This window comes from Dactylosporangium sp. NPDC005555 (genome assembly GCF_040605635.1).
Lineage (GTDB): Bacteria > Actinomycetota > Actinomycetes > Mycobacteriales > Micromonosporaceae > Dactylosporangium.
In genome coordinates this window covers 109100-158699 of the sequence record NZ_JBEXDG010000021.1, presented here as the reverse complement: position 1 = coordinate 158699, position 49600 = coordinate 109100, and the positions used below count along the sequence as shown (strand labels likewise).

The 49600-nt window shown below is 71.3% G+C and carries 48 protein-coding genes (1 of these 48 only partly in view); 34 read left to right on the top strand and 14 right to left on the bottom strand.

The genetic code is table 11. From position 1 onward, the window contains the following. On the top strand, positions 1 to 945 hold a 945-nt coding region (locus tag ABZS58_RS24575; RefSeq protein WP_354785149.1), incomplete at its 5' end, for a X2-like carbohydrate binding domain-containing protein. 196 nt (positions 946 to 1141) lie between these two features. Beyond that, the gene (locus tag ABZS58_RS24570) at positions 1142 to 1669 is read left to right on the top strand and encodes a hypothetical protein (protein WP_354785147.1); all 528 of its coding nucleotides are present in this window, start codon (positions 1142 to 1144) and stop codon (positions 1667 to 1669) included. 82 nt (positions 1670 to 1751) lie between these two features. Here ABZS58_RS24570 and ABZS58_RS24565 read toward each other — a convergent pair whose 3' ends face one another. Further along, the gene (locus tag ABZS58_RS24565) at positions 1752 to 3689 is read right to left on the bottom strand and encodes an ABC transporter ATP-binding protein (RefSeq protein ID WP_354785165.1); all 1938 of its coding nucleotides are present in this window, start codon (positions 3687 to 3689) and stop codon (positions 1752 to 1754) included. A 233-nt stretch (positions 3690 to 3922) separates the two neighbouring features. Between ABZS58_RS24565 and ABZS58_RS24560 the strand changes: the two genes are divergently transcribed. After that, positions 3923 to 4135, top strand: a complete 213-nt coding sequence (locus tag ABZS58_RS24560) for a hypothetical protein (RefSeq protein WP_354785145.1) — start codon at positions 3923 to 3925, stop codon at positions 4133 to 4135. 94 nt (positions 4136 to 4229) lie between these two features. Here ABZS58_RS24560 and ABZS58_RS24555 read toward each other — a convergent pair whose 3' ends face one another. The 4 genes from ABZS58_RS24555 to ABZS58_RS24540 all read right to left on the bottom strand — a co-directional run bounded on the left by ABZS58_RS24555 (position 4230) and on the right by ABZS58_RS24540 (position 6682). Continuing rightward, on the bottom strand, positions 4230 to 4640 hold the full coding sequence (locus ABZS58_RS24555) for an arsenate reductase ArsC (protein ID WP_354785143.1): 411 nt from the start codon (positions 4638 to 4640) through the stop codon (positions 4230 to 4232). Positions 4641 to 4690: 50 nt separating this feature from the next. After that, the gene (locus tag ABZS58_RS24550; protein ID WP_354785141.1) at positions 4691 to 5458 is read right to left on the bottom strand and encodes an MIP/aquaporin family protein; all 768 of its coding nucleotides are present in this window, start codon (positions 5456 to 5458) and stop codon (positions 4691 to 4693) included. Positions 5459 to 5475: 17 nt separating this feature from the next. Further along, positions 5476 to 6057 carry an arsenate reductase ArsC gene (locus tag ABZS58_RS24545; RefSeq protein ID WP_354785139.1) on the bottom strand — a complete coding sequence of 194 codons (582 nt, stop codon included), beginning with the start codon at positions 6055 to 6057 and terminating at the stop codon, positions 5476 to 5478. A gap of 244 nt (positions 6058 to 6301) precedes the next feature. Then, a complete protein-coding gene (locus ABZS58_RS24540) occupies positions 6302 to 6682 on the bottom strand; it encodes a metalloregulator ArsR/SmtB family transcription factor (protein ID WP_354785137.1) in 381 nt (126 codons plus the stop codon). 90 nt (positions 6683 to 6772) lie between these two features. Between ABZS58_RS24540 and ABZS58_RS24535 the strand changes: the two genes are divergently transcribed. From ABZS58_RS24535 to ABZS58_RS24505, 7 genes are all read left to right on the top strand, one after another. Next, positions 6773 to 6919 carry a hypothetical protein gene (locus ABZS58_RS24535; RefSeq protein ID WP_354785135.1) on the top strand — a complete coding sequence of 49 codons (147 nt, stop codon included), beginning with the start codon at positions 6773 to 6775 and terminating at the stop codon, positions 6917 to 6919. 65 nt (positions 6920 to 6984) lie between these two features. Continuing rightward, the gene (locus ABZS58_RS24530; RefSeq protein WP_354785133.1) at positions 6985 to 7233 is read left to right on the top strand and encodes a hypothetical protein; all 249 of its coding nucleotides are present in this window, start codon (positions 6985 to 6987) and stop codon (positions 7231 to 7233) included. Then, positions 7230 to 8513: a M28 family peptidase gene (locus ABZS58_RS24525; protein WP_354785131.1), complete on the top strand. Its 1284-nt coding sequence runs from the start codon at positions 7230 to 7232 to the stop codon at positions 8511 to 8513. The genes ABZS58_RS24530 and ABZS58_RS24525 overlap by 4 nt, the downstream gene beginning before the upstream one ends. Before the next feature lie 12 nt (positions 8514 to 8525). Then, positions 8526 to 8855 (top strand): metalloregulator ArsR/SmtB family transcription factor, encoded by a 330-nt coding sequence (locus ABZS58_RS24520; RefSeq protein ID WP_354785129.1) that lies wholly within the window; start codon positions 8526 to 8528, stop codon positions 8853 to 8855. After that, complete coding sequence (locus tag ABZS58_RS24515) at positions 8852 to 9358, top strand: N-acetyltransferase family protein (RefSeq protein ID WP_354785127.1); 507 nt, start codon at positions 8852 to 8854, stop codon at positions 9356 to 9358. The genes ABZS58_RS24520 and ABZS58_RS24515 overlap by 4 nt, the downstream gene beginning before the upstream one ends. 72 nt (positions 9359 to 9430) lie before the next feature. Beyond that, positions 9431 to 10843, top strand: coding sequence for an NAD(P)-binding domain-containing protein (locus ABZS58_RS24510; RefSeq protein WP_354785125.1), 1413 nt, complete (start codon positions 9431 to 9433; stop codon positions 10841 to 10843). A gap of 4 nt (positions 10844 to 10847) precedes the next feature. After that, on the top strand, positions 10848 to 12197 hold the full coding sequence (locus ABZS58_RS24505) for an MFS transporter (protein ID WP_354785123.1): 1350 nt from the start codon (positions 10848 to 10850) through the stop codon (positions 12195 to 12197). 38 nt (positions 12198 to 12235) lie between these two features. On the opposite strand, the gene ABZS58_RS24500 is transcribed toward ABZS58_RS24505, so the two are convergent. Then, positions 12236 to 12760, bottom strand: a complete 525-nt coding sequence (locus ABZS58_RS24500) for a DUF3592 domain-containing protein (RefSeq protein ID WP_354785121.1) — start codon at positions 12758 to 12760, stop codon at positions 12236 to 12238. Between the two features lie 177 nt (positions 12761 to 12937). Then, a complete protein-coding gene (locus ABZS58_RS24495; protein WP_354785119.1) occupies positions 12938 to 13981 on the bottom strand; it encodes a LacI family DNA-binding transcriptional regulator in 1044 nt (347 codons plus the stop codon). 174 nt (positions 13982 to 14155) lie between these two features. Here ABZS58_RS24495 and ABZS58_RS24490 point away from each other — a divergent pair, with 174 nt between their 5' ends. The 8 genes from ABZS58_RS24490 to ABZS58_RS24455 are packed head-to-tail and all read left to right on the top strand — an operon-like array spanning position 14156 to position 23398. Next, on the top strand, positions 14156 to 15160 hold the full coding sequence (locus ABZS58_RS24490) for an alcohol dehydrogenase catalytic domain-containing protein (protein WP_354785117.1): 1005 nt from the start codon (positions 14156 to 14158) through the stop codon (positions 15158 to 15160). Continuing rightward, a complete protein-coding gene (locus ABZS58_RS24485; RefSeq protein ID WP_354785115.1) occupies positions 15157 to 16158 on the top strand; it encodes a Gfo/Idh/MocA family oxidoreductase in 1002 nt (333 codons plus the stop codon). Before ABZS58_RS24490 ends, ABZS58_RS24485 begins: the two co-directional genes overlap by 4 nt. Beyond that, complete coding sequence (locus ABZS58_RS24480) at positions 16155 to 18776, top strand: glycoside hydrolase family 2 TIM barrel-domain containing protein (RefSeq protein ID WP_354785113.1); 2622 nt, start codon at positions 16155 to 16157, stop codon at positions 18774 to 18776. The genes ABZS58_RS24485 and ABZS58_RS24480 overlap by 4 nt, the downstream gene beginning before the upstream one ends. Next, the gene (locus ABZS58_RS24475; protein WP_354785111.1) at positions 18773 to 19969 is read left to right on the top strand and encodes a family 1 glycosylhydrolase; all 1197 of its coding nucleotides are present in this window, start codon (positions 18773 to 18775) and stop codon (positions 19967 to 19969) included. Before ABZS58_RS24480 ends, ABZS58_RS24475 begins: the two co-directional genes overlap by 4 nt. A 2-nt stretch (positions 19970 to 19971) precedes the next feature. Next, the gene (locus ABZS58_RS24470) at positions 19972 to 21318 is read left to right on the top strand and encodes an ABC transporter substrate-binding protein (protein ID WP_354785109.1); all 1347 of its coding nucleotides are present in this window, start codon (positions 19972 to 19974) and stop codon (positions 21316 to 21318) included. Between the two features lie 51 nt (positions 21319 to 21369). Then, positions 21370 to 22335, top strand: a complete 966-nt coding sequence (locus ABZS58_RS24465) for a sugar ABC transporter permease (protein WP_354785107.1) — start codon at positions 21370 to 21372, stop codon at positions 22333 to 22335. Continuing rightward, positions 22335 to 23201 (top strand): carbohydrate ABC transporter permease, encoded by an 867-nt coding sequence (locus tag ABZS58_RS24460; RefSeq protein ID WP_354785164.1) that lies wholly within the window; start codon positions 22335 to 22337, stop codon positions 23199 to 23201. Before ABZS58_RS24465 ends, ABZS58_RS24460 begins: the two co-directional genes overlap by 1 nt. Next, positions 23198 to 23398 carry a DeoR family transcriptional regulator gene (locus ABZS58_RS24455; RefSeq protein ID WP_354785105.1) on the top strand — a complete coding sequence of 67 codons (201 nt, stop codon included), beginning with the start codon at positions 23198 to 23200 and terminating at the stop codon, positions 23396 to 23398. The genes ABZS58_RS24460 and ABZS58_RS24455 overlap by 4 nt, the downstream gene beginning before the upstream one ends. A gap of 23 nt (positions 23399 to 23421) precedes the next feature. On the opposite strand, the gene ABZS58_RS24450 is transcribed toward ABZS58_RS24455, so the two are convergent. Then, positions 23422 to 25302, bottom strand: a complete 1881-nt coding sequence (locus ABZS58_RS24450; protein WP_354785103.1) for a DUF4118 domain-containing protein — start codon at positions 25300 to 25302, stop codon at positions 23422 to 23424. Positions 25303 to 25896: 594 nt separating this feature from the next. Here ABZS58_RS24450 and ABZS58_RS24445 point away from each other — a divergent pair. The 6 genes from ABZS58_RS24445 (at position 25897) to ABZS58_RS24420 (ending at position 33133) form a co-directional block, all read left to right on the top strand. Continuing rightward, positions 25897 to 26835, top strand: a complete 939-nt coding sequence (locus ABZS58_RS24445) for a hypothetical protein (RefSeq protein ID WP_354785101.1) — start codon at positions 25897 to 25899, stop codon at positions 26833 to 26835. Between the two features lie 152 nt (positions 26836 to 26987). Further along, a complete protein-coding gene (locus ABZS58_RS24440) occupies positions 26988 to 27866 on the top strand; it encodes an ABC transporter ATP-binding protein (RefSeq protein WP_354785099.1) in 879 nt (292 codons plus the stop codon). A gap of 1 nt (position 27867) precedes the next feature. Further along, on the top strand, positions 27868 to 28728 hold the full coding sequence (locus ABZS58_RS24435; RefSeq protein ID WP_354785097.1) for an ABC transporter permease: 861 nt from the start codon (positions 27868 to 27870) through the stop codon (positions 28726 to 28728). Positions 28729 to 28784: 56 nt separating this feature from the next. Further along, complete coding sequence (locus ABZS58_RS24430; RefSeq protein WP_354785095.1) at positions 28785 to 29789, top strand: ABC transporter substrate-binding protein; 1005 nt, start codon at positions 28785 to 28787, stop codon at positions 29787 to 29789. Positions 29790 to 29889: 100 nt separating this feature from the next. Beyond that, a complete protein-coding gene (locus tag ABZS58_RS24425; protein WP_354785093.1) occupies positions 29890 to 31344 on the top strand; it encodes an aldehyde dehydrogenase family protein in 1455 nt (484 codons plus the stop codon). Positions 31345 to 31363: 19 nt separating this feature from the next. Beyond that, positions 31364 to 33133, top strand: coding sequence for a thiamine pyrophosphate-binding protein (locus ABZS58_RS24420; protein ID WP_354785091.1), 1770 nt, complete (start codon positions 31364 to 31366; stop codon positions 33131 to 33133). 60 nt (positions 33134 to 33193) lie between these two features. Here the strand turns inward: ABZS58_RS24420 and ABZS58_RS24415 are convergent, their stop codons facing one another. Both ABZS58_RS24415 and ABZS58_RS24410 read right to left on the bottom strand, forming a co-directional pair. Continuing rightward, positions 33194 to 34834: an FAD-dependent monooxygenase gene (locus tag ABZS58_RS24415; protein ID WP_354785089.1), complete on the bottom strand. Its 1641-nt coding sequence runs from the start codon at positions 34832 to 34834 to the stop codon at positions 33194 to 33196. After that, complete coding sequence (locus ABZS58_RS24410) at positions 34831 to 35877, bottom strand: PhnD/SsuA/transferrin family substrate-binding protein (protein WP_354785087.1); 1047 nt, start codon at positions 35875 to 35877, stop codon at positions 34831 to 34833. Before ABZS58_RS24410 ends, ABZS58_RS24415 begins: the two co-directional genes overlap by 4 nt. Positions 35878 to 36031: 154 nt before the next feature. On the opposite strand from ABZS58_RS24410, the gene ABZS58_RS24405 reads away from it, so the two are divergent. The 10 genes from ABZS58_RS24405 to ABZS58_RS24360 all read left to right on the top strand — a co-directional run bounded on the left by ABZS58_RS24405 (position 36032) and on the right by ABZS58_RS24360 (position 46691). Beyond that, complete coding sequence (locus ABZS58_RS24405; protein ID WP_354785085.1) at positions 36032 to 37018, top strand: hypothetical protein; 987 nt, start codon at positions 36032 to 36034, stop codon at positions 37016 to 37018. A gap of 38 nt (positions 37019 to 37056) precedes the next feature. Continuing rightward, entirely contained in the window at positions 37057 to 38073 is a 1017-nt protein-coding gene (locus ABZS58_RS24400; protein WP_354785083.1) for a dihydrodipicolinate synthase family protein, read from the top strand. 76 nt (positions 38074 to 38149) lie between these two features. Further along, a complete protein-coding gene (locus ABZS58_RS24395; RefSeq protein ID WP_354785162.1) occupies positions 38150 to 38824 on the top strand; it encodes a GntR family transcriptional regulator in 675 nt (224 codons plus the stop codon). A gap of 128 nt (positions 38825 to 38952) precedes the next feature. Beyond that, positions 38953 to 39753, top strand: a complete 801-nt coding sequence (locus ABZS58_RS24390; protein WP_354785081.1) for a prephenate dehydratase domain-containing protein — start codon at positions 38953 to 38955, stop codon at positions 39751 to 39753. An 11-nt stretch (positions 39754 to 39764) separates the two neighbouring features. Beyond that, positions 39765 to 40727, top strand: coding sequence for a cyclase family protein (locus ABZS58_RS24385; RefSeq protein ID WP_354785079.1), 963 nt, complete (start codon positions 39765 to 39767; stop codon positions 40725 to 40727). Between the two features lie 17 nt (positions 40728 to 40744). Continuing rightward, the gene (locus ABZS58_RS24380) at positions 40745 to 42214 is read left to right on the top strand and encodes an NAD-dependent succinate-semialdehyde dehydrogenase (protein ID WP_354785077.1); all 1470 of its coding nucleotides are present in this window, start codon (positions 40745 to 40747) and stop codon (positions 42212 to 42214) included. Continuing rightward, positions 42211 to 43077, top strand: a complete 867-nt coding sequence (locus ABZS58_RS24375) for a fumarylacetoacetate hydrolase family protein (RefSeq protein ID WP_354785075.1) — start codon at positions 42211 to 42213, stop codon at positions 43075 to 43077. Before ABZS58_RS24380 ends, ABZS58_RS24375 begins: the two co-directional genes overlap by 4 nt. Continuing rightward, on the top strand, positions 43074 to 44252 hold the full coding sequence (locus tag ABZS58_RS24370) for a CoA transferase (RefSeq protein ID WP_354785073.1): 1179 nt from the start codon (positions 43074 to 43076) through the stop codon (positions 44250 to 44252). The genes ABZS58_RS24375 and ABZS58_RS24370 overlap by 4 nt, the downstream gene beginning before the upstream one ends. Then, positions 44249 to 45715, top strand: a complete 1467-nt coding sequence (locus ABZS58_RS24365) for a carboxyl transferase domain-containing protein (RefSeq protein WP_354785071.1) — start codon at positions 44249 to 44251, stop codon at positions 45713 to 45715. Before ABZS58_RS24370 ends, ABZS58_RS24365 begins: the two co-directional genes overlap by 4 nt. Positions 45716 to 45740: 25 nt before the next feature. Continuing rightward, on the top strand, positions 45741 to 46691 hold the full coding sequence (locus tag ABZS58_RS24360; RefSeq protein WP_354785069.1) for a VOC family protein: 951 nt from the start codon (positions 45741 to 45743) through the stop codon (positions 46689 to 46691). Between the two features lie 207 nt (positions 46692 to 46898). Here ABZS58_RS24360 and ABZS58_RS24355 read toward each other — a convergent pair whose 3' ends face one another. The 4 genes from ABZS58_RS24355 to ABZS58_RS24340 form a co-directional block, all read right to left on the bottom strand. Continuing rightward, on the bottom strand, positions 46899 to 47411 hold the full coding sequence (locus ABZS58_RS24355) for a hypothetical protein (protein WP_354785067.1): 513 nt from the start codon (positions 47409 to 47411) through the stop codon (positions 46899 to 46901). Positions 47412 to 47562: 151 nt separating this feature from the next. Beyond that, on the bottom strand, positions 47563 to 48045 hold the full coding sequence (locus ABZS58_RS24350) for a hypothetical protein (RefSeq protein ID WP_354785065.1): 483 nt from the start codon (positions 48043 to 48045) through the stop codon (positions 47563 to 47565). Between the two features lie 86 nt (positions 48046 to 48131). After that, entirely contained in the window at positions 48132 to 49193 is a 1062-nt protein-coding gene (locus tag ABZS58_RS24345; RefSeq protein ID WP_354785063.1) for an ABC transporter permease, read from the bottom strand. After that, a protein-coding gene (locus ABZS58_RS24340; protein WP_354785061.1) for an ATP-binding cassette domain-containing protein crosses the window boundary here: on the bottom strand, positions 49190 to 49600 show its 3' portion. It continues 483 nt past the right edge of the window; 411 of the gene's 894 nt are visible here — the last part of the coding sequence; the start codon falls outside the window, past its right edge; the stop codon is at positions 49190 to 49192. Before ABZS58_RS24340 ends, ABZS58_RS24345 begins: the two co-directional genes overlap by 4 nt.

Below are 49600 nucleotides of genomic sequence, written 5' to 3'. Positions count from 1 at the left end.
TACGGCTACTGGCCGTTCAGCGTCAACGTCGCCGGCGGCACCAGGTTCGACTCGGCCGTCGAGCAGGACCTGGTCGGGCAGTTCGACCGGGTCGCCAACGCGTTCGTCGCGCGCGGCATCCCGGTGATCATCGGCGAGTACGGGCTGCTCGGCTTCGACCGTCACACCGGCACCATCGAGCAGGGCGAGAAGCTCAAGTTCTTCGAGTACCTCGGCCACTACGCCCGCACGAAGAAACTCACGACGATGCTGTGGGACAACGGCCAGCACTTCGGCCGGACCTCGTTCACCTGGAGCGACCCGGAGCTGTCCGACCAGATCAGGTCGAGCTGGACCACCCGCTCCGGCACCGCCTCGGCGGACTTCGTCTACGTGCCGAAGACCGGCTCGATCACGGCACAGAACCTGACGCTCAACCTCAACGGCACCACGTTCCAGAGCCTGCGCCAGGGCAGCACCGATCTGGTCCGGGGCACCGACTACACCGTCTCCGGCAACCAGCTCACCCTGACCGCGGCCACATTGACCAGGCTCGTGGCGTCGCGGTCATACGGCGTCAACGCGACGCTGCAGGCGAGGTTCTCCGCCGGCGTGCCGTGGCGGATCAACATCATCACGTTCGACCCGCCGGTCCTCACGGCGGCGACCGGCACCACGGCGGCATTCTCACTGCCGGCCCAGTTCCGCGGCGACCAACTCGCCACGATGGAGGCGAAGTACGCCGACGGCAGCAACGCCGGACCGCAGAACTGGACCCCGTTCAAGGAGTTCGACGTGACCTTCGCACCGGACCCCACCACGAACACGATCACGCTCCGCCCAGCCTTGTTCGCCGAGGTCAACGACAACGCCCGGGTGACCCTGACGTTCCACTTCTGGAGCGGCACCAGGGTCACGTACTACGTGACGAAGGCCGGCAGCACCGTCACCGGCAGTACCTCCTGACGCTTGCCGGCACGCCGGCCCGCCGTGGAATCCACGACGGGCCGGTTGGCTTCCCGGGGTCGTCGCCCCACGGCGGTGGCAGGTACATCGCCTGCACGGCAACGGATGCACTCGGCGTGGACCCGTCACCGGCACCGTCGACGTAGGTGTGTCTGGTCCTGACGCCGACGGTCAGGGTGAGCGGTATTTTCGGACCGTGACGAAGGACGTGAGGCCCAGGTCGACGGCGATGTCGCTCGACCTGGGCCGGCACCTCGGCCGGCTGTTCCGCCGGCCGTTGGCCCGCTGGCTCGACGAGACTCCCGACTCCATCGACGAGGATCTGCATACCGCGGCGACGACCTGGGAGGACCTGGGGATCGGTCACATTGTGCGGGCGCTCGCCTGGGCGTTGACCACCGGCGTGTGCTTCGTCGCGGGCATCGTCTCGATCACGGTCGAGGAGCTGGTGGCCGGCCACTCGAACCAGCCGTCCGGCGCGATCCAGGTGGCGTTCGGCATCGCGATGCTCACCGGCTTCCTGCACGGCGGGGCAGCCGTCCTCGCCGGTCGGGGTGGCCGGCTCAGCGAGCGCAGCCGTCCGCGCGGCCGGAAGACCCGGCTCACCGGTCCCGGGCCGGAAGGCCCGACCGGGGTGTGGCTGTGGCTGCTGCGCCCCGGCAACCGATACTTCCTGACCGCGGCGGCCTTCTTCGCCGTTGGCGTCGTGAGCCTCAGCACCTGAGTCGTGTGGCCCGCTCGAAAAGCTGTTGCGGGTCGCCGGAGGAGCGACACCGCCGTCGAGAGACTCCCAGGTCCGTTCGGCATCAGGACTCCTCGGCGGTGGCGTGCGTGGGCGGCGTCGTCGCGCGCGGGGACCGGTAGCCGGCGGACTGCAGCGCGAACAGTTCGCCGTACTGGCCGCCGGCCGCGACGAGCTGGTCGTGGGTGCCGGATTCGGCGAGGCGGCCGTGGTCGAGGACGAAGATGCGGTCGGCGTGGCGGACGTTGGCGAGCCGGTGGGTGATCAGGATTGTGGTGGCGACGCCTTGCCGGTCCCGGATCGCCTGGAACAGGGCGTCTTCGGCGCGCGGGTCGAGCGCTGAGGACGGCTCGTCCATGATGAGCAGGTCGGCGGTGCGCAGGAACCCGCGGGCGGCGGTGATGCGCTGCCATTGGCCGCCGGAGAGGTCCTGGCCGTTGGCGAACGTGCGGTCGAGCAGCGTTTCGTACCCGTGCGGCAGCTCGACGATCATGTCGTGGGCGACCGCGCGGGCGGCGGCGGTCTCGATGCGGTGCTGGTCGGGTTCGGCGTCGATGTCGCCGAGGGCGATGTTCGTGGCCGCGGTGAACGGCCACTTGTGGTACTCCTGCGTGACCACGCCGATGTGGGCGTGCAGCTCGTCGGTGTCCCATTCGTGGAATGGGCGGCCGTTCCAGGTGACGGCGCCGGTGTCGGGTTCGCGGAGGGCGGCGATGATCGCGGCGAGGGTGGTCTTGCCGGAGCCGTTCTCGCCGACGAACGCCACCGTCTGCCCCGCGGTGATGGACAGCGTGACGTCGTCGACGGCCGGGCTGTCCCGCTCCGGGTACTTCAGGCTCACCGCCAGGACCTCGAGGGTCTGCAGCGGGCCGGGCGCGGGCCGGCCCGCGGCGTCGGCGGGGAGGTAGTCGGCGGCGCGGGTCATGAACCCGGTGTAGTCGCTGACGTGCTGCCCTTCGGCGTAGATGCGGTCGATCTGGAACGTCACCGTCGTCAACGCCCGCTGCGCCGCCTGGACGGCGAACACACACGTCGCCGCCGCGGCAAGGGGGATCTGCCCGTTGAGCAGCAGCATCCCGAGCAGCGCGTAGACGGCGCCGGTGGCGAGACCGCCGACGACCGAGCCGATGCTGGTCGTGGTGGTGACCTTGCGGGCCAGGTCGAGCTGGATGCGGGTCTCGGCGCCCATCACCCGGTCGTACTGGTCGAGCAGGAACCCCCGCAGCCCGTAGGAGCGCAGCTCCGCGGCGGAGTCCCGGTCGGCCATCAGCTGGTGCAGCAGCCACAACCGGCGTCGCCGTACCGATCCGGCGATGAACGTCCGGTACCGCTCGTGCCCGGCCCGTAGCGACGCCCACGCCTGCGGCAGCGTCGCGACCAGCAGCGCGAGCAACAGCAGCGGGTGGATGACGATGACCGCGACACCGACCGCGAGGAGACCGGCGAGTCCGGCGAGGAAGTTCAACGCGCCTTCGACCAGCCCGATGACCGAGCTGCTGCCCCGTGACGCGCGTTCCATGTCGTCGGCGAACGCGTCGGCGTCGAACGCGTCCAGCCGTACCGCCGTCGTGGTGGCGAACAGCGCCCGCTCGACCTCGCAGTCGACGCGTGGGGTGAGCCCGTTGAGCGCGTACCCGGTGGTGATCCCGAGCCCGGCCCGGATCGCGATCGCCGCGGCCAGCCCGAGCAGCGCGGGCAGCGCCGCCCACACCCGATCCGGGGTCGGACCGGCGGCGAACAGCTCGACCAGGACCCGCTGCGTGGCCAGCAACCCGAACGCCGCCATCACACCGGAGCCGATCGTGGATCCGGCCACGACCAGCGTCCGGGCCCGGTCCGCGCGCCAGCTGATCCGCAACGCCTCCGCGAGGAGCCGCGGCAGTTCGGCGAACACGGCCAGCACGCCGGCCTCGGCTCGTGCCCGGACGCCGGTCTCCCACCACATCGTGCGCAGCTCCGGCAGCGCCGACTCTCCCTCGGCCGGGCCACCCTGGCGCGGCACGCCAGGACGGCGGTCGGTGCCGGACGCCTTGTCAACGCGGGATGTCACCGAGTTGCCCCCTTCATCGTTCGGTCCCGAGAAGTCCGTCGTTGACGGGCCGGCCGCCGACGGCCTGCGGCAGTAGCTGACGGCTGGCGTCGGCTCGCGCGGCGGTCCCTGACGCCGACGTCACTGAAGAGACGGCAGGCAAACACCGGCCGTCACTGGATGAGAGCGTAACTCCACGATTTGCGGTGAAGATCCTCCTGCCCGCGCTCTCCGTCAGCGACACCCTGGTCACGCTGCGGACGTACTCGAACGTCGCCGAGGATCCGCCGAGCGTGGTGGCGGTGTGCGTGTCGGGGCTGATCGCCGTTGCGCGGTGGCCGGGCCGCAGTTGCCGGCCGGCGGGGTCGAACTCGCGGGCGCGGAGTCCGGCGCTGGTGCGGCGTCGCTGTCACCGATGACGAGCAGGCGTATGAACAACCGTCCAGAGTGGTGTGCAGGGTGGGCCGCCGCCGGCCTGACCAACCGGCGGCGGGGCTTGCGGGCCGGTCTCGGTCAGCGGGTCTTGACGGGCAGTTCGGTGAGCAGCTGCTCGACGCGGGCCTTGATGTCGTCGCGGATCGGGCGGACGGCGTCGATGCCCTGCCCGGCGGGGTCGTCGAGTTTCCAGTCGAGGTACCGCTTGCCGGGGAAGACGGGGCAGACGTCGCCGCAGCCCATGGTGATGAGGACGTCGGAGGCTTCGGCGGTCGCGTAGTCCAGCTTCCGTGGGGTGTTGGCGGTGATGTCGATGCCGACCTCGCGCATCGCCTCGACGGCGACGGGGTTGATCTGCGACGCGGGTTCGGAGCCGGCGGAGCGGACCTCGACGGTGTCGCCGGCGAGGTGCCGCAGCCAGCCGGCGGCCATCTGGGAGCGGCCGGCGTTGTGGACGCACACGAACAGGACGCTGGGCTTGTCGGTCATGGTGGTTCGGTTCCTTCGCGCTCGGTCGGGAAGTTTGTACGGCAGGCCGTTCAGGACGAGTGGACGCTGCGCCCGCCTGCGTGGTCGGCGGGGTGGCCGCTCGGATGGGCGACGACGACCTCGTCGACGCTGCGACCGGCGTCCGGGTACAGCGCCAGAAGCAACCCGACTCCGATCAGCAGCCCGACGAGCTGGGCAACGACGAATCCGGGCACCGATGCGGGGGCTATGCCGGCGAACGTGTCGGTGAAGGCCCGGCCAACGGTGACAGCGGGGTTGGCGAAGCTGGTGGAGGATGTGAACCAGTAGGCGCCGCCGATGTAGGCGCCGACCGCGGCGGGCGCCACGCTGGCGCGTCCGGAGCGGGCGAGAGCGAAGATGAGCAGGATCAGCCCGCTCGTGGCGACGACCTCACCGAGCCACAGATGCCCGGCGGTGCGGTCCTTGCCGGAGAAGTCGACGGCGGGCAGGTCGAACATGAGGTTCGCCAGGATCGACCCGCCGATCGCGCCGGTGGTCTGCGCGACGATGTAGCCGCCCAGGTCCGTCGCGGTGAGTCCGGTGCGGGTGTGGCGGCCGAGAAACCAGTCCGCGGCGGACACGACAGGGTTGAAGTGTGCCCCGGACACCGGTCCGAAGGTGAGGATCAGCGCTGCGAGTGCGAACGCGGTCGCGACGGAGTTCTCCAGCAGCTGGAGCCCGACGTCGTTCGGGGAGAGCGTGGTGGCCATGATGCCGGAGCCGACGACGGCGGTGACGAGCAGCGCGGTGCCGACGAATTCGGCGAGGAACCGTCGCCATGGTGCTGGGTGGGTCATCGGGTGCTGCTCCTGCTCTACAGATGAACAATGGACGGCGGTGTCGACCAGCCGGCAGCGGGGACGCCGAGCTGGTCGATGAGGCGGCGGACGCGGCGTTCGATCACGTCGCGGAGCGGGCGGACACCGTCGAGGTCCCACCCCGCCGGGTCGTCGAGGACCCAGTTCTCGCACCGGGTGCCGGGGAAGACGGGGCACGCGTCACCACAGCCCATCGTGACCACGACGTCGGCGGCGCGGACGACCTCGTCGGTCCACGGCTTCGGGTATTCGTCGGTGATGTCGATGCCTCGCTCGGCCATCGCCGCGACCGCGGCCGGGTTGACCTCGGTGCCGGGTTCGGATCCACCGAACCAGGCGACGGCGCGGTCGCCGGTGAGGTGGGTGAAGAATCCGAGCGCGATCTGGGAGCGTCCGGCGTTGTGGGTGCACAGGAACAGCACGACGGGTTTGCCGTCGCGGTGGTGGCCTTCGACACGGGCGAGGGCGTGCAGGCGCTGGCGGGCGAAGCGTTCGGCGAGCAGCGGCAGGAAGTTCGGCACGCTGCTCAACGAAGCGAACTGGTCGTAGCTGGTGTGCAGGAACCGTTCGAAGAACACTCAGCGTTCATTGACTCAATAATGAGTGAGCATTCTCGACTGCGTCAAATGAACAGCAGGTGCCGTCCAGGTCGGGCCGTGGTGGTGAGGCCGGAGCTCACGTTGGTGCCGCATGGGCAGCGCCTGGCCGCGTCGAGGCCGGCGCTCGGCACCCGATGCGTCCCGGCGGCCGGTCATGCGGCGACGCATCGGTGCCAGCGTCACGGATCTCGACCGGCACGGGGTCGGCTGGGGCCGGTTCGTTTCAGCCGGCCGGGTCGGCGGCGTCGACGGTGAGCAGCGCGGCGAGCTGCCGCATGATGCCCGGCCGGGCGCGGTAGTACACCCACGTGCCGCGCCGGTCGGAGTCGACCAGGCCGGCCTCGCGCAGCGTCTTGAGATGGTGCGAGATCGTCGGCCCGGACAGCTCGAACGCGGGGGTGAGGTCGCAGACGCAGATCTCCCCGTCCGGCGCTGAGGCGATCATCGACATGAGCTGCAGCCGGACCGGGTCGCCGAGGGCCTTGAACGCCGGGGCGAGCACGGCGGCGGTCTCGGCGGGAATGCGGTGCTGTGTGATCGGCGGGCAGCACGCGGTGTCCGCGTTGAGGTCGGTGATGGAGAGCACCGCCGCTTGTTTCGACATGCCTCTAGGTTGACAGATCTCAAATCAGCGTGCAACTGTTTGATTCGACAGACGTCAAGACAGGCCGCGCCGCACGATGAGGAGACCATCATGTTCCGCTTCGCCCGCCGCTCGGCTCCGCAGGTCGGGGTCCGGTTCTGCGACAGCTGCGCCGAGGTCAGCACCTCCGCCGAACGCGCTCGCCGCCGCGTCGACCGCACCCGCGCCGAGCTCACCGCCCTGGCCGGCCCCCGCTGACCACCGCAGTCCAGCCCGACCTCATCCGCGGGCGACCACCCATCGATCGTTGAAGGAGCATGACCATGACCGACACCCAGACTCCGGGCGGTTTCGCGGGCGACCCGGCCGCCGCCCTCGACGTGTCCGGCACGAGCGGCTGTTGCGGCAACCCGGCGCAGTCCACCCTCACCCTGCCCGACCCCGCTCAGTCGGGCGCAGCCGCCGGCTCACCGTGCTGCGGCACGACGGCCGAGGCGACCGAAACGGGCGCCTGCTGCGGAACATCGGCGAAGGCCGAGGCAGTCGCCTCCGGCGCGGGCTGCTGCGGATGAGCACCGCCGCAGGCCGGTCGACATCCCTCGCCGCATCCGTCGTGCAAGTCCTTTCGGAGCTGCGCGACGCGGTCTCCGGCGAACGGATGGCCGCCACGGTCGCCACGCTCGCCGGCAAGCCGTTCAGTGGACGGCGGGTCGGTTCGGCAGGCGGCGCCGCAGCCCGTGCCTGGCTTGCCCAGCACCTCGCCGACCTCGGCGCGACCGTGACCCTGGAGCCGTTCGCGGTCCGGTTCGTTCCCGAGGTCTACACGACACCGACCGTCGAATGGCACGACGGCACCACGGCACGCCGGCTGACGTTCGGCCGGGACGTCGCCGTCCACCTCGCCTCAACCGACCAGCCGCTCGTCCGGCGCGGAGAGCTCGCCGTGGCTGGAGCCGGTGACCCCACGGGCCGGTGGCTCGTGGTCCCGACCGGCATGACGCTCTTCGACGCCTACGGGCATGCGCACGGCGCGGTCGGGCTGCTGTTCGGCCGGGGCGTGGACGCCGACGGCTGGCACTACACGATGCTCGCCGGCCCGAACCCCGGGCCGTTGCCCATCCTCACCCTCGACCTCGCCAGCCATGCGGCACTCCACGCCGCGACCGAAACCGGCGGCTGGCTGGCCGGCAACACGCCGATCCGCCGGCTCGACGTCCCCGCCGTCAACCTGCACGGCACCTGGCCCTCGGCCGTCTCCACCGGCAACGGTGCTGAGGTGCTGCTGACCGCGCACTACGACGGCGTCGGCGATCATCCGGGCCTGCGCCAGCCGGCGGCGGCCGACAACGGCAGTGGCGTCGCTGTGGTCCTGGAGGCGGCCCGCATCCTCGCTCGGCACCTGCCCGATCAGGTGCGGCTGTCGGTCGCGCTGCTCGACGCCGAGGAGGCCGGTGCGCTCGGCTCCGCTCACCACGCCGCCCAGCTGCGGCAGGCAGGCGTCGCGCCGCTCGTCATCAACGTCGACGGCGCCGGCAGCCTGCACCAGGCCGCCGCGGTCGAGGCCGGCGGACCTGCGCACGCGCTGCTCGCGGCGCTCGACCAGGCGGGACGGCACACCGGGCTGCCGCTCGTCGCCGGGCCGGTCGCCTCGGACAACCGCCGCTACGCGGCCGCGGGTCTCGCCTCGATCGGGATCGGCGCCGGAATGGCCGGTTACCACAGCCCGGCCGACACCGCGGACCGCGTGGAGACCCCGACGCTGGAGGCCGTCGCGCGCCTCGTCGTTGCAGCGGGCTGGTTGGCGGTGGCGGATCCGGCTACACTTCAATCGTTGATCGGCGATGAACGATGAAGCTGGTGGCGCATGAGCGAGTTGCTGGACCGGACGGTCGCCGAGGAATACGCGTCCTGGTTCCGTGCCCTGGCCGACCCGTCCCGGGTGCAGATCGTGGAGTACCTCGCCCGGCAGGGCAAGCCGTTGAGCGTGGGGGAGATCGTGGCGGCCGTGGGGCTGGCGCAGTCGACCGTGTCGCAGCACCTGAAGATCCTGACCGAGGTGCGGTTCGTCCTGGTCGACGCGGTCGGCACCGCCCGGCACTACCGGATCAACACCAATTGCGTCGCCTGCTTCCCCTCCGCCGCCGACGTCGTCATGGGCAAACCGGCCCCGACCCCGATCGGGGGCTGCGCATGACCGATGTCGCGATCCGGTCGATGACGGCCGGGGATGCCGCCGCGGTCCTGGCGATCTACCAGGCAGGCATGGACGCCGGCAATGCCAGCTTCGAGGACACCGCCCCGTCCTGGGAGGCGTTCGACGCGGGCAAACTGCCCGCCCACCGCCTCGTAGCGGTCGATCCCGGTGACACGGTCCTCGGCTGGGTCGCGGCGTCCCGGGCCTCCGCGCGTCAGGTGTACGCCGGGGTGGTCGAACACTCCGTCTACGTCGATCCCGCCGCCCAGGGCCGCGGCGTCGGCCGTGCGCTGCTCGACGCCCTGGTCGTCTCGACCGAAGCGGCCGGGATCTGGACCATCCAGTCCGGCATCTTCCCCGAGAACACCGCAAGCCGGGCCCTGCACCGCGCCGCCGGCTTCCGCGAGGTCGGCGTCCGGGAACGCGTCGGCCGGCACGCCGGCCAGGGCAACCGCTGGAGGGACGTCCTCTTCATCGAACGTCGCAGCCCGCTCGTCGCCTGACGCCCTCACAGCAGCACCTCCTGCCGCAGTCCAACCTCATATTTCGAATTCTGTCGAGACAAGGAACTGGTCATGGATACATTGCCCGTCGTCGTCATCGGTGCCGGCCCGGTCGGCCTGGCCGCCGCCGCACACCTGCACGAGCGCGGCATGCCGTTCGTCGTGCTCGAGGCCGGGGACGGCCCGGCCGCCGCGGTCCGGCAGTGGGCGCACGTCCGGCTGTTCTCGCCGTGGCGGTACAACATCGACGCCGCAGCCCGGACGCTGCTCACCGACGCGGGCTGGGTCGAGCCTGACGCCGAGCGGCTGCCGACCGGCGGGCAGCTGGCCGCGGACTACCTGCAGCCCCTCGCCGACCTGCCCGCGCTCAAGCCGAACGTGCGCTACGACGCCCGCGTCACCGCCGTGACCCGGCTCGGCCTGGACCGGTTGCGGACCGCCGGCCGTGCGTCCACGCCGTTCCTGGTCCGCCTCGCCGACGGCACCGACCTCCTCGCGCGGGCCGTGATCGACGCGTCGGGCACCTGGTCCACACCGAACGTCCTCGGCGCGTCCGGCATCGCCGCGCACGGCGAGGCCGACGCCGCCGCGTTCATCGTGCACGCCCTGCCCGATGTCCTCGTCGTCGACCGGGACCGGTTCGCCGGGAAGCGCACCCTCGTCGTCGGTGCCGGGCACTCCGCCGCGAACACCCTGCTCGTCCTGGCGGAGCTGGCCGAGCAGACCCCCGGCACGGAGGTCACATGGGCCATCCGTGCGGCGACGCCCGCCCGCACCTACGGCGGAGAGACCGCCGACGCGCTGCGCGCTCGCGGTGCGATCGGCACCCGGCTGCGCGAGCACGTCGACGCCGGCCGCATCCAGCTCATCCCCGGGTTCTCCGCCGGCACGCTCACCGTCCTGGCCGACGGTGGCGTCGAGGTGTCCGACGGCGTCCGCGCCGTGGTGGTGGACCGGATCGTGTCCGCGACGGGGTTCCGGCCCGACCACGGTTTCGTGTCCGAACTCCGCCTGGACCTCGACCCGATCCTGGGCTCCACCCGTGCCCTGGCGCCGCTCATCGACCCGAACGAGCACTCCTGCGGCACGGTCCCGCCGCACGGCGTCGACGAGCTCACCCACCCGGAGCCCGGGTTCTACGCCATCGGCGTGAAGAGCTACGGCCGCGCCCCGACGTTCCTCCTCGCCACCGGCTACGAGCAGGCCCGCTCCGTCGTCGCCGCCCTGGCGGGGGACTGGGCCGCGGCCCGCGACGTGCGGCTGGACCTGCCTGAGACCGGGGTGTGCAACAGCAACCCGGTCGTCGGCGACGACACCGTCGACGCGGCAGGCGGCGGCTGCTGCGGCGCACCCGCCGCCGAGACGGCACCGGCAGGACGGGGACTGGCCACGGGCATCGCCGGCGGCCTGCTGCCCTCCCCGCTGACGCTGGTCAGCGTCGCGGCGCCGGCCAGCGGTGAGCAGTCCGGCAGCTGCTGCAGCTGACCAGGTGAACCCAGCTACCACGGTGGCCGCCGACCCACCTGTCGGCGGCCGCCGGTCGTTGCACGGCTGGCGGATCGTCGCCGCGCTGGCCGTCACCCAGACCGTCGGCTACGGCACGCTGTACTACACCTTTGCCGTGCTGCTGCAGCCGATGGCCGCGACCCTGCACGCGTCGACAACGACGGTCACCGGCGCGCTGACCGCGTCGATCTTGGCCGGTGCGGTGATGGCGGTGCCGGTCGGGCGGTGGCTGGACCGCCATGGTGGGCGGGCCCTGATGACGGCGGGCTCGGTGGCGGCGACCGGCCTGCTGGTGGCGTGGTCGCAGGTCCGCACCGTCGCGCAGCTCTACGCCGTGCTCATCGGCGTCGGGCTGACCTCGGCGATGGTGCTGTACGAGTCGGCGTTCGCCGTTGTGGTGTCCTGGTTCGACCCGCAACAGCGGGCCAAGGCACTGCTGACGATCACCATCGTCGCGGGCTTCGCCAGTGCCGTCTTCCTGCCGCTGACCGGCGCCCTGGTACAACGGTACGGTTGGCAGCACGCCCTGCTGATCCTCGCCGCGCTGCACGGCGTCCTCACCGTTCCGCTGCACGGACTCGTGGTGCGCCGCGCGCCGCACCTCACCACCGCACGGCAGCGAGACGGTGCGAGCCGGTCAGCGGTGGTGCGGGCCGCGCTGCACGACAGCCGGTTCTGGGCGCTCGGCGTCGCGTTTGTCGCCCACGGCGCCGCGATGACCGCCATGACCGTCCACCTCGTCGGGTTCCTCACGAGCCGGGGGCACCCGGTCACCTTCGCCGCCACCGTTGCCGGACTTCTGGGTGTGCTGTCGGTGACCGGTCGTCTCGTCCTCACCGGCGCGCAACGCCGCATTCGGATCACCACCGTCGTTGCGGTCATCTACACCGTCCAGGCCGCCGCCGCGTTGACCCTCCTCGCGATCGGCGGCAGCAGAGCCGGGGCGGTGACCGGGGTCGTCGCGTTCGGGCTCGGGTTCGGCATCTCCAGCCTCGCCTCCCCGGCGCTGCTCGCCGACCGGTACGGCACCATCGCCTACGCCAGCATCGCCGGTATCCTCGCCGTCCCGATCACCCTCGCCAGGGCCGGGGCACCGCTCGGCGCCGCGGCCCTGCACACCGTCGGCGGATACGCCCCTGTCCTCACCGCCATCGGCGTCGCCTGCCTCATCGCCGCGACCGGCATCGCCACCCGGGCCTCCGCACCGCCGCCGGTGCCCGACCCGCATGCCGTTGACGATGACCAGGCAGCCGGCGCTGATCCACAGCAGGCCCTTGTGTTCGCGGACGCCCTGCCGGATGAGCCAGGCGCCGCCGCTCAATCAAAGCGGTAGCTCAACCCGCAGCGGCAGCGTGGGCCAGGCCTGTGCAGCTACCGGTCGCGGTGACGTGGGCGGCGAGGTGCCCGCCAGGCGGCCCATCCGCTCAGCCCGATGAGCGCGGCGCCGACGACGGTGCGGAACCACCGGCTCAAGACGGCCTGGTCGTCGCCGACCGGGACGGCACGCGACGGGTTCCGCGGGTCGTACCGGATGTCGATCGGGGCACCCTCGGCGATGCGGATGTCGGAGGGTGGATCGTCGACGTCGGCGGTGAACACGTCTCCGGCGCCGGTGGTGAAACGCACCCGGACCGACTCACCGGTACGACCCCGGTCGACCCGGAGGATCTCGGCGGTGGCCGGTACTCCGTCGGCGTGCAGGTCGGCGTGCGTGCGGAAGTGCTCGATCCCGCTCTGCAGCATCGCCGCGCCGAGGACGAGGAGCATCACGGTTCCGAGCCAGGCGGTGAACCCGTACGGCTCCCGCGGTTCGCCACCGTGCCGGTTGGCCATGCGTGGTGTGCGCTTACCTCGGAGCCGCTGCCGCATCCGCCGGCGTCCGCGCTTCGTGGCCATGGCCGGCAGTATGGCAGGCGCGACCGGGTGCTGGAGGGGACGCGGACCGTCGAGCGACCGATCACCTTCAGCGCTTCGGTGGTGTACTGGAGCGGCTTTGCCACGTGGCTTACCACGTGGCAAAATGCCAGGCGATGACCGGCTGAGCGACGGGCATCGCGGGACCGCGACGGGCGTTCAGCGGCGCGGTCCCGCGGTGCTCTCGCGGACCACCAGGGAGAAGTCGGTGACGGTGTCGTGGTCGGCCTCGTCGCTGCCGTTGACGCGGTCAAGGAGCAGGGCCACCGCGGTCTCGGCGATCTGCGCCTTGTCCGGGGAGACCGACGTCAGGGACGGGATGCTGTAGGTCGCCTCGTCGATGTCGTCGAAGCCGACGACGGCCACGTCGTGGGGGATGCGGTAGCCGGTGTCGTGCAGGGCGCGCATCAGGCCCTGGGCGAGCAGGTCGTTGGCGCAGAAGACGCCGTCGGGGCGTTCTTCGGGGGGCAGGGCGAGGATCCGCCGGCCCGCCTCGGCGCCGTCGCGGCGGTGGTACCCGTTGACGCTGAAGACCAGCTCGGGGCGCAACGGGACGCCGGCGGACGCGAGCGCCTGGCGGTAGCCGGCGAGGCGGAGGTCGGCCATGTGCGAGTCGGTGCTGCGGCTCGCGCCGACGAACGCCACCCGCCTGCGGGGCAGGGACAGCAGGTGCTCGGTCGCGGTGCGGGCCGCCGCGACGTTGTCGATCCCGACGTGATCGATGCCGGCGTGGTCCGGGGCGACCGACACCTGCTCGCCGAGGAGCACGACCGGGAAGCCGCCGCCGCGGTTGAGGATGTCGTCGCCGCTGCTCGCGATCGGGCTGCAGATGAGGCCGTCGATCAGGCGCTGGTGGCCGAAGCCGTTGAGGGAGGCGTGTTCCCGGATGAGGTCACCGAACGTCTGGATGATGAGCACGGTGAGGCCGCGGCGTTCGGTGGCCTGCACCACGAGGCGGGTGAGCTCGGCGAAGTACGACACGTCGAGCTCCGGCACGGCGAGCCCGATCATGCCGGACCGGCCGGTGCGCAGGTTCTGCGCGGCGCGGTTGGGCTGGTAGCCCAGCTCCTCGATGGCGGCGAGGACCCGTTTGCGGATGCGGTCGCTGACGTGCGGGTAGTCGCTGATGACGTTCGACACCGTCTTGCGCGCCACGCCGGCGCGGCGCGCCACGTCCTCCTGCGTCACGGCCAACGCGGACACCCACCGTTTCTGGAAAAGGCAGCAGAGAGCGACTGCTCGTGCTGCCACTGTACAGCTTCTCTGCCACGTGGTAAAACTTTCTCTGCCACGTGGTAAACGCCGGCGAAGTGATCGTGAGAAATGCCGGTGTAACACCGCTGACGTGCTACAACGCAAAGACCAAGGGAGGCGCACATGCCCCGCACCGCAACAGCGCCGGCATTCGTCGGCGAAGGAAGAATCGATCTCCGTGAGCACACGTACCGTGATCCCGGCCCGGGCGAACTGCTGATCGCCGTGGGCGCGAACGCGATCTGCGGCACGGACCGCGAGCAGTACTTCGCGGGCTCGGCCGTCGTGCCCGGTCACGAGGCGGCCGGCACCGTCGTCGCCGCGGGGGAGGACACCACGGTCGCCGAGGGCACCCGCGGTGCGGTGTTCCTGATGGACTACTGCGGGCAGTGCCGGAGCTGCCGCCTCGGGCACACCAACCAGTGCCTGGCGAAGCGCAACGACATGGGCTTCACCGCCGACGGCGGCTACGGCCCGTACGAGATCGTGCACGAGAGCAACTTCTTCGCGGTGCCCGACAGCGTGTCGGCCGTCGAGGCGACGCTGCTGCTCGACGTGATGGGCACCAGCGGCCACGCGCTCGGCCGGATCCACCGCATGCGCGACGACGTCGAGTCGCTCTACGTCGCCGGGGCCGGGCCGATCGGCCTCGGCGTCCTGGTCATGGCCCGCATCCGCTACGGCGCCGACGTCCCCGTCTACGTCAGCGACGTGTCGCCGTGGCGGCTGGCGTTCGCCGAGGAACTCGGCGCCACCCCGATCGACGCGACCCGGCCGGTCACGCTCACCGGCGTGGACGCCGCGATCGACTCCACCGGCAAGCAGAGCGCCCGCCGCACCGCGGTCGACGTCCTCGGCAAGCGAGGAGTGCTCGCCTGCGTCGGTCACGGCGAGGGCCTGACGCTCAACGTCTCCGACGACCTCATCGCCCCCGAGCGGACCGTCATGGGCAGCGAATACTTCGCCTACGGCGAGATGGCCGCCAACCTGGCCCTGCTCCAGGCCCACCTGCCGGAGCTGTCCCGGATCATCACCCACCGGATGCCGGCCAGCGAACTGCCCGCCGCGTTCGAGCTGTTCCTCGCCGGCGAGACCGGCAAGGTCGTCGTCACCCAGGACGAGCGGTGACCGCCCGCCTCAAGGTCGCGGTCGTCGGCGCCGGCGGCTGGGGCGAGCAGCACGCCCGCATCTTCGCCCAGCGCCCAGACACCGACCTGGTCGCCGTCGCCGGACGCACCCCGCAGCGGACCGCCGACCGGGCCGCCGCGTACGGCACCCGCCCGTACACCGACCTCACGGCCATGGTCGAAACCGAACGACCCGACCTCATCACCGTCAGCCTGCCCAACGAGGGCCACTTCGAGCCCACCCTCGAGCTGATCCGCCTGGGTGTGCCGCTGCTGGTGGAGAAGCCGCTCGTGTTCGACCTGGCCGAGGCCGACCAGCTGATCGCCGAGGCGGCCGAACGCGACCTCTTCTTCGGGATCAACTTCAACCACCGGTACGCCGAGCCGGTGCTGCGCGCCCGCAAGGCCATCGCCGACGGCGCGCTCGGCGACCTCGTCTTCGCCACCTGGCGCTTCGGCGGCGAGCCGAACTTCGGCACCTCCCCGCACGCCAACCTCATCGAGACCCAGTGCCACGGGTTCGACCTGCTGGAGCACCTGTGCGGGCCGATCACCTCGGTCGCGGCGCAGATGACCGACAAGACCCGCACCGGCGTCTACACCACCCTGGCGGTCGCGCTGGGGTTCGCCGACGGCGCGGTCGGCAGCCTGGTCGGCAGCTACGACTCGTCCTACGCGTACCCGGGCACCCAACTGGTCGAGCTCAACGGCACCGCCGGGCGGGCCCTCATCGAGGACACCGTCGCCCGGCTCACCCTGCAGTCCGTCGGCGACGAGACCCGGCACGTCTGGCAGGCCGGGTACTTCAACGACGCCGCCCGCCAGTTCCACCTCACCTTCGACCGGCACGTCGACGCGGTGCTCGCCGCGCTGCGCGACGGTGCGCAGCCGCCCGTCCACGCGCGGGCCGGCCGCCGCGCCCTCGCCCTGGCGACGGCCGTCATCGAGTCGTTCGAGACCGGCCGCCGCGTCGCCGTCCCCGCCGGGGACCCGTCGTGACCATCGCCGACCACGAGGCCCGCACCTCGGTGCTCAGCCTCGACGGCACCTGGGGCTTCCACCCGGAGGACACCGGCGACTCGCTCCCGCCGTCCCCGGCCGGCCTCGGCACCATCCAGGTGCCCGGCCTCTGGGAGGCACAGGGACACCTGCATCTCAGCGGTGTCGCCTGGTACGTCCGGGAGCTCGACCTCACCGACGTCGAAGGCTTCTGGACGCTGGCGTTCGGCGCGGTGATGGACGAGGCCACGGTGTACGTCAACGGCGTCCGGGCCGGGACGCACGCCGGCGCGTACACCCCGTTCCAGGTCGACGTCACCGGCATGCTGCGCGGCGGGCGCAACGTCATCGCCGTGCGGGTCCTCGACATCCCCGGCGACTCGCCCGAGCACCCGCGCGGCCCGCACGGCAAGCAGGGCTGGAAGAACGACCTGTTCCCCAGCCCGCCCAGCCTGTACCTGACGTACGGCGGCATCTGGCAACCGGTGACCCTCCTCCGGCACGGTGCCGTCACCCTCCAGGACGCCTTCGTCAACGGCGACCCGGCCCGCCCCGAGGCGAAGGTCCGCATCCGCAACCGCGGCGGCCGCATCGCCGCGGTCGTCGAGTGCACCGTCGACGGCCGGGTCACCCGCCAGGAGGTCATGGTCCCCGGCCACGCCGACACCGAGGTGGTCCTGCACCCGCGGCTCGACGGCCTCGACCGGTGGTCGCCGGAGTCGCCGGCGCTGCACCACGCCAGGTTCGTGGTCCTCGCCGACGGGTTCGCCTGCGACGGCACCGAGGTCCGGTTCGGCGTGCGTACCGTCACCGTCGACCACGACCGCATCCTGCTCAACGGCGCACCGCTGCGCGTGCAGGCGGCGCTCGTGCAGGGCTTCCGCGCCGACACCCTCTACGCCGAGGGCTCCCGCGAGGCGATCGAGCAGGAGGTCCGGGCCGCGAAGGCGATCGGGCTCACCATGCTGCGCCTGCACATCAAGGCGTTCGACCCGCGGTACCTCGACGTCTGCGACGAGCTCGGCATGCTCGTGCACTGCGACCTGCCGATCGCCGAGCCGATCGCGGTCGGCGAGCTCGACGACACCGGCCCGCTCGCCCGGGCCTGCGCCACGGCCGCCGCCGAGCAGGTGCTCCGCGACCGCAACCACCCCAGCATCGTGCTGTGGTCGGCGATGAACGAGATCGGCGCCGAGAACACCGACCGCGACGTGCGCGCCTCGGCCGGCTACGAACGCTTCACCCGGATGCTGTACCAGATCGTCACCGACCTCGACGGCACCCGCCCGGTGATCGAGAACGACTACATCGAACCCGGCCCCGAGCACGTCTACCGCAGCCCGATCCTCACGGCGCACTGGTACGGGCGGCTCAGCCGGCAGTACCTCGCCGCGCTGCGCGCCAGGTGCGCCACCGGACCCGTGCCCGGCAAGGTGCTGCTGGTCAGCGAGTTCGGCGACTGGGGCCTGCCCGCACTGACACCGTCCACACAGGACACCCCGTTCTGGTGGCCGGTGCACCTCGCCGACGACATCGCGGCGCTGCCGTGGCCCGGCACCGCGGCCGGCTTCGTCGAGGGGACCCAGGCGTACCAGGGCATCGCCGACCGGCTGCAGATCGAGCTGTTCCGCGGCACGCCCGGCATCGCCGGCTGGTGCCTCACCGAGCTCACCGACGTGCCGCACGAGTACAACGGCCTGTGGGACCTCGAACGGCGCGGCAAGGACCCGGCGATCCGGCAGGTCGCCGCGGCCTGCCGGCCCACCCTGCCGATCGCGCTGCACGACGACGACGCCTGGAACGGCTTCGCCGGTGGGAGCATCGCACTGTCGGTCCTCGTCTCCAACGACCGCCCGGAGCGGGTGACCGGCCAATGGTCCGTCGACGGCGTCCACGGCACCGTCACGCTGCCGGCGTACGGGCCGACGGCACCGCTGCCGGTGACCGTGCCGCTGCCGTCCCGGCCGGGGCGCCACGAGCTGTGCGTGACCTGGACCGCTCCGGGCGCGGATCCGGTCGAGCAGTGGTACCCGGTCGCCGTCTTCGCCCGGCCCTCCACGGCGCACCCCGTGCAACTGCTCGGGTCGGCAACGGACGGACGTGCGCTGTCCGCGGCCGGCGCACGACCCGGCGGCAGCGGCTGCCTGGTCGTCGGTGAGGGCGCGCTGTCACCGGCCACCGGCGCCCTCGTCGACGCGGCGCTGCGCGACGGGCGCAACGTGCTCGTCCTCGCCCAGGGCGTCGACGGCGCCGCGCACCTGCCCGTCCCGGCCACCGTCAAGGATCTGGCCACCGAATGGGGCTCCCTGCCGAACGTCTTCACCACCGGGGAGCCGGTGCTGTCGGCGGTGCCACCCGGCACGGTCGTCACCACCGAGCTGCTCAGCGTCACCGCGCACGTGGTCTACACCTCCCTCGACGGCCGGGACTGGCCGCAGCGCCCGGTGCTCGGTGTCTACAAACCCCTGCCGGGGCGGCTCACCGGCGTCATCGTCGCCGCGCTGCCGGTGCACGACGGATGGCTGTGGCTGTGCCAGCTGCCGCTCGTCGAGGCCGTCCTGCGCGACGACGCGACCGCCGTGGCCACCCTCGCCGACCTGATCGGAGCCGCATCGTGAACCAGTTCTCCGACGGGGTCCTGCGGCTCGGCGTGGGCATCGAGGACACGTTCATCGCGCACACCGCGCTCGGGCGCCGCAAGCTCGACGAGTACGAACTGACCCAGCACTACACCCGCTGGGCCGGGGACCTCGACCTGGTGAAGGCGTCCGGCGCGCGGACCGTCCGGTACGGGCTGCCGTGGTACCGCATCAACCCCGCCCCCGGGAAGTTCGTGTGGTCGTGGGCCGACCGGGTCGTCGACCGGCTCTGCGAGCTCGGCCTGGAGGTCATCGTCGACCTCGTCCACTACGGCACCCCGGAGTGGCTCGACAACCACTTCATCAACCGCCGGTACCCGCAGGCGGTCGCCGAGTACGCCTTCGCCCTCGCCGAACGCTACGGCGACCGCCTCACCGCCTGGACCCCGCTGAACGAGCCGCAGTGGACGGCCCGGCTGTGCGGGGAGTCCGGGACCTGGCCGCCGTACCTCACGGGGCACGACGGCTACCTGCAGGTGATGCGGGCGGTCGCGAAGGGCATCGTCGGCTCGCAGCGGGCGATCGCCGACGCCACCGGCGGCAAGGCCACCTTCGTGCACGTGGAGGCGTCGTTCCGCTACCCGTCCGGCGGTGGCGACGCCGATCTGCTCCGCGAGCGGCGGTACCTGTGCGGCGACCTGCTCAACGGCATGGTCGGCGAGGGCCACCCGCTGCTCGGCTACCTGCGCGAGCACGGCTTCACCGACGAGGACCTGACCTGGTTCGCCGAGCACCGGGCCGTCCCCGACGTCATGGGGATCAACTACTACCCGATGTGGTCCACGCTCGTGTTCGACGACGGCACCGGCCGCGAACGCGACGACGGCGTCGCCGGGCTCGAGGAGCTCGTCCGGGAGACCGCGGCCCGCTACGGCGTCCCGGTCATGGTGACCGAGACCAGCTACGAGGGCACGATGGCGCAGCGCATCGCCTGGCTGCGCGACTCCGTCGCCCTGCTGCACAAGCTCCGCTCAGAGGTCGAGATCGCCGGCTACATCTGGTGGCCGTTCTTCGACCAGATCCGCTGGCAGTACCGGGAGGCGCTCGACCCGGTCGAGCACCACCTGCACCGGCTCGGCCTGGTGACCCTGGACGTCGACGACGTGGGCGGCTTCCCCCGCCGGCCCAACGAGCTCTTCGACGTCTTTCAAGCACTCTGTCAAGGAAGGTAACCATGAGACGGACACCCCCCATCCGCGTTCTCAGCCGCGTTCTCGGCATCGCCGCCGCCATCCTCCTGCTCGCCGCCTGCGCCGACACCACCGCGGACTCGCCCCAGGGCACCGCCGGCTGCGAGGCCTACCAGCAGTACGGCACCTTCAAGGACAAGAAGGTGTCGCTGTACTCGGGGATCGTCGCGCCCGAGGACGAACCGCACATGAAGTCGTACAAGAACTTCGAGCGCTGCACCGGCATCCAGGTCGAGTTCCAGGGCGAGAAGGAGTTCGACACCCAGGTCCAGGTCCGCATCAAGGGCGGCAACCCGCCGGATCTCGCGATCTTCGCGCAGCCGGGCCTGGTCAAGCAGCTCGTCGAGACCGGCAAGGCGGTGCAGGCCCCGGACCCCGTCGTGGCCAACGTGAAGAAGTTCTGGAGCGAGTCCTGGCAGGGCTACGTCACCGTCAACGGCAAGATCTACGGCGCCCCGCTCGGCGCCAACGTGAAGTCCTTCGTCTGGTACTCCCCGAAGGAGTTCAAGGCCAAGGGGTACACCGTGCCGAAGACCCTGGACGAGCTCAAGACGCTGTCGGAGAAGATCGCCGCGACCGGCCAGAAGCCGTGGTGCGTGGGCATCGGATCCGGCGACGCCACCGGCTGGCCGGTGACGGACTGGATGGAGGACATGATGCTCCGCCTGTCCGGTCCCAAGGCGTACGACGACTGGGTCAACCACACGATCCCGTTCAACGGCCCGGAAGCGACCGGTGCCCTCGACGCCGTCGGCGAATACCTGAAGAACCCGGCCTTCGTCAACGGCGGCCTCGGCGACGTGAAGAGCGTGGCGTCGACCCAGTTCCAGGACGCCGGCCTGCCGATCCTGCAGGGCCAGTGCAACCTGCACCGGCAGGGTTCGTTCTACGCGCAGAACTGGCCGGCGGGCACCGACGTCTCGCCCGAGGGTGACATCTACGCGTTCTACTTCCCGAGCAAGGACGACACCACCAAGCCCGTCCTCGGCGGCGGCGAGTTCGTGGTCGCGTTCTCCGACCGGCCCGAGGTGCAGGCGTTCCAGACCTTCCTGGCGTCGGACATGTGGGCCAACGAGAAGGTCGCGAGCACCCCGGGCGGCGGCTGGATCAGCGCCAACACCGGTATGGACGCGAGCAAGCTGACCAACCCGATCGACAAGCTGTCGGCGCAGATCCTGCAGGACCCGAAGTCGGTCTTCCGCTACGACGGCTCCGACCAGATGCCCGGCGCGGTCGGCACCAACGCCTTCTGGAAGCAGGGCACCAACTGGGTGACCGGACAGTCCACCAAAGCCACCCTCGACGCCATCGAGGCGGCCTGGCCCAAGTAAGCGGCGTCGGGGCGCGATCACCGCGCCCCCCGCCCGTCCGGTGGAGGAAACATGGAAATTGCGGCGAAGCTGGGCCAGCTCGCCCTCGGTCTCGGGGCGTTCGCCCTCGTGGTGGCGGCGATCCTGCTGCTGGCCGGCCGTTTCAACGGCCCGGCGGCCGACCGTCGGCTGGCCTGGCTGTTCCTTGCCCCGACCGTCCTCGGCCTCGCGGTCGCGGTGGTCTACCCGGCGCTGCGCACCGTCTACGAGTCGCTGTTCGACGCGCACGGCTCGCAGTTCGTCGGCCTCGACAACTACGCCAGCGTCTTCAGCTCCGCCGAACAGCTGCACGTGCTGCGCAACACGGCGATCTGGGTGCTGCTGTCACCCCTCGCCGCGACCGCGGTCGGGCTCGTCTACGCCGTCCTCGTCGACCGCAGCCGGTTCGAGTCCTTCGCGAAGGCACTCGTCTTCCTGCCGATGGCGATCTCGTTCGTCGGCGCCTCGATCATCTGGAAGTTCGTCTACGAATACCGGCCCGACCTGCCCGGCGTCTCGCAGATCGGGCTGCTCAACCAGATCCTCGTCGCGCTCGGCGGTACCCCGCAACAATGGCTGATCAACGCGCCGCTCAACACGCTGCTCCTCGTCGTCGTGATGATCTGGATCCAGGCCGGCTTCGCGATGACCGTGCTCTCCGCGGCCATCAAAGAGATCCCGGTCGAGATCATCGAGTCGGCCCAGCTCGACGGCGTCACCGGCATCGGGCTCTTCCGCAACATCACCCTGCCGAGCATCCGCCCCACGATCGTCGTCGTGCTCACCACGATCGCGATCTGGACGCTCAAGGTGTTCGACATCGTGCGGACCATGACCGGCGGCCAGTTCGACACCAGCGTCGTGGCCAACGAGTTCTACACGTCTAGCTTCCGCTCCGACAACCAGGGCCTCGGCTCGACGCTCGCCGTGCTCCTGTTCGTGCTGGTCCTACCGGTCATCCTGTACAACATCCGGCAACTGCGCCGGTGGGGGGCGTGATGCGTGCCATCTCCGAACGATCGCTGACTGCCCGCAGGGGCCTGTCGTCACCGCTCGCCACGCTCGCCACGGTGATCATCGCCGTGCTGTGGAGCCTGCCGACCGCGGGCCTGCTCGTCACGTCGTTCCGCCCGCAGGCCGACATCCAGCGCACCGGCTGGTGGACCGCCACGACCTTCACCTTCGACAACTACCGGCAGGTCCTGGAGAGCCAGACCTCCGGCCGCTCACTGTCCCAGGCGTTCGTCAACTCGGTCGTCATCACCGTCCCGTCGGTCCTGGCGCCGCTCGCCATCGCGCTCATCGCCGCCTACGCCCTGGCCTGGATCGACTTCAAGGGCCGCGACCTGCTCTTCGTGCTCATCTTCGCCCTGCAGATCGTGCCGATCCAGGTCACCCTGATCCCGCTGCTCAACCTGTTCGTCGACGCCGGCCTCGCCGGCACCTTCTGGCCCGTCTGGATCTCGCACACCGTCTACTCACTGCCCCTGGCCATCTTCCTGCTGCACAACTTCATGCGCGGCCTGCCGAAGGAACTCGTCGAAGCCGCCCGCGTCGACGGTGCCGGCCACGTCCAGATCTTCCTGCGCGTCCTCGCCCCGCTCCTCGTCCCGGCGGTCGCCGCGTTCGGCATCTTCCAGTTCCTCTGGGTCTGGAACGACCTGCTGGTCGCCCTCACCTTCGCCAACACCCCCGGCACCAACCCGATGACGGTCGCCCTGGCCAACCTGGCAGGCAGCCGGGGCAGCGCCTGGTATCTGCTGTCCGCCGCCGCGTTCGTCTCCATGCTGCTGCCGCTCGTAGTCTTCCTGTCGATGCAGCGTTTCTTCGTCCGGGGCCTCCTGGCAGGGAGCGTGAAGGGATGACCGGCGCCATCACCGTCCTGCCGGAGCTGCGGTACCGCTGGATCATCGAACAGGTGCACACCACCGGCGCGGTCACGGTGCGCCAGGTAGCACAACGTTTCCACGTCTCCGACTCCACCGCCATCCGCGACTGCGACCACGCCGCCACCCGCATCGGCCACCGGGTCCGCGGCGGCATCATCCGCGACCGGCTCTGACCGCTCCCGTCCGTCAAAGGGAGTCACGTTCCGCCGAACGGCCAGCCGGCCGCCGCGTCCTGCTGGTCTTGGCCGCCCACGGGCAGTTTCACGCTGAGGGACGTGCCGTGGCCCGCCGAGCTGGTCAGTGTCAGCGTGCCGCCGAGCGCCTCGACGCGGTCGCGGACGCCGGCCAGGCCCTGACGTGGATCCGCGCCGTCGGCGCCGTCGTGGTGGACGGTCACGCTGAGGACCTCGCCGTGCGCCGAGCCGTCCGGAGCTGAGCCGTCGGCAACGATGTCGAGGTCCACGTCGATCGCCGAGACGTCGGCGTGCTCGACGGAGTCGGCGAGCGCCTCCGACACCACGTAATAGGCGGCGACCTCGACGTAGCCGGGCAGGCGGCGCTTCGGCCCGGTGCGGACCGCCACCGGGACCGGGCAGCGGCGGGCGAGCGCCTTGACCGCGGATCCCAGCCCACCCTGGGAGAGGATCGCCGGATGTATGCCGCGGACGATCTGCTGGAGGTGCTCGAGGACGCCGGACAGCCCGGCGGCGGTGTCCGACAGCCGGGACCGCAGCTCGCCGAGCTCCTGGGGGACCAGCGCCTCGGCGGTGCTCATCTCGAGCCCGAGCGAGATGAGCCGCTGCTGCACGGTGTCGTGGAGGTCGCGTTCGATGCCGCGGCGGGCCTCATCAGCGGCGAAGACGAGCCGGGCACGTGACGCGGTGAGCTCCGCGCGGCTCTCGCTGTTGGCGATCGCGGTCGCGACGAGTTCGGTGAACTGGGCCAGCTCGTGCTCGGTGCCGGGTGGCGGTGGGCTGGTCGGATCCCATAGGGCGACGAGGACGCCCCATACCCGGCCGTCGACGACGATCGGCGCGCCGGCGGAGGCGTGGAAGCCTTCGGCGCGGGCGTGGTCGGCGAGCGGGCCGCTGCTGCCGTCGTAGGAATCCATGCGGGCCGGACGGGAGTCGCGCAGCACCAGCCCCGCGACGCCGCCGGAGGGGTCGAGCCGTTTGCCCAGCATCGGCTCGGCTTCTGACGTGCTGTACTCGGCGACGACGGTCACCGTGCCGGGCCCCTCCCGGCGCAGGACCCGCGTGGCGTCCGCGTCGAACAGCTCGGCCGTTTCAGCGGCGACCGCGGCGACGAGCTCGGTGGGGGCGACGCCGCGGGCGACGAGCACCGCCACTCGCCGCAGCGCCGCCTGCTGCGTGAGGAACCCCTCCACCTGTGTCCGGCCCGCCTGCAGCGCACAGCCGGCCCGCAGTGCCGTCGCCAGGCCGGGCACCACCCCGTCCCGCAGGCGCCCCATGACACGGTCCGGCAGATCCGCGGGCACGACCAGCGCGCCTGGCCGCAGCGGCAGCTGGATCCGGCCGTCGTGCGGCGGCGGGACCTCACCGAGCTCGATCGTCGCGTACGGCACCTGCATGGCCTGCGCGAGCCGGTCGGAGGCCTCGGGAAGTACCGCCCGCACATCATCGGCGCCGAGGATGAGCCGGGTCAGGTCGGCGACCACGTCGGTCTCCCGGCGCCGTTCGACGGCCTCGAGCGCCCGGGCGCGGGCCAGTTGCGCCACCGAACTGCCGACCACGGCGACCATGAGGTACACCGAGAGCCCAAGCCAGTCCCGCCAGTCCTCCGCGTTGAAGATCCTGACCGGCGGGGTGTGGAAGTAGTCGAACGCGAGCGCGCTGACGATCGACGTCGCCACGCCCAGCCACAGCCCCCACACCGTGGAGACGACGAGCACGCCGAGCAGGTAGACGAGGGCCAGGGCCTCTCTGGGAGCGGCATGCCGGATCGGGTAGACCAGCAGGGTCTCCACGACGATGAACCCGGCGCCGACCGCGATCCCTACGGAGAGTGGCGGCGGACTGAGCCGTACCAGCCAAGCCGCGAGGCGTCCCTGCATCATCGGCACTCTTCTCGAGCACGTCGGTTCCGCTGCGTCGGGGCAGCCGGAGCCGGTCGAGCGGAGGAAACGAGTCGATGCTAGGGCGGCGGGGCGTCGAACGCCGCGCTCGTGGTGGTCCGGGTGCGGCGGACCACCCCGTGTTTCACCCCGGCCGCCGGCGGGCCTCGAGGTCCGCCGGTGTGGCGGGAGCGGCTGCGGCCCGACCTGGCACCGAGAGGGCGTCACCCGCATCGACGTGTCACTCGCCGGGCGCCACGGGTCTTGGCGTGCGCGCGATCCTCATGGAGGCAGGTCGCCGGAGGTTGGTCGGCGGTCGGGAGGACATACGGGTGGACATCGCGTCAACGGCGCTGCGACTTCCTGCCGTACCTGCGGCCGGCGGGAAGCAAGGTGGCTCCGGGGCAGGCCATCGCGTGTCGCTCGTGGACGGGGACCGCGCCGTGTCTCCTACCGGGCTGGCGCCGTCTGGCCTTGTCCGGCACCGACCGATGGATTGCGTTGTTGTGTCGCCAGTATACAGTAAGCCGCACCGACTCTGGAAGGAAGCTGCCCATGGTGCTGCGGCTTCGCGCTGCCTTCTCGCCGAATCCTCGTGTGGCCCCCCTCATGGAGGGTCTCGTCAACGTCCCGGGCGTCGAGTTCCAATGGGACTCGGGCAGCGCCGGCGACCTGCACGAGCGACATCTCCGAGACAGTGCGCACGACGTCTTCGAGTTCTCGATCTCCAACTATCTGATCACCCGCGAGCGCCGGCGCGAGCTGTGGGACTGGGTGATGCTCCCCGTATACGCGAGCAAGGCCACGCTCGCCGTCAACACGCTGGTGCACGTGGATGCGGGTATCCGCTCCGCGGGGGACCTGGTCGGGCGGCGCTTCGGCATCCCCGACTACACGATGACGGCGGGGCTGTGGTTCCGTGCACAGCTGTACCAGCTGTGGGGGATCGAGCCGGGTGAGATCACCTGGGTCATCGGTCGCCAGGGCGAGCAGAGTCACGGTCATCAGATGGGCTTCGCCGAGCGGCCGCCCAAGGGCGTGACGCTGCAGTGGTCGAACCCGGCCGAGCTCGGCCGCATGCTGCAGGACGGTGAGCTCGACGCCGCCTTCCCGGCTGAGGACGTCCCGATCGACACGTCGACCGGCCGCGTCCGGCGGTTGTTCCCGGACCGCGGACGGCAGTTCTTCGCCGACTATGCCGCGAGTGCGGGCTTCCTGCCCGTGAACCACGTCGTGCTCATGCAGCGCCGGCTGGCCGAGGCCGAGCCGTGGCTGGCCGCCGCGCTCCTCGAAGGGTTCGAGGCGGCGAAGCGGCTTGCGTACCGGCGGGACCCCCGGTCCCGGGGTGTCTTCCGAGACGCCAACGACGACGTCGAGCGCCAGCGGCCGGTGTTCGGTGAAGATCCATTCCCGTACGGCCTGGCCGTCAACGGCCCGATGCTGGCCACCGCGGCTCGCCAGTCCTGCCGCGACGGGCTGACCGCCACTCCGGTCGACCTGGGCCAATGGGTTGCGGACGGGGTCCGCGACAGCTGACCCGTGGTCGGGGGCTGAAACACTCTTGACACAAACACGGTCGCCAGTAATCTGTATACACCTTGCCCCAAACGTGAGCGGCGCCACTCGTCAGCGACTGGTGACCTCGCTCATCAAGGCCGGTACGGCGCAGCCGAGGAGGACTGAGGACATTGCCCGCCACGTCATCTCAGGGCGTACCCGCGACTCCGGTCGTCGAGTTCAAGAACGCCGAGGTCACCTATCCCGGCCGCCAGGTGACCGGCCCCGCCGTCGTGGGGATCAACCTGGCGCTGGCCCGAGGGAGCTTTACGACCGTCGTCGGCCCGAGCGGCTGCGGCAAGTCGACGCTGCTGCACGTCTGCTCCGGCCTGTTGAAGGTCTCCGCGGGCGAGTTTCACTACCAGGGCCAGTCCTGGAAGAAGCTGCACCCCGGCGTCGGGTACGTCACCCAGCGGGAGACGCTGCTGCCCTGGAAGACGGTCCTCGGCAACATCGCCCTGCCGCTCAAGCTCACCGGCGTGCCCAAGGCCGAGCGGCGCGAACGGGCCACGGCGATGGCCGAGAACGTGGGTCTCGGGCAGTGGCTCAACCGCTTCCCGCGCGAGCTCTCCGGCGGCATGCGTCAGCGGGTCCAGCTCGGTCGCACGCTGGTCACCAAGCCGGTGCTGCTGCTCATGGACGAGCCGTTCGGCGCGCTCGACGCCGTGCTGCGGGTCCGGATGCAGGAGTTCCTCAAGGAGACGATCGCCGGTGCGGACCTGACGACGCTGTTCGTGACCCACGACCTCAACGAGGCCCTCACGCTCGGCGACCAGGTCGTGGCGATGGCCGGCGCGCCGGGGACGATCGACCAGATCGACACGCTGGACGACCTGCCCCGCGGACTGGCGCCGGTCGACCTCAAGAGCGCCCCGGAATACGCGGAGCACGAGGCCCGGCTGTGGAAGGTCATCGCCGGAAATCTCAGCGACGACGGCAAGGCGCTGGCGAACCGGTCCACGGCCGGCGGCCATCCGCTTCCCTCCCTCACCACGACGACCGGAGTCTGAGATGACCACGCAGACCATCATCCCGTCGGCGGGCGCGGCCGAGGCGGTGCCGGCCCCCGCCGTTCCTGCGGCCCGGGGCCAGCGCCGGGGCAAGCTCGAGGACCTGGCCCGGCTGTGGGGCATGCGAGCGGTGCTGATCGTCGCCCTGCTCGCGTCCTGGCAGTTCTGCAGCGGGCGGGTGTTCCCCGTGTTCATCGTGTCCAGCCCGGAGCTGGTGTGGGAACGGTTCCTCGACTTCATGCACGGCGGCAAGCTGCTCGGCCATCTGTTCTACACGATGCGCTCCTGCCTGCTGGGCTTCGGCATCGGCGCGGTGGTCGGCAGCACCCTCGGCCTGGCCTTCGGCATCTTCGAACCGGTCGCCCGGACCATCCGGCCCTTCGCGGCCATGCTCTACTCCACGCCGAAGATCATGCTGGCCCCGCTGATCGTGGTCTGGTTCGGCGTGGACACCACGATGAAGGTCGTCATCAGCGCCTTCTCGTGCATGTGGGTCATCTTCTACAACGTCTGGAACGCCACGCTCGGCATCGACCGCAATCTCGTCGACCAGTTCCGGCTCATGGGCGGCAGCCAGCGGCAGATCATCACGGGCCTCTACCTGCCGTCCGCGACCACGTGGCTGCTGACCAGCCTCAAGGTCGCCTTTCCGATCGCACTCATCGGTTCCGTCGTGGGCGAGTTCGTCGCCTCCAACAAGGGTCTCGGCTTTCTGGCACTCGACTCCGGCCATCGCTTCGACACCGCCGGCGTCCTCGTTGCCGTATTCACCATCACGCTGACCGCGATGACCGTGGACAGCCTTCTGACTGCTCTGCAGCGCAAGGTGGCGCTGTGGCAAGGTGAGGGAGAACGGAAGTGAAAAGCTTACCGAGCGCGGGACGCCGCATCCGACAGGTTGCCGCCGCCAGCGTTGTCATGCTCGCTGCCAGCCTATTGACCGCCTGTGCCAACGGCGGTGACACGATCGAGGCGAACGCGGCCGGCAACCGCAAGATCAGGGTGGCGGCGCCGTTCTCGTCGACCATGAACTCGGCGTTCCTCTACGCGGCCGGCGCGGAGATCTTCAAGAAGTACAACATCGAAACCGAATTCATCGAGGTCGACGGTGCCCGCAGCCTCGCCGCCACGATGGGTGGCAGCGTCGACATGGCCATCACCTCGGCGGTCAACCCCCTGGCCGCCCTGGAGCAGAAGCAGGACTTCTACATCATCGCCCAGATCGGCAACGGTTTCCCCGAGTCGGTCATCATCGAGTCGGAGGCCTACAAGAACAGCGGCCTGAACGAGAACTCCACCTTCAAGGAGAAGATGCAGTTCCTCAAGGGCAAGCCATGGGGGGTCTCGAGTCCCGAGGGTTCATCGGTCTACATGGCCCGCTACATGTTCCAGCTGGCCGGCCTGAGCAAGGACGACTTCAACATGAACTCGCTGGGCTCGGCCGCCGGCACGCTGGCCGCGCTCAAGGAGAAGAAGGTCGTCGCTGGGTCGATGGGCTCGCCGCTGCCGCAGGTCGCCGAGTCGCAGGGCTACGCCAAGATCTTCCTCGACGTCAGCGCCGGCGCCGTGCCCGAGCTGACGAACGTGCTGACCTCCGTGGTCGCCGTGACGCCGAGGTTCTACCAGAACAACAAGGCGCTCGTGGAGGAGTTCCGCAAGGCGCTCGGCGAGGCGCAGGGCCTCGTCTACAGCGACTCGGCGACCGTCGACCAGTGGGTGTACGCGAACAAGTTCGAGGGCTCGCCGAAGGGCGCCGTGCTGGCCGGCGTGGCCAACCAGCGCAAGGGTGGCTCGATCTCGCGCACGCCGCAGGTCGACCCCGCCGCCGCCGAGAAGCTCGTGAGCTTCATGAAGGCCACCGGGCAACCGGTCCCGGACAACTGGAAGACCATCTTCCTGGACCTGCCGGAATTCAAGGGCTGACGCTCCCCGTTCATCCGACGGGCGGCCGTGGACGGAGACCCGCCGCGGCCGCCCCTCTCCACCGTGCCCACGAACCCAGACGGCCCCAGAAGGAGACAACGTGACGCAGCAGGACTTTGTGGACGGCCGGATGCTCATCGGCGGCAAGCTGGTCGAGGCCCGCGACGGAGGCTGGCTCCCCTCGGCCGACCCCGCCACCGAGGAAGTGATCGGCCGGGTGCCCGCGGCCACGGCGGCGGACGTGCAGTCCGCGGTCACCGCCGCGCACGAGGCCTGGCCGGAGTGGGCGGCGCTGTCGATGGTCCAGCGGGCCCGGATCCTCAAGAACTACGCCCGGCGGCTGGCCGAGGAGGGCGAGCGGCTGCTGGCGGTCGAGGTCCGCGACACCGGCAATACGATCGCCAAGCTGCGCCACGACATCGCCAACGCGGTCCGTGGCATCGAGTACTTCGCCGGGCTCGGCACCGAGCTCAAGGGCGAGACCGTGCCCGCCAGCGGCGAGTACCTGCACTACTCCGAGCGCCAGCCCTACGGTGTGGTCGGCCGGATCGTGCCGTTCAACCATCCGATCCTGTTCGCCGCCAAGTTCGGCGCCCCGGTGATGGCCGGGAACACGGTCGTGATCAAACCCTCGGAGCAGTCCCCGCTGTCTTCGGCGCTGCTCGCCGAGATCGTCGCCGAGACCATGCCGCCGGGGGTCGTCAACATCGTCACCGGCGACGGAGTCGGCGCCGGCCTTCCGCTGGTGCAGCATCCGCTGGTGAAGCGCATCTCGTTCATCGGCTCGGTCCCGACCGGCCTGGCGATCCAGCGGGCGGCGGCCGAGGTCGCCGTGAAGCACGTGAGCCTCGAGCTCGGCGGCAAGAACCCGATGGTCGTGTTCCCGGACGCCGATCCTGATGAAGTCGCGGCGAACGCCATCGCCGGCATGAACTTCGGCTGGATGGGCCAGTCCTGTGGCTCCACGAGCCGGATCCTGCTGCCCGACGCGTTGTACGACGACGTCCTGGCGCGCATCAAGGCCCGGACCGAGGCGATCGTCCAGGGCGATCCCGCGGATGAGGCGACCGGCGCCGGCCCGATGAACAACCGCGGCCAGTACGAGAAGGCGCTGCGGTACATCGAGATCGGCCACGAGGACGGCGCCCGCCTGGTCACCGGCGGACAACGACCCGAGGGCCCGCGGTTCGAGCGCGGCTACTGGCTGCAGCCGACCGTCTTCGCCGACGTCACCCCGAACATGCGCATCTTCCGCGAGGAGATCTTCGGCCCGATCATGTCGGTGGTGCGCTACAGCGGCGACTACGCCGACGCCATCCGCCTGGCCAACGACGTCGAGTACGGCCTGACCGCCTCGATCTGGACCAACGACATCCGGCTCGCCACCCGCGCCGCCCGCGACGTCCGCGCCGGATACGTCTGGGTCAACGGCGTCTCCCGGCACTTCCTCGGCACCGGCTTCGGTGGTTTCAAGAACTCCGGGGTCGGCCGGGAGGAATGCTTCGACGAGATGCTCGGCTACACCGAGACCAAAACTGTTCACGTCCGCCTTTGAACGCCCCGGAGGTCCGCGCATGAGGCCCGACCCGCTGCCCGTACCGGTGAGCGTGAAACCCGCGATGCAATGGGGCAGCGACGCCGTCGCCGAGCTGCTCGACCGGCTCGACCTGCCCTACATCGCGATGGTCCCGGGGGCGAGCTACCGCGGGCTGCACGACAGCCTGGTCAACTACCTCGGCAACGCCGGCCCGCGGCTGGTCGTGTGCCTGCACGAGGAGCACGCCGTCGCGGTCGCCCAGGGCTACGCCAAGGTCACCGGCCGGCCGATGCTGGTGGCCCTGCACGCGAACATCGGCCTGCTGCACGCGACCATGGCGATCTACAACGCCTACGGCGACCGGGTGCCGATGGTGATCCTGGGCGGCTCCGGACCGGTCGACGCGGCCAAGCGCCGGCCGTGGATCGACTGGATCCACAACTCGGCCGACCAGGCTGCGCTGGTGCGCCACTACGTCAAGTGGGACGACCAGCCGGCCTCGGTGCAGGCGGCGGTGGACTCCGTGATGCGCGGTTATGTGCTGACCCAGGCCGAGCCGGCCGCCCCGGTCTACGTCAATCTCGACACGGAGTTGCAGGAGGAGCCGATCACCACGCCGGTCGTCGTACCGGATCCCCGGCGCTATCCCGTGCCGCGGCCACCGGCTCCCGACGCGGCCACGGTCGCCGAGCTCGCCGACCTGATCGCGGTGGCCGAACGGCCGTTGCTCATGATCGGCCGCGGCGGCCGAGGAGCGGAGCAGTGGCGCCGCCGGGTCGAGCTCGCCGAGGCGACCGGCGCCGCCGTGCTCACCGACCTGCGCAACCCGGCGGTCTTCCCGACCGGGCACCCCGCCCACCCGGCCCGGGTCAGCGCCGGACGGCTCACCCCGTCGGGCCTGGATCTGCTGCGCCGCAGCGACCTGGTCGTGGTCGTCGGCTGGATCGACCCGGCCGGACCGCTCGAGGCCGCGTTCGGCGGCGGCCCGCGCCCGCGGATCGTCAGCGTGCGCGACGTCAACGCCCTGCTCAACGGGTGGACCAAGGACCACTACGCCCCGGTGGCGGCCGATGTCGAGATCACCGCGGGGGCGGACCAGTTCATCGCCGCGCTGCTGGAGCGCGTCGCGGGGAACGTCGCGGAAAACCCGGCCCCGCAACGCCCGGACTGGCCGCCGGTGTATGAGCACGGCACGGCGCCGCGGCCGGAGGTGGAGGGCGACCAGATCCTCATGGGCGACCTCGCTGCCGCGCTGCGGACCGCGTTCGGCGACACCGACGTCAGCTACACCCAGCTGCCGCTGGGCTGGTCGGGGGCGGACGCCCACTTCGCGCACCCGCTGGACTATCTCGGCCGTGACGGCGGGGGCGGGCTCGGCTCCGGTACGGGTATCGCGGTCGGCGCCGCGCTGGCGCTGGACGGCACCGGCCGGATCCCCGTGGCCGTCATCGGCGACGGGGACTACCTGATGGGCAGCGCCGCCCTGTGGACGGCCGCGCACTACCGGCTGCCGCTGCTCGTGGTCGTGGCCAACAACCGCTCGTACCACAACGACGAGAAGCACCAGGCGAGCGTGGCCGCGCGCCGTGGCCGGCCGGCCGCCAACCGGGTCGTGGGCCAGCAGCTGCGCGATCCCGATCCGGATCCGGCGACGATCGCGCGGGGCCACGGGGTCAGCGCCTACGGCCCGGTGACCGAGCCGGACGAGCTCGCCGGCGTGCTGGCCAAGGCCGTCGCCGAGGTCCGCGCGGGCGGCACCGTCGTGGTGGACGTGCGCGTCAACCCGCACGGCTACGGCAAGGACTGACCACCGCGCAGCGAAAGGCCCCCGGCGCATCTGGCGCCGGGGGCCTTTTCATTGCTCGGATCAGCCGGCCTGCCCGGTGACTTGGCCGGTCACGCGGCCGGCCACGGCGTCCGGGTCCGCGTCGGCGACCTCGCCGCGCCAGGCGACGTGCAGGTCCGGGCGCAGCAGCAGGGCAGGCGCGTCGTACACCTCGACCAGGTCGGCCTGGTCGATTCGCAGCACGCTGAGCGGCGCGCCGCGATCCGCGAAGGCCTTCTGGAACTCGTCGATGCCCTCCAGGGGACCGAAGTGCAGCAGCGTGAACGAGTACCGGTCGATCAGGTCGTGCAGCGCCCGGCCGTCGGTGAGCCACATGTGCGGCAGGCGGGCGCCTGGCCGCGCGGTCGGGATGTAGACCTCGGGCACGTCGGGCAGGTCGAGCTCGTCGCCCTCGACGATGACCGGCGACCCGGCGTAGATGTAGCCCAGCTCGGTGCCGACCATCTCGTGCGTGCGCCGCTGGGTGGTCGCCGCGACCTGGGCGGCCGCGCGCAGGACGCCGCGGGCCTCCGGGCGGTCCGGGTCGATGCCGGGGCGCATCACGTCCTGCCAGGCCCGCTGCCCCTGGTGCGCGTGCCGGGAGCCGGCCACCGCCCGCAGCGCGACCGGGCGGCGCTCCGCCTCGTACGAGCCCAGCAGCTCGGGCCCGCCCCAGCCCTGCAGCGCGGCGGCGAGCTTCCAGGCCAGGTCCGAGGCGTCGCCGATGCCGGTGTTCAGGCCGAGGCCGCCGGTCGGGATGACCAGCCGCAGCGCGTCGCCGCAGAGGAACACCCGGTCGCGCTGGAAGTGCTCGGCGACGAGCAGGTGCAGCTTCCACGAGTTGACCGAGATGAGCTCGACCTCGACGTCCAGGCCGAGCAGCTCCCGGACGAAGGCGACGGTCTGCGCCTCGTCGCCGGCGAACCCGGTGTTGATACGCAGATATGTCGGGTCGTCCTGGACGGTCAGGACGGTGCGGTCGCGGTTCATGAAGAAGTACATGCGGCAGGGTTTGGCGGGGTGCTTGTCGAACAGGTCGGGCGAGCGGAAGAAGATCTGGTTGCGCTCGGCCAGCGAGCCGTTGCCCTCGAGCGCGAAGCCGAGCTTCTTGCGGACCACGCTGCGGCCGCCGTCGGAGCCGACCAGGTAGTCGGCGGCCGTCGTGGTCGTTTCACCGTCGGCCGAGCGGGAGACGACGGAGACCGACGTGCCGTCCTGCTCGAAGTCGACCACGGTGTGGCCGAACCGCATTTCGACGGTCGGCAGTGCCTCGGCCCACCGGCGCAGGAGCGGCTCGAGGGTGTACTGCGAGATCACCTGGTACGGCTCCAGCGGCAGCGACCCGTCGAACGTGCGGGCGACGGCCGCGCGGCCCTCGTCCACGGTGGGGTAGGGCAGCCGCACGCGGGGCTCGTCCGTCATCGTGGTCACCACGGCGATGTCCATGCTGGCATCGGTGGGGGAGCTGGCGGCGCGGATGGCGTCGGCGAGCCCCAGCCGGCGGTAGATCTCCATCGTGCGGGCGTTGCAGCGCTCCATTTTCGGCAGGAACAGCGGCTCTTCCTTGGCCTCCAGCAGCAGGACGCGGATGCCGCGCAGGCCGAGGTCGATGGCGAGGGTCAGGCCGACGGGGCCGCCGCCGGCGATCACCACCTGCGGGCCGTCCGTGCGGTGGGCGCTCACAGCGCGCTGACCGATTCGGCGAACAGCGAGCGCGGGTCGACCTTGGCGACTGAGAGGCCCTGGTCGAACGACCAGCTCGTGGCGGTCTCGAGCAGCTCGGCGTTGGCGAGCACGCCGTAGCGCATCGCCTCGGTGCCCTTGCGGTACCTGCCGATGTCTACGGCCCCCAGGGCCCGGCTCGGCTCGAGGGCGCGTTCCATGCGCTGGATGCCCAGCGCGCGGGCCTCGGCGAAGGCGTCGTAGAGGTTGCGGGCGACCCAGGGGTACTGCTCGGCGATCTCGGACCGCAGGACGAGCACGTGGTTGATGTGGATGACGCCGTGGCGCTGGAAGTACTCGTAGCCGGCCGCGGCGTGGTCGGCGAACAGCGGCCGGGTGGCGGGGTGCTCGTCGAGGTCGTACCAGGTGGGGTCGATCTCGCTGCGTGCGGCGACCCGGCGCGGAGGCTCCTGCCCGAGGCCCAGGCCGCTGCGGCTGCGGCCGCCGCTGTAGGCGATGATCGCGTCGATCTTGCCCTGCACGAGGAACTCCGCGATGTTCTCGCCCTCGTCCAGGTGCTGGAAGCTCAGCCCGGCCGGCGGCGTGAAGCCGGCGTGGACGCCGTGGCTGCGCGACAGCGGCCGGCCCATCACCCAGTGGATGTCGGTGGGCTTGATGCCGTAGTCGTGCTCGAGCACACCCCGGGTCCACAGCGCCGCCGTCTGCTGGTACTCCGGCAGCCCGACGCGCTTGCCGCGCAGGTCGGCCAGGCCGTCGATGCCGGCGTCGCGGTTGACGTAGATGCGGGTGTGGAAGTAGCCGCGCGACGGGAACGCCGGAATGCCCAGCCAGGCCGTGTTGCCGCGCGAGTGCATGGCGATCAGCTGGGAGATGGAGAACTCGCTGGCGTCGAACTCGCCGTAGCGCAGTTGCCGGTGGAACAGGTCGTTGGGCGGGACGACGGAGGGGATGAGTTCCACGCCCTCGACCGTCACCTCGCCGTCCAGGATCGGGGCAGTCCACGCGTTCCGGGCGTACCCCAGGCTGATCTTCAGCTTGCTCAATCCACTCACCGCCATCGGTACAGGATTCTCAGACAGAGTGGAAACAATATACACTTTTGCGGTCCGGGCGGAAGTGCTCTTGACCTGCGGCCAGTCATCACTAGACTGTATACACTTGCCCCACCCAGCCGCGGGCCCCGACGCAAGGATGGCCATGACTGTCCTCCTCAACGACGACACCGTCCGGCATCTCCTCGACCCGCTCCGGCTGGTCGAGGAGATCGAGCACGCCGTGCGGGGCGAGACGGCCCGGCCCTCGGTGGTGCCGGAGCGGCTCAACCTGGCCGCGGGCGGCCGGTTCCTGCGTGTCATGCCCGCGGTCGTTCCCGGCAGCGGTGTCATGGGACTCAAGACGTTCTTCGGCGGCGGCCCGGCCGGCGTCCGGTACGTCGTGGTGCTGATCTCGATCGAGTCCGGTGAGGTGCTCTCGGTCCTGGACGCCTGTTACCTCACCGCCGCCCGGACCGCAGCCACCAGCGCCGTGGCCGCGCGGGCGCTCGGCGTCAAGGCCGAGACGCTCGGCGTGCTGGGCTCCGGCCTCGAGGCCGAGGCCCACGTGCGCACCTTCGCCGCCATCGACGACGTGCGCAAGGTCTGCGTGTTCAGCCCCAACCCCGAGACCCGCCGGCGGTTCGCCGACCGGATGGCCGCGGAGCTCGGCATCGAGGTCGTGCCGGTCGGCTCCGCCGCCGAGGCCTGCGCGGACGTGGAGCACCTGATCACCGCGACCAACACCGGCTACGGCGGCCCGACCGCGTGCGAGAGCGCGTGGATTCCGGCCGGGGTGCACCTGACCGCGATCGGCTCGACCCACCAGGACCTGCGGGAGCTCGAGACCGCGGTCCTGCGCCGGGCCGACGTGCTGGTCTTCGACGCCGAGCCGGGGCAGATCGCCGGCGAGTCGGGCGACGTGCGCGCCTTCGTCGGGGAGGGTGGCCGTCTCGACCACGTCTTCCAGCTCGACGCCCTGCTGCAGGGCCGGGCCGACCTGCCGGTCGAGCCACGCGAGCTGACGATCTTCAAGTCGGTCGGCACCGCCCTGCAGGACATGGTGGCGGCCGACCTCGCCTACCGCCTCGCCTGCGAGGCCGGCGCGGGCGAGCACCGCAACCCCATTGCCCTGCCCAAGTCCCGTCGCTGACCTGCTGCCGCGACGATCGAGAGAGAGTGAACCTGGCCATGACATCTGTGATCGGCAAAACGGACGTACGCGCGTGGGCGTGGGCGAACTTCCACGGTGTCAACAACGTGGTCATCCCCAGCTTCTCGGCGGATCTGAAGCGCATCAACGAGGCCGGCATCCGACACGACATCCGCCGGGAGCTGGAGCTCGGGTTCACCGGCACGCTGCTGGTCAGCGAGGTCAACATCACGATGGACGAGTACATCGCGTTCACCGAGATCGCCGCCGACGAGGCGGGCGGCCGGTTGAACCTGATCTACCATCCGGCGTTCAACACGCTGGAGGAGAACATCGAGGGGGCCCGGCGGGCGGAGGCGGCCGGCGCGCGGCTCGCCCTGCTGTCCTACCCGCAGAACTTCTACCCGACGTCGCTGCGCGACATCCACGACTACACGGCGGCGTTCTGCGCGGCCACGGACCTCGGGGTCATCCTGTTCCCGATGACCCACTGGGGCTTCGAGCGCCTGCACCCGGCCTCCATCCCGGTGAACATGCTGGAGGAACTGGCCGACGAGCACCCGAATGTGGTCGCGGTCAAGGCGGAGGGGGGCTTCCCCTCGATCGCCGGCTTCTCGCACGCCTGGAACCGGCTCTCGCAGAAGGTCCTGGTGACGATGCCGATCATCCAGGAGGCCATCGCCCTGGCCAACCTGGTGCCGATGCAGGTGATCGCGACCTCCAACACCGAGTACTACAGCGACACCGCGCCGCGGATGCTCGACCTCGCGCGCTCCGGCAAGACGGACGAGGCCGCGGACCTGCTCTGGCAGATCGCCCCGGCGTGGAAGGCGAACGGCAACGTCGCTCCGCTGCCGCACGCGCACACGGTCAACCGCGCGGCGTGGAAGTACCAGGCCTGGCTGGCCGGCTTCAACGGCGGGCCGATGCGGACGCCGGCAACGCGGTTGCACGGCGGCGAGATGCGCGCCTTCCGCCAGGCGCTCGTCGCCTCCGGACTGCCCGTGACCGACGATCCGGACGAGCTGTACTTCGTGGGCCGCAACCCGTCGTAACGCGGCGTACCACGCGAGACGGCCCACATCGAGGAGCGACAGGCAACTGTATACGCGCTACGATGTGACGGTGGACATGCTGAACGGGTCGGTGATCCAGACCGTGTCGCGGCAGACGCTCGGGGATCGTGTGTACGAGCAGGTGCGCGAGGCGATCATCCGCGGCGAGATGCCGGCCGGGACGGAGATCAACCAGGTCGAGCTCGCCGCTCGCCTGGGGGTCAGCCGGGTGCCGGTCCGGGAGGCGCTGCGCCGCCTGCAGGCCGAGCGCTTCCTGGACGCCAATCCGTTCCAGCGGTATGTCGTCACCAAGCTCTCGCCCGAGCAGGTCCTGGAGCTGTTCGACCTGCGCATGGAGCTCGAGGTCTTCGCGGCGCTGCGGGCGCGCGGCCGGGACACCGAGAAGTCCGGGCTGGCCGCTGCGCGCGCCGCGGCGGCCGCGCTGGACACGAAGATGTCCGCCGAGGACTGGCTGCAGGCCGACATGGAGTTCCATCGCACCGTCAACGGCCGGGACTCGGCCGTCGCCACGATCATCGACGAGGTGCGATTCCGGATCTACCGCTACCTGCACCTGATCGAGCCGGACCTGGAGCGGCGCGTGGCGGTGCTGGCCGAGCACGAGCAGATCCTGGCCGCGCTCGAGTCGGGCGACGACGCGGCCGTGCGCGGGGCCATCACCACGCACGTTCAGCACACCCGCGACCGGCTCGCCCTCGGTGAAGGTGTCGAGGCGACCGGCGCCTCGTAGAACCACGGCCCACGTCAGCAGCGCCCCGCTTCCTCGGAAGCGGGGCGCTTTGTGTTCACGGGGTGGTTGTGCGGACCGCCACTCCTCGCTAGCCTGAACACTGAATACAGTTGGCAGAAGGAGTGGGAATGGCGCACATCGGCACGCTCGGCAGTCCCCTCACCTTCGCCGGCCAGGCGACCGCCCAGCTGCTGGCCCGCCGGTCGGACGAGCCCGGCGAACCCGCGTACTTCCCGACCATGGACGCGGTTGTCGCGGCCGTCCTCGGCGCCGACATCGACCTCGGGGTGCTGACCTCGGAGACGTCGCGCACCGCGTGCACGGACACCGCGGCCCGGATTCTCGCCGGTGAGCCACTGTTCGTGGTCGACGAGATCGTCGTGCCGTACCACTGCATGCTCCTGGGCAAGCCCGGCACGGCCCTGGCCGACATCCGCCACGTCGGCGGGCACGGCTCGATCCGGCAGTGCCGGCGCTTCCTGGCCGAGTCCCTGCCCCACGCGCAGGTCGAGATGCACGAGCAGAACTCGGTGGCGGCCGCCCGCGACGTCCTGGCCGGGGACGGCACCCACGCCGTGATCGGCACGGCCGCCCTCGGGCGGGAGCTCGGCCTCGAGGTCGTCGCGGCGGACGTGGACGACGGTGCCGCCGGCGGCTGGTGGGCGCTGTCGGCCAAGCCCGACCGGCCCGAGGGCGCCGACCACGCCGCCGTGCGCGTGACGGGTGCGGAGGAGCTCGAGGACGCGACCGCCCGGGCCCGGGCGCACGGCCTGCGCCTGCGCACGGTGACCAACCAGCCGACCGGTGAGCTGTTCCGCTACGGCTACCTCATGACCCTGCGCTCAGAGCGGGGCCCGATCGCCGCGGCGGTGCTCGACGACTTCGGCCCCGCCCTCGTCGGCGCCTTCACCACCTCGACCGCGCACTGAACTGGAGCGAGATGACCGACTTCGACGGAGCCGATGTGCTCCAGCAGTACATCGACAAGTGCAGCAACTGGGGACGATGGGGCGACGAGGACGAGCTGGGCACGCTCAACCACGTCGGGCCCGAGCAGGTGCGGCACGCGGCCTCCCTGGTCGAGCACGGCCTGCGGGTGTCGGTGTCGCTGCCGTACGACCAGCGCGGCCCCCAGACCGGGACGCTGCGGGCCAACCCGCGCAACGTCATGACCGCGACCGGGGCCGACCACGTCGCCGGCGCGCAGGAGATCCTGCCGGCCGGGTTCGGTCCCGCCAAGGGCTACGGCCGCTCCGACGACATCCTCATCGTGCCGAACCAGGCCGGCACCCAGTGGGACTCGCTGTCGCACATCTTCTGGAAGGGCAAGATGTACAACGGGCGTTCGGCCGCTCTGGTCTCCTCGGCCGGCGCCGCCCGCAACGGCATCGAGAAGTTCGCCGGCCAGCTCGTGCTTCGAGGTGTACTGCTCGACGTCGCCCGCCACCACGGGGTCGCCTCGCTCGAGCCGGGGTACGCCATCACTGTCGACGATCTCGAGGCGACCGCCGCCGCGCAAGGCGTCGAGGTCCGCAAGGGCGACTGCCTGCTGATCCGCACCGGCTTCCTGGAGGTCCGCCGGACGGCGTGGGGCGACTACGCCGGCGGCGCCGCACCGGGACTGTCGCTGCACACCGCGCCGTGGCTGCACGAGCGCTCGGTGGCCGCCGTCGCCTCCGACACGTGGGGAGTCGAGGTCCGGCCCAACGAGATCGACTGCTTCCAGCCGTTCCACGTCGTCGCCCTGGTCCACATGGGGCTGGCGATCGGGGAGATCTTCGACTTCGCCGAGCTCGCCGAGGCCTGTGCCCGGGTGAGCCGTTACGAGTTCCTGTTCGCCGCGCCCGCGCTGCCGATCACCGGGGCCTCCGGCTGCCCCGTCGCCGGCGTCGCGATCCTTTGAGAGCCGAGGAGACCATCATGACTGTCACGGCCACGCCGACGGCGGCGGCGCCCAGCCTCCCCGCCGTCCCGACCGGTCTGCTCATCGCCGGCACCTGGCGGCCCGCGAGCTCCGGCGCCACGCTGGTGGTCGACAACCCGGCCACCGGCGAGCCGCTGGCCGCGATCGCCGACGCCACGATCGAGGACGGCCTGGCCGCGGTCGAGGCCGCGGTCGCCGCCCAGCCGGCGCTCACCGCGATGTCCCCGAGCGAGCGGGCGCGGCTGCTGCGCCGGGTCGAGCAGGGCATCCGGGACCGGGCCGACGAGTTCGCCCTGCTGATCACGCTGGAGATGGGCAAGTCGCTGGGGGAGGCGCGGGCCGAGGTGTCCTACGCGGCCGACTTCTTCGGCTGGTTCGCCGACGAGGCGGTCCGCGTCCACGGCGACTACCGCCTCGCGCCCGGCGGGCAGACCCGGATCGTCGTGACGCACCGCGGGGTCGGCCCGTGCCTGCTCATCACGCCGTGGAACTTCCCGCTCGCGATGGGCGCCCGCAAGATCGCGCCGGCCATCGCCGCCGGATGCCCGTCGATCATCAAGCCGGCGGCCCTGACGCCGCTGTCGACCCTGCTGCTGGCCGAGCTCATCGAGTCGGCCGGAGCCCCGGCGGGCGCCGTCAACGTGGTGACCACGACGCGATCCGGCGCGGTCACCACCGCGATGATCGAGACCGGCCGGCTGCGCAAGCTCTCCTTCACCGGTTCCACCGCGGTCGGCAAGCTGCTGCTCGGGCAGTGCGCCCGCCACGTCATGCGCACGTCGATGGAGCTGGGCGGCAACGCTCCGTTCCTGGTCTTCGCCGACGCCGACCTCGACGCGGCGGTCGAAGGTGCCCTCATCGCGAAGATGCGCAACGTGGGCCAGGCGTGCACGGCCGCCAACCGCTTCATCGTGGCCGAGCCGGTGGCCGAGGAGTTCACCCGGCGGCTGGCCGAGCGGGTCGCGGCGATGACGGTCGGTCCCGGCTGGCAGGACGGCACCGAGCTGGGGCCGCTGGTGGACGACGCGGCGGTGGAGAAGTACCAGAGCCTGCTCGCCGACGCGGTGCAGCGTGGCGCGACAGTGGTCGTCGGCGGCCCCGGACACGACGGCCGGTTCGTGCGTCCGACCGTGCTCAGCGGCGTCCCGGCCGGTTGTGACGTGCTGCGCGAGGAGATCTTCGGGCCACTCGCCCCGGTCGTCACGTTCGGCGACGACGACGAGGCCGTCGAGCTCGCCAATGCCACCGAGTACGGCCTGGTCGCCTACGTGTACACCAAGGACCTGCACCGGGCCCTGGCGATGGTGGACCGGATCCACAGCGGGATGGTCGGCGTCAACGTCGGCGTGGTGTCCAACGCGGCCGCGCCGTTCGGCGGGGTGAAGGAGTCGGGCCTCGGGCGCGAGGGCGGGGCCGAGGGCCTCGCGGAGTACCTCGACACGACCTACGCGGCGATCGCCCGATGAGCGGCGTGCGGATCGTCGGGCTGCGCTCCGGCGCCGGGGCGGTGCTCGCCGGGGCGTTGACGCCGGCCGGGGACGGGGTCGTCGCCCTGGCCACCGTGGACGAGTTCTGGTCCGACCCGCGGCGATGGCTCGCCGCCGCCGCCATCCAGGGGTACGGACCCGTCGTTCCCTTGGACCGGGCGGAGCTGGTGCCGCCGGTGCCGGCCGGGGCCCGGGTGCTGTGCATCGGCCTCAACTACCTCAAACACGTCGCCGAGGGCAGTTACGCCGCCGGGGGCGTGCCGGAGCACCCGACGATCTTCGCTCGGTGGCCGGTCTCGCTCACCGTCGGCGGCGCCGTCATCCCGGTTCCGTCGGGCGAGGACGGCCTCGATTGGGAGGGCGAGGTGGTCGCCTGGGTCGGCGAGACGCTCGTCGACGCGACGCCGGAGCAGGCACTGTCCGCCGTCGTGGGCTACTCGACGTTCAACGACGTCACTGCCCGGCGCGCGCAGAAGCTGACCTCGCAGTGGATTCTGGGCAAGAACGGCGACCGGTCGGGCCCGCTCGGCCCGCTCGTGCCGGCCGCCGAGGTCGGCGACCTGCGCGACGGCCTCACGGTCGTCACCCGGGTCAACGGCGAGGAGGTGCAGCGCGGCCGGACCGACGAGATGGTCTACACCGTCGGCGAGACGCTGGCCCTGATCAGCCGCACGATGACGCTGCGGCCGGGCGACCTGCTCGCCACCGGCACGCCCGCGGGTGTCGGCTACACGCGGACCCCGCCGTGGCTGCTGCGGCCGGGCGACGAGGTCGAGGTCGAGGTGGAGCGGCTCGGCATCCTGCGCAATCCCGTGGGCGGCAACGAGGTGCGGCACACATGAACGCCGGTCCGCTGGCGGGGGTCGTGGTCGTCGACCTGTCCCGGGCCCTGGCCGGCCCGCACGCCACGATGATGATGGCCGATCTCGGGGCCCGCGTGGTCAAGATCGAGGCGCCCGGCGCCGGGGACGACACCCGGGGCTGGGGTCCCCCGTTCGTGACGCCGGAGCGGGGCGACCGCGAGTCGACGTACTTCCTGTCGGCCAACCGCAACAAGGAGTCCGTCTGCCTGGACCTCAAGGACGCCGCCGACCGGGGCCTGCTGCTGGAGCTGGTGCGGCGGGCCGACGTGCTCGTCGAGAACTTCCGCCACGGCGTGATGGACCGGCTCGGCCTCGGCGGCGACGTCCTGGCCGCGGTGAACCCGGGGCTGGTGCAGCTGAGCATCTCCGGCTTCGGCCACGACGGCCCGGAGGGCGGCCGGGCGGGCTACGACCAGATCGCCCAAGGCGAGGGCGGCCTGATGTCACTCACCGGGACCGGGCCGGCCGACCCGCAGAAGATGGGCACGCCGATCTGCGATCTGCTGGCCGGCATGTACGGCGCCTTCGGCGTCCTCGCCGCGCTGCACGAACGCGGCCGCACCGGCCGCGGCCAGGTTGTCCGCACGTCGCTGCTCGCCGCGGCCGTCGGCGTGCACGGATTCCAGGGCACCCGCTGGACCGTCGCCGGCGAGGTCGGCCGGGCCGCCGGAAACCATCACGCCTCGATCGCGCCGTACGGGCTGTTCCGCTGCGCCGATGGCGCGGTCCAGATCGCGGTCGGCAGCGAGGGCCTGTGGCGGCGCTTCTGCACTGCCTTCGACCTCGACCCCGAGGCCACCGGACTCGCCACCAACCCGGAACGCGTCGTCGCGCGCGAGCGGGTCATCGAGCTCGTCGAGAAGGCGTTCTCGTCCTGGACGGCCGAGCCGCTGCTGGCCCGGCTGGCCGAGTGCGGCATCCCGGCGGGGCGCGTGCGCAGCCTCGACGAGGTCTACGCATGGGACCAGACACGGAGCCAGGGCCTGGTCGTGGAGGTCGACCACACGACACTCGGTGCGCTGCGGCTTCCTGGACCGCCGCTGCGGTTCTTCAAGCCGGACGGCCTGGAGGTGACCCGGACGGAGCACGGGGCCCCGCCGATCCTCAACGAACACGGTGCAGCCGTCCGCGCCTGGGCCGAAGGTCCGCCGTGAGCCGCCCTGCTGGCGCCCGGGACCTCCTGGCCGGCCTCGTCGACCCGGGGTCGTGGCAGAGCTGGGACCTGGCGCCCGCCCACGGCGGGGTCGACGCCTCCTACGCGGCCGAGCTCGCCCGTGCCGCCGAGCGGGCCGGGACCGACGAGGCCGTGCTCACCGGTCGGGCCCGCATCCGCGGACACGATGTGGCGCTGATCGTGAGCGAGTTCCGCTTCCTCGGCGGCTCGATCGGACGCGCGACGGCCGATCGAATCGTGGCCGCGGTCGGGCGGGCCACCGCCGAATGCCTGCCCCTGGTGGCCGCGCCGGCCTCGGGCGGCACCCGGATGCAGGAGGGCACGCCCGCCTTCGTCACCATGGTGGACATCTCGCGGGCGGTCGTCGAACACAAGAACGCCGGCCTGCCCTACCTCGTCTACCTGCGTCACCCAACCACCGGCGGGGTCTTCGCCTCGTGGGGCTCGCTCGGGCACGTCACACTGGCGGAGCCGGCCGCCCTGATCGGCTTCCTCGGGCCGAAGGTCTACGAGGCGCTGTCCGGGGCCCCGTTTCCGCCCGGCGTCCAGATCGCCGAGAACCTCGTCGCCAAGGGCGTCATCGACGGCGTGGTGCCGCCGGCCGACCTGGCCGATGTCGTGGCCCGCACGCTGCGGCTGCTGCGTCCCGCCGCCGTCGCCTCCGGCCGAGTGCCGACCCGTCCGCCCCGGCGCCCCGGCGCCGACGTGTGGAGTTCGGTGCGGTTGAGCCGGCGCGCCGACCGCCCGGGCGTGCTCGAGCTGCTGCGGTACGCCGCGGATGACCACGTCCTGATATCGGGCACCGGCGCGGGGGAGTCCGGCCACGGCCTGGTCGGCGCCCTGGCCGCGTTCGAGGGCCTCGCCTGCGTCGTGGTGGGGCAGGATCGCCGGGCGCAGGCCACGGCTGGCCTGGGCCCCGCCGACCTGCGGGCGGCCCGGCGGTTCATGCAGGTGGCGCAGCAGTTGCGGCGGCCGCTGGTGTGCCTCATCGACACACCCGGCGCCGACCTGTCCGTGGCAGCCGAGGAGGGCGCGCTGGCAAGCGAGATCGCCCGTTGCCTCGCCGACCTCGTCCAGCTGAGCGTGCCGTCGGTGGCGGTGCTCATGGGGGAGGGCTGCGGCGGTGCGGCGCTCGCGCTGCTGCCGTGCCGGCGGGTGATCGCGGCCGAGCACAGCTGGCTCTCGCCGCTTCCGCCGGAGGGCGCGAGCACGATCCTGCATGGCACCACCGCCCACGCCGCCGCCACGGCGCGGCGGCAGCGCATCGGCGCCGCCCAGCTCCTGGCCGACGGGGTGGTCCACGTCGTGGTGCCCGAGCCCAGTCCGGCTCATGTCGATCCGGCGAACTTCTGCCGCCGGATCGCGGCGGCAGTGGTAACCCAGCTGGCCGGGCAGCTACGACCCGCGGTGACCTTGACAGGCGAAGTGTATACACTAATCTGAAGGCAGAATCTTGAGGAGGCAAACGATGGCGGAGCAGTCGACGGAGCGCCTTGGCTACGTGGTCATGGCCGTGCCGGATGTCCAGCAGTCCGCGAACTTCTACACCCGCGTGGGCCAGATGACGTTGCACGACCAGGCCGCCGGCACGGCGTTCCTCGGTGGCGGCTACGAGCATCACTGGCTGCGCCTGGAGGAGTCCACGAACCGGCAGGGACTGGTGCGGGTCGGCTTCCAGCTGGCCGGCGGGGAGTCGCTCGACAACGTCGCCGACCGCCTGGCCACCCGCGGCATCGCCCACGAGGAGTTCGGCGACCTCGACGGCGACAAGATCGACCGGGGCATCCGCTTCACCGATCCGGATGGCGTCGAGGTGGACGTCTATACCGACATGCTGTCCCGCGGCGTGAAGCCGGCTCAGGACATCGTCCACATGGACACGCTGCTGCACGCCGTGTGGTTCTCGACCGACCCGGTCGCTTCCCACGACTTCTACTCGCAGGTGCTGGGCTTCCGGGCCTCCGACTGGATCAAGCGCAACGCCGTCTTCATGCGCTCGGCGAACAACTACCACCACTCGCTCGGCATCTTCCGGGCCAGCCCGGAACGCGCGGCGAAGATGGACCACTTCTGCATCCTGGTCGACAGCATCGACGACGTGATGCGCGCGCGGAACGTGGCCCTGCGCAGCGGAGCCAAGCTCCAGAAGGACGTCCTGCGGCATGCGGCCTCCGGCTCGATCAGCGTCTACATCGCCGACCCGATGGCGGGGCTGTCGTTCGAGTTCTGCGTCGAGCACGACATCGTCGGCGCCGACCATCGCCCGCGCATCCTGGAGTCGACCCCGATCAGCCGCGACGTCTGGATGGCCGGCACGCCGAAGGAGGAGATCGCCGCCCTGACCAACGCCGCGATGGGCGTGACGTCCGGGATCAGCCGGGACGAGGAACTCGCAGCGATGGCCAACTCGCTGGCCTGACCCCGGGCGGCGGCTGTCGGCGACGGCGGGGATCGGCCGCTGGTCTGGGACGTGGTTGCGGACGCGGTGACCGCGGTCGTGGTGTCCGACGCGCGTTGCGTGGCGTTCGGGGACGCCGACGGCGGTCCGGTGCTGGTGACCGAGTCCTTTGATCGGACGACCGCATGTCACAGAGCGAAGACACGACCTGACGATGCGCGCTCGGTGTCAGCTGATGTACTCGCTGAAGCTGCCCCAGACCACATCGGGGACCATGCCGGTGGTGAGGTCGCCGTCGTTGAGGTCGTAGACCTTGCCGAACTGCTCACAGGACCGATCGCAGCACAGGTAGTGCAGGTGCCGCCAGCCGTACCCACCGATCTCGAGCCAGAAGCCGGCCTTGCGCATCGCCGCGATCGACGCCCCGTGCTCCCAGTCCGGAGCGTCCTCCTGCTCCGTGACGGCCCGCTCGTACAGGCCCGCGGTGGCCGCGAGCGCCGTGGAGAACCGGTGGACCTCCCAGCCGTACGGGTCCGGAGCACCGTTCCGGTCCAGGGTCCACAGGCCGCCACCATCGGTGCGGACGAATTCGGCGTAGTCGGCGGGGATCTCGACCGCCTCGACCGCCTCGGCACCGTGGATCGCGACGATGAGCGCGGTCAACTCGCCGGGAAGAGCGAGGGACGTCGCCCGCTCGACCGGCTTGTCGTCCCGGACGAGGCGCGGGCTGACGCTGATCATCCGCCGAGGGTACGCCTCGCGGGATGAACCCGGCCCTGGCTCCCGGACCGGCATCTGCCGCCCATGCACCCGCGGGCAGGCGGGTGTCCCGTGGGATGCTGCCGAACTTGCCGGAGTGGAAGTCGGCCGCCGTGGCGCGCGGCCGCCTCGGTCAGACGCCGAGCTCGTCGCAGAGCGCCTCATAGCGGTCGAGCGCGTCGGGCGGATGCCGGTGCGCACCCAGCCCGACGGTGTCGAACTCGTCGAGCTCACCCCGGCGCTCGACCCCGAGCTCCCGCAGCGCCGCGTTGATCCGCTCGATGCCGTCGACCCGCCGCCCGTCGGCGAACACACATGCCCACTGGCCGCCCATGCCACCGAAGTAGTCCGTCATGACGAGCGCGAACGGGTTCGCGGTCAAGGCAGCGGCGAGGCGCAGGACGACTCCTTCGCGCGGGAAGACGGCGGGGAAGCTCGCCGGCACGTCGAGCGCTTCCGTCTCGCCCAGCCGCGCCTGCCGGTACGCCGTGAAATAGTGCGTGATCGGCACCAGCCACCGGCCCTCGCCCAGCGGCACCGGCTTGACTCCCCACTCGGCCGCGGCCGCCCGATCGGGCTCCCCGGTCACGATCAACGCGGTGATGCTGTGACCCACTGGCTCAGCCTCCAGATCCTGATCTTCGTGCGTGACGGGGCGGATCCGCGAGGGATTCGCCCCGAAATGCTGCTTTCGGGCCGCGGTCAGAGCCGCTGCATCTCCCGGTCGCGCCAGGCGCTCGCCCACGAGGTCCTGCCGTTGGTGCGCAGCAGCGAGCCTTCGTAGAGCCGGGCACCGGCGGCCAGGGTGACCGCGGCCGAGATCGCGAGCACGGCCAGGGACACGAACGGCTCCCAGCCCGCGGCGTCGCCGTCGAACAGCCGGACCGGCATCGCCGTCGGCGAGGAGAACGGCACGTACGACATGATCGTCATCACCAGGGCGTTGTCCCGCAGGAAGATGACGGCGAAGAACGGCAGCATCACCACCAGCTGGACGGGCGTCGACGCGCCGCCGATGTCCTCCTGCCGGTTGACGAGCGCGCCCACGGCGGCCCAGAGGGCGGCCAGCATGACGAACCCGAAGACGAAGAACGGCACGAACCAGACCAGCGCCGGGGCCAGCACCGGCAGCAGGTCGCTGCCGCCGTCGGTGAGCTGCGCGCCGACGATCGTGACCAGCGCGATCAGCGCGACCTGGGCCAGTGCCAGGATGCCCCCGGCGAGGACCTTGCCGGCCAGCAACGCGCGGACCGGCACGGCGGCGACCAGGATCTCCACCATCCGGGTCTGCTTCTCCTCGGTGATGCTCTGCGCGATCTGCAGCCCGAACGTGAGCGAGGTGAAGAAGAACACCATCGCGAACACGAACGCCACCAGGAACCCCACCACGGGCTCGACGGCGTCCGGGTCGAGCAGCCGGACCTCGGGCTCGGTCGACAGCGCCCGGACCACGTCGCCGGGCGCGTCGGTCAAAGCCAGCACCTGGGGCCCGGCGACGACCGCGGCGTCGACGTCGCCGTCGCGGACGAGCCGCTCCGGGTCGGCCACGACGCGGACCTTGAGCCCGGCCTCGCGCAGCTTCGGTGCCAGCGACTCGTCGGCGACCGCGACGCTGGACGGGCCGCCGCCGAATATCGCCGGCAGCGCCGTCGCGCCGACCGCGAACAGCAGGAAGAACAGCGTGCTGAACACGAACGTCTTGTCGCGCAGCTTGACCTTGAGCTCGCGGCCGGCGACGAGGCGGGTCACGGCACTGGTGTTCATCGGGTGACCTCCCGGAAGATCTCGGCGAGCGAGGGCGTGACGGGGCCGAACGAGCGGACCGGGCCGCGGCTCAGGGCGTTGCGCAGGATCGTCTGGTCGTCGACGTCGCCGGCGAGGTCGAACACGGCCCGCGGGCCGTCGAGGTCGACCAGCGACACGCCGAGCTCGTCGCGCAGCCACCCGGCGTCGCCGTCCACGTGCAGCGTGTACCGCGGCTGCGCGTACGACTCCCGCAGGTGCTGGCGCGGACCGGCGGCCCGGATCTGTCCGTCGGCGATGATGACGAGGTCGTCGCAGAGGCGCTCGACGACGTCGAGCTGATGGCTCGAGAACAGCACCGGCACCCCGCGCGCGGTCCGCTCGCGCAGCACCGCCACCACGGTGTCAACCGCGAGCGGGTCGAGGCC

Excerpts from the sequence above, each read along its gene's own strand:
- ABZS58_RS24555 (WP_354785143.1), bottom strand. The coding sequence starts at position 4,640 with ATGACCGACAAGCCCAGCGTCCTGTTCGTGTGCGTCCACAACGCCGGC.
- ABZS58_RS24550 (WP_354785141.1), bottom strand. The coding sequence starts at position 5,458 with ATGACCCACCCAGCACCATGGCGACGGTTCCTCGCCGAATTCGTCGGC.
- ABZS58_RS24540 (WP_354785137.1), bottom strand. The coding sequence starts at position 6,682 with ATGTCGAAACAAGCGGCGGTGCTCTCCATCACCGACCTCAACGCGGAC.
- ABZS58_RS24535 (WP_354785135.1), top strand. The coding sequence starts at position 6,773 with ATGTTCCGCTTCGCCCGCCGCTCGGCTCCGCAGGTCGGGGTCCGGTTC.
- ABZS58_RS24530 (WP_354785133.1), top strand. The coding sequence starts at position 6,985 with ATGACCGACACCCAGACTCCGGGCGGTTTCGCGGGCGACCCGGCCGCC.
- ABZS58_RS24525 (WP_354785131.1), top strand. The coding sequence starts at position 7,230 with ATGAGCACCGCCGCAGGCCGGTCGACATCCCTCGCCGCATCCGTCGTG.
- ABZS58_RS24520 (WP_354785129.1), top strand. The coding sequence starts at position 8,526 with ATGAGCGAGTTGCTGGACCGGACGGTCGCCGAGGAATACGCGTCCTGG.
- ABZS58_RS24515 (WP_354785127.1), top strand. The coding sequence starts at position 8,852 with ATGACCGATGTCGCGATCCGGTCGATGACGGCCGGGGATGCCGCCGCG.
- ABZS58_RS24510 (WP_354785125.1), top strand. The coding sequence starts at position 9,431 with ATGGATACATTGCCCGTCGTCGTCATCGGTGCCGGCCCGGTCGGCCTG.
- ABZS58_RS24500 (WP_354785121.1), bottom strand. The coding sequence starts at position 12,760 with ATGGCCACGAAGCGCGGACGCCGGCGGATGCGGCAGCGGCTCCGAGGT.
- ABZS58_RS24490 (WP_354785117.1), top strand. The coding sequence starts at position 14,156 with ATGCCCCGCACCGCAACAGCGCCGGCATTCGTCGGCGAAGGAAGAATC.
- ABZS58_RS24470 (WP_354785109.1), top strand. The coding sequence starts at position 19,972 with ATGAGACGGACACCCCCCATCCGCGTTCTCAGCCGCGTTCTCGGCATC.
- ABZS58_RS24465 (WP_354785107.1), top strand. The coding sequence starts at position 21,370 with ATGGAAATTGCGGCGAAGCTGGGCCAGCTCGCCCTCGGTCTCGGGGCG.
- ABZS58_RS24460 (WP_354785164.1), top strand. The coding sequence starts at position 22,335 with ATGCGTGCCATCTCCGAACGATCGCTGACTGCCCGCAGGGGCCTGTCG.
- ABZS58_RS24455 (WP_354785105.1), top strand. The coding sequence starts at position 23,198 with ATGACCGGCGCCATCACCGTCCTGCCGGAGCTGCGGTACCGCTGGATC.
- ABZS58_RS24450 (WP_354785103.1), bottom strand. The coding sequence starts at position 25,302 with ATGATGCAGGGACGCCTCGCGGCTTGGCTGGTACGGCTCAGTCCGCCG.
- ABZS58_RS24435 (WP_354785097.1), top strand. The coding sequence starts at position 27,868 with ATGACCACGCAGACCATCATCCCGTCGGCGGGCGCGGCCGAGGCGGTG.
- ABZS58_RS24430 (WP_354785095.1), top strand. The coding sequence starts at position 28,785 with ATGCTCGCTGCCAGCCTATTGACCGCCTGTGCCAACGGCGGTGACACG.
- ABZS58_RS24420 (WP_354785091.1), top strand. The coding sequence starts at position 31,364 with ATGAGGCCCGACCCGCTGCCCGTACCGGTGAGCGTGAAACCCGCGATG.
- ABZS58_RS24405 (WP_354785085.1), top strand. The coding sequence starts at position 36,032 with ATGACTGTCCTCCTCAACGACGACACCGTCCGGCATCTCCTCGACCCG.
- ABZS58_RS24400 (WP_354785083.1), top strand. The coding sequence starts at position 37,057 with ATGACATCTGTGATCGGCAAAACGGACGTACGCGCGTGGGCGTGGGCG.
- ABZS58_RS24395 (WP_354785162.1), top strand. The coding sequence starts at position 38,150 with ATGCTGAACGGGTCGGTGATCCAGACCGTGTCGCGGCAGACGCTCGGG.
- ABZS58_RS24390 (WP_354785081.1), top strand. The coding sequence starts at position 38,953 with ATGGCGCACATCGGCACGCTCGGCAGTCCCCTCACCTTCGCCGGCCAG.
- ABZS58_RS24385 (WP_354785079.1), top strand. The coding sequence starts at position 39,765 with ATGACCGACTTCGACGGAGCCGATGTGCTCCAGCAGTACATCGACAAG.
- ABZS58_RS24380 (WP_354785077.1), top strand. The coding sequence starts at position 40,745 with ATGACTGTCACGGCCACGCCGACGGCGGCGGCGCCCAGCCTCCCCGCC.
- ABZS58_RS24375 (WP_354785075.1), top strand. The coding sequence starts at position 42,211 with ATGAGCGGCGTGCGGATCGTCGGGCTGCGCTCCGGCGCCGGGGCGGTG.
- ABZS58_RS24370 (WP_354785073.1), top strand. The coding sequence starts at position 43,074 with ATGAACGCCGGTCCGCTGGCGGGGGTCGTGGTCGTCGACCTGTCCCGG.
- ABZS58_RS24360 (WP_354785069.1), top strand. The coding sequence starts at position 45,741 with ATGGCGGAGCAGTCGACGGAGCGCCTTGGCTACGTGGTCATGGCCGTG.
- ABZS58_RS24355 (WP_354785067.1), bottom strand. The coding sequence starts at position 47,411 with ATGATCAGCGTCAGCCCGCGCCTCGTCCGGGACGACAAGCCGGTCGAG.
- ABZS58_RS24345 (WP_354785063.1), bottom strand. The coding sequence starts at position 49,193 with ATGAACACCAGTGCCGTGACCCGCCTCGTCGCCGGCCGCGAGCTCAAG.